Origin of the sequence: Bacillus sp. PAMC26543 (assembly GCF_014250375.1) — a bacterium.
Classification (GTDB): domain Bacteria; phylum Bacillota; class Bacilli; order Bacillales; family Bacillaceae; genus Bacillus; species Bacillus halotolerans.
Genome location: NZ_CP060193.1, coordinates 2656232 through 2713605 on the forward strand (window position 1 = coordinate 2656232; position 57374 = coordinate 2713605).

At 42.1% G+C, this 57374-nt stretch carries 61 protein-coding genes, 2 pseudogenes and 1 riboswitch (2 of these 64 running past the window's edge); of the genes and pseudogenes, 16 read left to right on the top strand and 47 right to left on the bottom strand.

Annotated elements, in window-relative coordinates; all coding sequences use genetic code 11:
* From H7F27_RS13280 to fadH, 13 genes are all read right to left on the bottom strand, one after another.
* Positions 1 to 81: the 5' end (the start) of an N-acetyldiaminopimelate deacetylase gene (locus H7F27_RS13280; RefSeq protein ID WP_185848005.1), read on the bottom strand. The gene continues 1044 nt to the left of window position 1, outside the view; only the first 81 of its 1125 coding nucleotides appear in the window; its start codon is at positions 79 to 81; the stop codon falls past the left edge of the window.
* Between the two features lie 70 nt (positions 82 to 151).
* Entirely contained in the window at positions 152 to 862 is a 711-nt protein-coding gene (gene dapD, locus H7F27_RS13285; protein ID WP_024121226.1) for a 2,3,4,5-tetrahydropyridine-2,6-dicarboxylate N-acetyltransferase, read from the bottom strand.
* 105 nt (positions 863 to 967) lie between these two features.
* Positions 968 to 1423: a flavodoxin gene (locus tag H7F27_RS13290; protein WP_024121225.1), complete on the bottom strand. Its 456-nt coding sequence runs from the start codon at positions 1421 to 1423 to the stop codon at positions 968 to 970.
* A gap of 15 nt (positions 1424 to 1438) precedes the next feature.
* The gene (locus H7F27_RS13295) at positions 1439 to 2332 is read right to left on the bottom strand and encodes a WD40/YVTN/BNR-like repeat-containing protein (protein WP_185848006.1); all 894 of its coding nucleotides are present in this window, start codon (positions 2330 to 2332) and stop codon (positions 1439 to 1441) included.
* Complete coding sequence (locus H7F27_RS13300; RefSeq protein WP_127695335.1) at positions 2322 to 2798, bottom strand: flavodoxin; 477 nt, start codon at positions 2796 to 2798, stop codon at positions 2322 to 2324. Before H7F27_RS13300 ends, H7F27_RS13295 begins: the two co-directional genes overlap by 11 nt.
* A 115-nt stretch (positions 2799 to 2913) precedes the next feature.
* The gene (gene ccpC, locus H7F27_RS13305) at positions 2914 to 3795 is read right to left on the bottom strand and encodes a transcriptional regulator CcpC (RefSeq protein ID WP_185848007.1); all 882 of its coding nucleotides are present in this window, start codon (positions 3793 to 3795) and stop codon (positions 2914 to 2916) included.
* Between the two features lie 146 nt (positions 3796 to 3941).
* Entirely contained in the window at positions 3942 to 4385 is a 444-nt protein-coding gene (cbpB, locus tag H7F27_RS13310; protein ID WP_024121221.1) for a cyclic-di-AMP-binding protein CbpB, read from the bottom strand.
* Positions 4386 to 4523: 138 nt separating this feature from the next.
* Positions 4524 to 4715 carry an AbrB antirepressor AbbA gene (abbA, locus tag H7F27_RS13315; RefSeq protein ID WP_003218673.1) on the bottom strand — a complete coding sequence of 64 codons (192 nt, stop codon included), beginning with the start codon at positions 4713 to 4715 and terminating at the stop codon, positions 4524 to 4526.
* Between the two features lie 139 nt (positions 4716 to 4854).
* Positions 4855 to 5373 (bottom strand): ribonuclease H-like YkuK family protein, encoded by a 519-nt coding sequence (locus H7F27_RS13320; protein ID WP_024121220.1) that lies wholly within the window; start codon positions 5371 to 5373, stop codon positions 4855 to 4857.
* Between the two features lie 109 nt (positions 5374 to 5482).
* Positions 5483 to 5722, bottom strand: coding sequence for a YkuJ family protein (locus tag H7F27_RS13325; RefSeq protein WP_003218671.1), 240 nt, complete (start codon positions 5720 to 5722; stop codon positions 5483 to 5485).
* Between the two features lie 190 nt (positions 5723 to 5912).
* Positions 5913 to 6821 (bottom strand): manganese catalase family protein, encoded by a 909-nt coding sequence (locus tag H7F27_RS13330; protein WP_103671621.1) that lies wholly within the window; start codon positions 6819 to 6821, stop codon positions 5913 to 5915.
* 246 nt (positions 6822 to 7067) lie between these two features.
* Positions 7068 to 8291, bottom strand: coding sequence for an EAL domain-containing protein (locus tag H7F27_RS13335; RefSeq protein WP_024121218.1), 1224 nt, complete (start codon positions 8289 to 8291; stop codon positions 7068 to 7070).
* A 63-nt stretch (positions 8292 to 8354) separates the two neighbouring features.
* On the bottom strand, positions 8355 to 9119 hold the full coding sequence (gene fadH / locus H7F27_RS13340) for a 2,4-dienoyl-CoA reductase (protein ID WP_127695339.1): 765 nt from the start codon (positions 9117 to 9119) through the stop codon (positions 8355 to 8357).
* A gap of 144 nt (positions 9120 to 9263) precedes the next feature.
* On the opposite strand from fadH, the gene H7F27_RS13345 reads away from it, so the two are divergent.
* From H7F27_RS13345 to H7F27_RS13360, 4 genes are all read left to right on the top strand, one after another.
* Positions 9264 to 10124, top strand: coding sequence for a metallophosphoesterase (locus H7F27_RS13345; protein ID WP_185848008.1), 861 nt, complete (start codon positions 9264 to 9266; stop codon positions 10122 to 10124).
* Between the two features lie 57 nt (positions 10125 to 10181).
* Positions 10182 to 10676: a L,D-transpeptidase family protein gene (locus H7F27_RS13350; protein ID WP_081638296.1), complete on the top strand. Its 495-nt coding sequence runs from the start codon at positions 10182 to 10184 to the stop codon at positions 10674 to 10676.
* Between the two features lie 75 nt (positions 10677 to 10751).
* Positions 10752 to 12044, top strand: a complete 1293-nt coding sequence (locus H7F27_RS13355) for an MFS transporter (protein ID WP_024121212.1) — start codon at positions 10752 to 10754, stop codon at positions 12042 to 12044.
* A gap of 125 nt (positions 12045 to 12169) precedes the next feature.
* Entirely contained in the window at positions 12170 to 12634 is a 465-nt protein-coding gene (locus H7F27_RS13360) for a YkyB family protein (protein WP_024121211.1), read from the top strand.
* Between the two features lie 41 nt (positions 12635 to 12675).
* Here H7F27_RS13360 and cheV read toward each other — a convergent pair whose 3' ends face one another.
* Positions 12676 to 13587, bottom strand: a complete 912-nt coding sequence (gene cheV, locus H7F27_RS13365) for a chemotaxis protein CheV (RefSeq protein WP_101860663.1) — start codon at positions 13585 to 13587, stop codon at positions 12676 to 12678.
* Between the two features lie 206 nt (positions 13588 to 13793).
* On the opposite strand from cheV, the gene H7F27_RS13370 reads away from it, so the two are divergent.
* Together H7F27_RS13370 and H7F27_RS13375 are read left to right on the top strand one after the other, a co-directional pair.
* The gene (locus H7F27_RS13370) at positions 13794 to 13955 is read left to right on the top strand and encodes a hypothetical protein (protein ID WP_003238943.1); all 162 of its coding nucleotides are present in this window, start codon (positions 13794 to 13796) and stop codon (positions 13953 to 13955) included.
* A 201-nt stretch (positions 13956 to 14156) separates the two neighbouring features.
* A pseudogene (locus tag H7F27_RS13375) lies at positions 14157 to 15340 on the top strand (aminotransferase A).
* Positions 15341 to 15349: 9 nt separating this feature from the next.
* On the opposite strand, the gene kinA reads toward H7F27_RS13375, so the two are convergent.
* Both kinA and H7F27_RS13385 read right to left on the bottom strand, forming a co-directional pair.
* Positions 15350 to 17170, bottom strand: coding sequence for a sporulation histidine kinase KinA (gene kinA, locus H7F27_RS13380; RefSeq protein ID WP_101860661.1), 1821 nt, complete (start codon positions 17168 to 17170; stop codon positions 15350 to 15352).
* A gap of 162 nt (positions 17171 to 17332) precedes the next feature.
* Positions 17333 to 19447, bottom strand: coding sequence for a peptidoglycan D,D-transpeptidase FtsI family protein (locus tag H7F27_RS13385; protein ID WP_142367103.1), 2115 nt, complete (start codon positions 19445 to 19447; stop codon positions 17333 to 17335).
* 338 nt (positions 19448 to 19785) lie between these two features.
* On the opposite strand from H7F27_RS13385, the gene H7F27_RS13390 reads away from it, so the two are divergent.
* Positions 19786 to 20562 carry a CAP domain-containing protein gene (locus H7F27_RS13390; protein ID WP_101860660.1) on the top strand — a complete coding sequence of 259 codons (777 nt, stop codon included), beginning with the start codon at positions 19786 to 19788 and terminating at the stop codon, positions 20560 to 20562.
* Between the two features lie 38 nt (positions 20563 to 20600).
* Here the strand turns inward: H7F27_RS13390 and H7F27_RS13395 are convergent, their stop codons facing one another.
* Positions 20601 to 21467, bottom strand: a complete 867-nt coding sequence (locus tag H7F27_RS13395; protein ID WP_059292874.1) for an NAD(P)-dependent oxidoreductase — start codon at positions 21465 to 21467, stop codon at positions 20601 to 20603.
* Between the two features lie 136 nt (positions 21468 to 21603).
* Entirely contained in the window at positions 21604 to 23571 is a 1968-nt protein-coding gene (locus H7F27_RS13400) for a methyl-accepting chemotaxis protein (RefSeq protein ID WP_185848009.1), read from the bottom strand.
* A gap of 157 nt (positions 23572 to 23728) precedes the next feature.
* Between H7F27_RS13400 and H7F27_RS13405 the strand changes: the two are divergent.
* Positions 23729 to 24431, top strand: a pseudogene (locus tag H7F27_RS13405) (GNAT family N-acetyltransferase).
* Here H7F27_RS13405 and splB read toward each other — a convergent pair.
* The 7 genes from splB to H7F27_RS13440 form a co-directional block, all read right to left on the bottom strand.
* Complete coding sequence (gene splB, locus H7F27_RS13410) at positions 24424 to 25452, bottom strand: spore photoproduct lyase (RefSeq protein ID WP_024121198.1); 1029 nt, start codon at positions 25450 to 25452, stop codon at positions 24424 to 24426. The pseudogene H7F27_RS13405 and the gene splB overlap by 8 nt on opposite strands.
* A gap of 77 nt (positions 25453 to 25529) precedes the next feature.
* On the bottom strand, positions 25530 to 25769 hold the full coding sequence (splA, locus tag H7F27_RS13415; RefSeq protein ID WP_010334035.1) for a splAB operon transcriptional regulator SplA: 240 nt from the start codon (positions 25767 to 25769) through the stop codon (positions 25530 to 25532).
* A 90-nt stretch (positions 25770 to 25859) separates the two neighbouring features.
* A complete protein-coding gene (ptsP, locus tag H7F27_RS13420; protein ID WP_059292877.1) occupies positions 25860 to 27572 on the bottom strand; it encodes a phosphoenolpyruvate--protein phosphotransferase in 1713 nt (570 codons plus the stop codon).
* Positions 27572 to 27838, bottom strand: a complete 267-nt coding sequence (locus H7F27_RS13425) for a phosphocarrier protein HPr (protein ID WP_010334034.1) — start codon at positions 27836 to 27838, stop codon at positions 27572 to 27574. Before H7F27_RS13425 ends, ptsP begins: the two co-directional genes overlap by 1 nt.
* A 98-nt stretch (positions 27839 to 27936) precedes the next feature.
* Positions 27937 to 30036, bottom strand: coding sequence for a PTS glucose transporter subunit IIABC (gene ptsG, locus H7F27_RS13430; RefSeq protein WP_024121195.1), 2100 nt, complete (start codon positions 30034 to 30036; stop codon positions 27937 to 27939).
* A 231-nt stretch (positions 30037 to 30267) separates the two neighbouring features.
* Complete coding sequence (gene glcT / locus H7F27_RS13435; protein ID WP_038954190.1) at positions 30268 to 31134, bottom strand: glucose PTS transporter transcription antiterminator GlcT; 867 nt, start codon at positions 31132 to 31134, stop codon at positions 30268 to 30270.
* Between the two features lie 61 nt (positions 31135 to 31195).
* On the bottom strand, positions 31196 to 32161 hold the full coding sequence (locus H7F27_RS13440; RefSeq protein WP_101860657.1) for a LacI family DNA-binding transcriptional regulator: 966 nt from the start codon (positions 32159 to 32161) through the stop codon (positions 31196 to 31198).
* Between the two features lie 106 nt (positions 32162 to 32267).
* Here H7F27_RS13440 and H7F27_RS20910 point away from each other — a divergent pair, with 106 nt between their 5' ends.
* Positions 32268 to 32393: a hypothetical protein gene (locus H7F27_RS20910; protein WP_010334030.1), complete on the top strand. Its 126-nt coding sequence runs from the start codon at positions 32268 to 32270 to the stop codon at positions 32391 to 32393.
* Between the two features lie 53 nt (positions 32394 to 32446).
* Here the strand turns inward: H7F27_RS20910 and papB are convergent, their stop codons facing one another.
* A complete protein-coding gene (gene papB, locus H7F27_RS13445; protein ID WP_101860656.1) occupies positions 32447 to 33541 on the bottom strand; it encodes a di/tri-peptidase in 1095 nt (364 codons plus the stop codon).
* Between the two features lie 163 nt (positions 33542 to 33704).
* Here papB and H7F27_RS13450 point away from each other — a divergent pair, with 163 nt between their 5' ends.
* Positions 33705 to 33920 (top strand): hypothetical protein, encoded by a 216-nt coding sequence (locus H7F27_RS13450; protein ID WP_024121191.1) that lies wholly within the window; start codon positions 33705 to 33707, stop codon positions 33918 to 33920.
* Positions 33921 to 33951: 31 nt separating this feature from the next.
* On the opposite strand, the gene H7F27_RS13455 is transcribed toward H7F27_RS13450, so the two are convergent.
* The 5 genes from H7F27_RS13455 to H7F27_RS13475 form a co-directional block, all read right to left on the bottom strand.
* The gene (locus H7F27_RS13455; RefSeq protein ID WP_101860655.1) at positions 33952 to 35865 is read right to left on the bottom strand and encodes a heavy metal translocating P-type ATPase; all 1914 of its coding nucleotides are present in this window, start codon (positions 35863 to 35865) and stop codon (positions 33952 to 33954) included.
* Positions 35866 to 36103: 238 nt separating this feature from the next.
* The gene (gene stoA, locus H7F27_RS13460) at positions 36104 to 36604 is read right to left on the bottom strand and encodes an endospore biogenesis thiol-disulfide oxidoreductase StoA (protein WP_101860654.1); all 501 of its coding nucleotides are present in this window, start codon (positions 36602 to 36604) and stop codon (positions 36104 to 36106) included.
* 49 nt (positions 36605 to 36653) lie between these two features.
* The gene (gene ykvU, locus H7F27_RS13465; protein ID WP_024121188.1) at positions 36654 to 37991 is read right to left on the bottom strand and encodes a sporulation protein YkvU; all 1338 of its coding nucleotides are present in this window, start codon (positions 37989 to 37991) and stop codon (positions 36654 to 36656) included.
* Between the two features lie 117 nt (positions 37992 to 38108).
* Positions 38109 to 38738, bottom strand: a complete 630-nt coding sequence (locus H7F27_RS13470) for a cell wall hydrolase (protein WP_095713425.1) — start codon at positions 38736 to 38738, stop codon at positions 38109 to 38111.
* Between the two features lie 297 nt (positions 38739 to 39035).
* Entirely contained in the window at positions 39036 to 39230 is a 195-nt protein-coding gene (locus tag H7F27_RS13475) for a hypothetical protein (RefSeq protein WP_010334023.1), read from the bottom strand.
* A gap of 164 nt (positions 39231 to 39394) precedes the next feature.
* Here H7F27_RS13475 and H7F27_RS13480 point away from each other — a divergent pair, with 164 nt between their 5' ends.
* Positions 39395 to 39580, top strand: coding sequence for a YkvS family protein (locus tag H7F27_RS13480; protein WP_003232446.1), 186 nt, complete (start codon positions 39395 to 39397; stop codon positions 39578 to 39580).
* A 120-nt stretch (positions 39581 to 39700) separates the two neighbouring features.
* On the opposite strand, the gene H7F27_RS13485 is transcribed toward H7F27_RS13480, so the two are convergent.
* From H7F27_RS13485 to H7F27_RS13525, 9 genes are all read right to left on the bottom strand, one after another.
* On the bottom strand, positions 39701 to 39991 hold the full coding sequence (locus H7F27_RS13485; RefSeq protein WP_024121186.1) for a DUF3219 family protein: 291 nt from the start codon (positions 39989 to 39991) through the stop codon (positions 39701 to 39703).
* A 282-nt stretch (positions 39992 to 40273) separates the two neighbouring features.
* On the bottom strand, positions 40274 to 41209 hold the full coding sequence (locus H7F27_RS13490) for a glycosyl hydrolase family 18 protein (protein ID WP_101860653.1): 936 nt from the start codon (positions 41207 to 41209) through the stop codon (positions 40274 to 40276).
* Between the two features lie 95 nt (positions 41210 to 41304).
* Positions 41305 to 41490, bottom strand: a complete 186-nt coding sequence (locus H7F27_RS13495) for a LysM peptidoglycan-binding domain-containing protein (RefSeq protein WP_101860652.1) — start codon at positions 41488 to 41490, stop codon at positions 41305 to 41307.
* Positions 41491 to 41530: 40 nt separating this feature from the next.
* Positions 41531 to 42730, bottom strand: a complete 1200-nt coding sequence (locus H7F27_RS13500; protein ID WP_101860651.1) for a DUF3880 domain-containing protein — start codon at positions 42728 to 42730, stop codon at positions 41531 to 41533.
* A 489-nt stretch (positions 42731 to 43219) separates the two neighbouring features.
* Positions 43220 to 43717: a preQ(1) synthase gene (gene queF, locus H7F27_RS13505; RefSeq protein ID WP_024121183.1), complete on the bottom strand. Its 498-nt coding sequence runs from the start codon at positions 43715 to 43717 to the stop codon at positions 43220 to 43222.
* A gap of 17 nt (positions 43718 to 43734) precedes the next feature.
* Positions 43735 to 44466 (bottom strand): 7-carboxy-7-deazaguanine synthase QueE, encoded by a 732-nt coding sequence (queE, locus tag H7F27_RS13510; RefSeq protein ID WP_185848010.1) that lies wholly within the window; start codon positions 44464 to 44466, stop codon positions 43735 to 43737.
* Positions 44459 to 44899, bottom strand: a complete 441-nt coding sequence (queD, locus tag H7F27_RS13515) for a 6-carboxytetrahydropterin synthase QueD (RefSeq protein WP_101860649.1) — start codon at positions 44897 to 44899, stop codon at positions 44459 to 44461. Before queD ends, queE begins: the two co-directional genes overlap by 8 nt.
* A gap of 1 nt (position 44900) precedes the next feature.
* A complete protein-coding gene (queC, locus tag H7F27_RS13520) occupies positions 44901 to 45560 on the bottom strand; it encodes a 7-cyano-7-deazaguanine synthase QueC (protein WP_024121180.1) in 660 nt (219 codons plus the stop codon).
* A 128-nt stretch (positions 45561 to 45688) separates the two neighbouring features.
* Positions 45689 to 45733, bottom strand: a riboswitch (PreQ1 riboswitch).
* 213 nt (positions 45734 to 45946) lie between these two features.
* On the bottom strand, positions 45947 to 46987 hold the full coding sequence (locus tag H7F27_RS13525) for a YkvI family membrane protein (RefSeq protein WP_101865223.1): 1041 nt from the start codon (positions 46985 to 46987) through the stop codon (positions 45947 to 45949).
* A gap of 363 nt (positions 46988 to 47350) precedes the next feature.
* On the opposite strand from H7F27_RS13525, the gene clpE reads away from it, so the two are divergent.
* The 3 genes from clpE to motB all read left to right on the top strand — a co-directional run bounded on the left by clpE (position 47351) and on the right by motB (position 51384).
* Positions 47351 to 49450 (top strand): ATP-dependent protease ATP-binding subunit ClpE, encoded by a 2100-nt coding sequence (gene clpE / locus H7F27_RS13530; RefSeq protein ID WP_151174976.1) that lies wholly within the window; start codon positions 47351 to 47353, stop codon positions 49448 to 49450.
* Positions 49451 to 49811: 361 nt separating this feature from the next.
* Positions 49812 to 50627 (top strand): flagellar motor stator protein MotA, encoded by an 816-nt coding sequence (gene motA, locus H7F27_RS13535; protein WP_024121174.1) that lies wholly within the window; start codon positions 49812 to 49814, stop codon positions 50625 to 50627.
* Complete coding sequence (gene motB / locus H7F27_RS13540) at positions 50599 to 51384, top strand: flagellar motor protein MotB (RefSeq protein WP_024121173.1); 786 nt, start codon at positions 50599 to 50601, stop codon at positions 51382 to 51384. Before motA ends, motB begins: the two co-directional genes overlap by 29 nt.
* Positions 51385 to 51423: 39 nt before the next feature.
* Here motB and mhqR read toward each other — a convergent pair whose 3' ends face one another.
* On the bottom strand, positions 51424 to 51861 hold the full coding sequence (gene mhqR, locus H7F27_RS13545; protein ID WP_024121172.1) for a MarR family transcriptional regulator MhqR: 438 nt from the start codon (positions 51859 to 51861) through the stop codon (positions 51424 to 51426).
* A 192-nt stretch (positions 51862 to 52053) separates the two neighbouring features.
* Between mhqR and H7F27_RS13550 the strand changes: the two genes are divergently transcribed.
* The gene (locus tag H7F27_RS13550; protein WP_185848011.1) at positions 52054 to 53574 is read left to right on the top strand and encodes a sporulation kinase KinD; all 1521 of its coding nucleotides are present in this window, start codon (positions 52054 to 52056) and stop codon (positions 53572 to 53574) included.
* Between the two features lie 27 nt (positions 53575 to 53601).
* On the opposite strand, the gene H7F27_RS13555 is transcribed toward H7F27_RS13550, so the two are convergent.
* Together H7F27_RS13555 and H7F27_RS13560 are read right to left on the bottom strand one after the other, a co-directional pair.
* The gene (locus tag H7F27_RS13555; protein ID WP_024121170.1) at positions 53602 to 54033 is read right to left on the bottom strand and encodes a hypothetical protein; all 432 of its coding nucleotides are present in this window, start codon (positions 54031 to 54033) and stop codon (positions 53602 to 53604) included.
* Between the two features lie 86 nt (positions 54034 to 54119).
* Entirely contained in the window at positions 54120 to 54377 is a 258-nt protein-coding gene (locus H7F27_RS13560) for an aspartyl-phosphate phosphatase Spo0E (RefSeq protein ID WP_024121169.1), read from the bottom strand.
* Positions 54378 to 54578: 201 nt separating this feature from the next.
* Here H7F27_RS13560 and H7F27_RS13565 point away from each other — a divergent pair, with 201 nt between their 5' ends.
* The gene (locus H7F27_RS13565) at positions 54579 to 54899 is read left to right on the top strand and encodes a YkvA family protein (RefSeq protein WP_105955528.1); all 321 of its coding nucleotides are present in this window, start codon (positions 54579 to 54581) and stop codon (positions 54897 to 54899) included.
* A gap of 40 nt (positions 54900 to 54939) precedes the next feature.
* On the opposite strand, the gene H7F27_RS13570 is transcribed toward H7F27_RS13565, so the two are convergent.
* The 4 genes in view from H7F27_RS13570 to mtnW are tightly spaced (at most 15 nt apart) and all read right to left on the bottom strand, a layout consistent with a single transcriptional unit that may run on beyond the window.
* A complete protein-coding gene (locus H7F27_RS13570) occupies positions 54940 to 55476 on the bottom strand; it encodes a 1,2-dihydroxy-3-keto-5-methylthiopentene dioxygenase (protein ID WP_024121167.1) in 537 nt (178 codons plus the stop codon).
* Positions 55477 to 55491: 15 nt separating this feature from the next.
* Positions 55492 to 56121, bottom strand: coding sequence for a methylthioribulose 1-phosphate dehydratase (locus tag H7F27_RS13575; protein ID WP_024121166.1), 630 nt, complete (start codon positions 56119 to 56121; stop codon positions 55492 to 55494).
* Positions 56079 to 56786: a 2-hydroxy-3-keto-5-methylthiopentenyl-1-phosphate phosphatase gene (mtnX, locus tag H7F27_RS13580; protein ID WP_185848012.1), complete on the bottom strand. Its 708-nt coding sequence runs from the start codon at positions 56784 to 56786 to the stop codon at positions 56079 to 56081. The genes H7F27_RS13575 and mtnX overlap by 43 nt, the downstream gene beginning before the upstream one ends.
* Positions 56783 to 57374, bottom strand: partial view of a 2,3-diketo-5-methylthiopentyl-1-phosphate enolase gene (gene mtnW / locus H7F27_RS13585; RefSeq protein ID WP_185848013.1) — the 3' end only. It continues 626 nt past the right edge of the window; 592 of the gene's 1218 nt are visible here — the last part of the coding sequence; the start codon falls outside the window, past its right edge; the stop codon is at positions 56783 to 56785. The genes mtnX and mtnW overlap by 4 nt, the downstream gene beginning before the upstream one ends.

A 57374-nucleotide genomic window follows, 5' to 3' on the forward strand; every position in this document is an offset into this window, starting at 1 on the left:
CTGTGTTTTGAATTCCTGAAATCCAAGCTCGGGAATACGGTGCAGATCTCTGCGAATTGCAATGAGCTCCTCTTTCTTCATTTTCATTTCCTCCTGCCTATACGAATAAGGCGTGGATATATCATCCACGCCTTTTTGATCAAATCATTCCTTACAGCTGGCGTAATTCCTGCTTGATTTCGGTTTTGCCTTTTGTTTTCTCATCGATATCTTTAATTTTCTTAGCAGGTGTTCCCGCAACAACTGTGTATGGCTCAACATCGTTCACTACGATCGCTCCCGCAGCGACAACAGCTCCTTTACCGACTGTTACACCTTCGAGTACGACAGCATTTGCACCGATCACAACGTCGTCTTCAATGACAACCGGTTTAGCGGATGGCGGCTCAATAACGCCCGCAAGCACAGAACCCGCACCGATGTGACAGTTTTTACCGACAGTAGCTCGTCCGCCAAGAACAACGTTCATATCGATCATTGTACCTTCTCCGATAACTGATCCGATATTGATAGAAGCCCCCATCATGATGACTGCGTTATCGCCGATTTCAACTTGGTCGCGGATGATCGCACCCGGCTCGATGCGCGCTTTGACATCTTTAAGATCAAGCATAGGAATCGCAGAGTTGCGGCGGTCATTTTCTACCACGTAATCTTCGATTTTGCTTTGGTTTTCTTCAATTGCTGTTTTGATTTCGCTCCATTCACCGAAAACAACACCAGTGTTTCCATTTAGAAAAGCTTTCGCAGATTCACCGAAATTGATTCCTTCCAGCTCACCTTTTACATAAACCTTTACAGGTGTAGATTTTGTGCTATTTTGTATAAATGAAATAATTTCATTTGCGTCCATCATTTTCATATGTATAGTCCTCCTCCTGATTTTCTACATCATTACTGTATCAAAGGAAAGATACAAAGACAAGAAAAAAAGGAAACAGCCGCTCGGCAGTTCCCTTTGCATCTATCAGACAGCACAGCCGCTTTTTCTGGCAAATTGTCTGCCGAATTCCTTTAATACTTCTTCTTCTTCCCCTTCAGGATTCATTTCAACCTTTACGGAAGGAAGCACAATTTCGCCGCCTCGTTCTTTTATTTTCTCTTCAAGCGTATCTACAGCACCGCAGAAATATTCATATGCTGTATCACCGGAACCGAAAACGGCGCATGTTTTTCCGGTAAAGTCAAGGGCTTCCATTTCTTCGGCAAGGTCAAGAAATTCGTCAGGCAGATCACCGTCTCCCCATGTATAGGTTCCTAAGATGATATGTTCATAATCATTAAACAGCTCGGCATCATCAATGTCCATCGCTTCAAATCGGTCTACTTCCGCTTCCGCCTCCTGAAGACCCTTTTCAATCAAATCAGCCATGGCTTCTGTGTTGCCTGACATCGTTGCGTAAACCAGCAAAATCTTCCCCAATTCCGTATTCCTCCTCTAATGAATCATTGCTGAAACTTCGTACGGCTGGACAAATTTACATTCATACAAGCCTGCACAAAAGAAATTTTCTTTTTGATTGGCGACTCTCCATCCATGACCTTTAATGGTATCGAACCATTTTAGCTCTCGGGCCTCAAGATCAGCCTGATAAATCCTCGAATAGCCATTTTCGTCTTGAGCCGTTGTGACATAAATAATGCCATCATCCTCTGAAATATCAAGAAACGATTCTTCTTTTTTGATCATGCTGGAATGTATCGTGACTTCTTCAGCCGTTAAAATATGTTGTGCAGTGACGGCTCCGCGCTTTCCTTTTGCAGAGCCCATTGCAGCAACCAGCCATTTTTCATCGAACACAAGCATGGATGCCGTCATACGGCTGTCTTCTTTTTTTACCATTCGGAGAGCGCCTCGTTTGAAATCGTAAGCCCAAATCCCTCCAAAACATTCGTGTATTTGTGTACCAATATAAAGATTCCCGCCATGCAGACACAGTGAACGGATAACAGGCGGATGTTCAAATTCCGCAAAGGGTTTGGCAACCCGCCACGAAATACCGAAGTCTTCTGATACATAAATGCAGTGCTTGCCATGGGCGCAAACAAATCCATCATTCCTGCCGGTAATCGACCACACTGTCGCATTTGTCGGGAAGCTCGACATCGTCCAGCTTTTCCCTTCGTCAGATGAACGAATGATCGTTCCCTTTTCACCGACACCGAATAAGTAAGGACCGATGTAACTGATGCAGTGTATTTTCGCTTTTAAACGAAAAAGCTTTTTCCAGCCTTGTTCCAAAGAATAATGAAAAATGCCTTCTCTTTTTACTGCCACAAAATAGCCAGAAAACGCCGATGCCGCAACAGCTGTCGCCCCTTTATGAAACATGGCTTTTTCCCTTGTTCATAAAGTCTGCCCATGCAAGAAAACCTCTTGCAAATTCTCTGCAGCTTTCCACGTCATCATCCGTTTCAGGGGCAAGCTCAATTTTAAGTGTTTCTTGATAGACAGCAGCTCCCGCCTCTTGCAGCATGTCACTGAACAAATTGACAGCTTCGCAAAACTTTGGATAAGAGTAATCCCCCGAGCCGAAGCAAGCTGTTTTCAAACCGTTCAGCTGGAGCTGCTGAACCTCTTCGAAAAAGTCCTCTGCTTCGTAAGGCAAATCGCCATCTCCCCATGTGTAGGTGCCAATGAGCACATAATCATAAGAAGTCAGAGCCGATGCCTCCGCGTCATCCATATCGATGCAATCAATGTCTAGACTATACTCCTGCAGCGTATCTTTTATAATTCCGGCAATGTCTTCGGTATTTCCTGACATGCTGGCATATGTAATCAAGGCTTTTGCCATGTTATCACCTCATAATTGATAATGATTTTCAATATCATATGTATCACTTTAAATGATAATGATTTTCATTGTCAATATATAAATAAAAAAAGACAGCCTTGTGCTGTCTTTTCTCTTAAAATGGGTGCTCTTGATCAAGCATCTCCTTTACAACTGAAACAAAAGCTTGAACTTGCTTCAGTTCAAAAGCAGGTTCATAGCCTAATAACCAGGTATCCCGCCCTATAGGGTTGCCTTTAACGTCTAACAGAGGCATTTTATTGACTTTGTCTTCGTTCTGAAGGGTAACAGACGGTAAAATCGCATATCCGATCCCGTGCAGCGCCATCTGTTTGCACGTTTCAATCTGATCAACCAATATAGTCTGTTTTGGCGACGTTTTAAATTTTTGATGCCACCAATGCTGAATCTCCTGAAAATAAGTGCTGTCGCTTTTAAATTGGATAAACGGCCGTTCTGTATGAGCAATTTCTTCTATACAAGAGATTTCAGTGTCGACTAAATACAGATGGTCTGTCATTAAATAGTCTTTGCGGCCTTTCCACTCGGGGTTTCCTCTAATAATGCCAATATGAACCTGATCCTCATAAAGGCTTTTCAGCATTTCGCTGCTCCAGCCGGTAATGAGCGAGACCTTTGCATTCGGATACTTTTCCACATACGTTTTTAGAACTTTTGGAAGCCAATGCTGGCCGATGATGGAGGCGACGGCAAGCTTCAGTGTGCCGTGAATTTCCCCTTCGAGCTCATCGATATTTTCTCTAATTCTGTCCTGCTCTAACGTAACGTCATTCGCAAACTGAATGATTTTCTCTCCGGCCGGCGTTACTGTCAATCCTTTTTGGGATCTTAAAAATATCTTTGTCCCCCACGCCTTTTCAATGGTTTGTAAACGCTGAGATAAAGCCGGCTGGGATACAAAAAGCCGTTCCGCCGCCTTTCTCATATTTAACTCCTCAGCTAAAACTACGAGCATATGAAGCTCTTGAAGCTGCATGTCGTCCTCCTTTTTATTATCAATAAGTTTTTCTTATCTTCTATTCTAATAAAATCTTAGTTTATGATTCAAGTCCTTTTCACCCCAATTTATGTATGCGCTTTCTTTATTGCTCTGCAAATAGAATAAAAAATAGGCTGAGCAGCCTACTTGTTTAATGAGCGAATATGCTTATTCAATTCCTTCAAAACCACTCTTCTTGTGAAAATCCCCTCAAAGACCTGATCATCATTTTCAACGCAAACAAACCCGTTATCAATGACCATGCTGAATCCTTTGATAATCGGATCATTTATATGAAGACGCGGAATATCAGTCAGCATAACTTCCTCAACGGTAATTTGGTCAAGCTTTTCAAATTCAATTCTTTCAAGACCAAAAATGCTGTTCATGATCATATTGGTTCCTATTAAGCCGTGTAAACGATATGACGCATCCAGCACCGGGATGGCTGTGTACCCTGTTTTTGTCAGCACTAATAAAGCGTGCTCCAGGTTGTTCCCAACTTGAACGTGCGCTACTTTGTCCGCCTCAATCATAAATTGTCCGACTGTTGCCTCAAGAAGCTGATCTGATTGCAAGCTTATCATGTTTTCGACCCCTTTTCATTTTCATCAACACATACATTCCCTATACTACAATAATATAAACTTTATCAGTATTTGTCGAAAAGTTTCCCTCAATAAAAAAGATACTCTTTGGAGGAGTATCAATTATAAGGTGTGCCATTAATTTTCAAATCGAAATCGGTCGTATAGCGTTACAAGTTTTTTGTAGGTGGTTCCGTCAACGTTTTTGGTTCCTGTCTCTATATCGTTGATCTCACTGCTTAAAAGCTCGATAGCATACTCATGATTGATCAGGATATTCAGCAGAAGTTTTTGTTCTTCTTCTGTAAATCGTTCACCGATAAGACTCATTCGTAATCAGGCCCCCTGTTTTATACTGAATACCTCTGAAAGCAAGAAAACTTACTTTCAGCTCTACCGCTAGAATAAGTAATCAGAAAACAATCGTCAACCGCATAATTCGACATTTCCCTCGGCTTGCGAGCCGGAATTATTTTGTAAAACGATTTGCATAGCTGAAGGCTGTGTATGAATCCGGTTTGATTTTAGCCTCAATCCCCATTGAAGTTATGCGCCCTGTCATTTCTTGAATCAGTTCTTTTGTAAGCCCTTTTTTCCCAATATCCAAGTGAACCTCAAATGTAAGATCCGCCCCTTCGCCTGTAAAAGGCAGGAGCAGATCGGTAATATCCATCAAGTGTCCATCCAGAATATAGGCGGCTGTTTCTTGACTGTACGCCGTTTCTAACGAAATCTTTTCACGAAGGCTATGTATGGGTCTGTCGACTGCGTGGTTTTTCAAGCAGCCCCAAGCTCCCTTGCCTGTACGATGCAAATGTAATGCAGTAATAAACTTTGTGTAATCACGATAAACCTGTGAATCGGTTCCGATCGATAACACATATGAAGAACGGGGATCCCTTCGAATAAAGGCTTTAAGCCGCTCCATCACATCTTGAAAGGTCATCTGTGCTTCTGAAAGATTATAAAACAGAAAAGAATCGGCCATGACGACACTCCTTTTCAAGGATTTACAACCATGAAACAAGTATGTTCCTTACCGTTTATTTCGATTACATGCTGCAAAGCGAAAGCTTGTTTTCCCTATATCAAGAGTCTTACTGCAGAAGTTCAAAGATTTCGATTGAAACCATGTCGATATTATCAAACGGATATGTGTTCGGCTTTTCACCTTTTTGGAAAACCGTCAGTTCAAACGTTTGATTTTTTTCGAAATATTTAACACTGCATATTTTCTCACCATTTACTTCGAAGTAGCGCTGCATTGGCTCGTTAGCCGCTTCCGCCGTTTCTTGCAGACTTTGCAGCCGTGTGATGATACCCATTAATTGTGACATTCTAAAAAAAGACTCCTTTCAAAAAACAACTTCAAATCAACAAGTATTTATTATAATACAAGTTCTATTGAGCATCATACCATAAAGTCGGACAGGATGGCATTTTCCCTGCTGAATTTAAGAAAAGAAAAAAAGTGAAAAAACTATTTTTACGTAGTTTGAGGCTTTTTTTGGAATGTCATACACACAATTATGATTTTTTTGATATTCCGGCAGAATCCAACAGCCTTTTTGCAATTTCGTCAAAATCCTCTTTTGAAATCCCGGGAGCAAATTCCTCCGGCACTTCTCTGAAATCAGGAACGGGCGCTCCCTTAGGGCTCCCCTCAATGACATGAAGCTCACTGCCGTCTATCGGATGCTCACCTTTCCAGATTTTATTGATATCCTTGTAATCGGTATCACTGAATGTATACAGCTTCGTATGAATTCCCTGCTCTTCGAATTTTCTGGCTGTATCAAAATGTTTATTATCAAGGTTCGGGATCGGAAGCATTTTGCCGATATTTACGCCAGTCGCAATCTCAAGCGCTTTGGCATACGCCACGATATGAACGCCGCCGCGCACGAGCAAATAACCGATCATTTCTCTGGCCACCGGGTGATCTGTCATTTCATACACTCTCATTTTGTGAGTTCGGGCGCCGCATTCCAGGAAAAAGTTATGGAGCAAATCCAGCACCAGGTTTCCGCTGTTAAACACATTTTCACCGGTCCAGGCTTTCCCCATCGAATCAAACGGATAAGACGTTTGAGCCGTTTCAATAAAATGCTGGGAATTTCGTTTATTTTTTGCATCTCTCATCGGTGTAACGTCGGGATCACCTTTAAATGTCGAACCTGTCAGCATTAAGGATATCGTATTAGACACAAGCTCAACATGGCCGAATTCTTCAGCGGTAATGCTTGATACGAGATCGTAAAACGGTTTTAATTTTTTCTTGCTGCGAAAGTTAAAGGACTGGAACATATAATTATTGAGAGTGGACATTTCACCAAATTTGCCGCCTAACAGCTCTTGAACCGCCGCTGCCGCATTTGGGTCAGGATGTTCTGGGGTTGGAAGGTCAATAAGCAGTCTGTTGCTCCTTTTGAACATGTTTTTACCTCCTAGTGCCGTTGTTTACCACTAATAAGGTTTATTGTTTCTATGGATTGTCTTATTCGTTGACAAATAAAAAACTTGGCGGGGGTAGCGCCAAGCTTTTCGGATCTTGATCTGATAGAGGGGTTGGGGAACAGAGAGTAGCTTCTCTCTATAATTAAATGATAATGATTCTCAGTATCAATGTCAATCGTTTTTTGATATTTTTTTCAATTCATAAAAAAACGGCTCTTCAGCCGTTTAAATCAATCCATCCTGCTCATATAAATAAGAATACGGCAGGTCTATAAATAAATATATTTGATCATCCATCGGATATGAAAACGTTCTGATCATTTCGCCTGTTTCCAAATCGCTGTACAAATCACTGAAAAACCCTTTTCTGAGGTTTCTCATTCTCATGATGTTCTCCAGAAAATAAGGACGCCAGCTCCAGTTCTTCTCCGTATACTCCGGCTGGTAAATCCATTCTCCGTCTTGTTTAAAAACATTTCCAGTCAGCTGATCGCCTTCTCCATCACAGATATAAATTCTAAAGCTGCAATCCGTCAGCTCTTCCGCCAGCTTTTTAATAAAATCATCATCCGGGGACTGGCTGTTTTTCCGCAATGATGTAACAGCTTGGTGCACCCGTTTGTAAAACTGTTCAGAGTGCTCATAGACGGTTTCTAGTTTCTTTTTCTCATGAGTGATAAATTGGTGAAATTCAGTCTTAAGTCTTCGCTTCAATACATCTCTCTCTAAAAACGTTTCTGACGGGGACACCAAATAATAGCCCTGAAAATAGCGGCCGCCGTTTCTCCATGCGTATTGAAGCTGAAAATTCGCCTCAATATCTTCGTAAAGCAGCGCCGCACCGATTTTTCTTGCTAATAATGAAATGCTGTACAGCACATGCTCATAAGACGGAGATGGCTGTGAGATTTTCAGCGCCTGTAAATCGATTTTTAACAAATCTGGCGATAGCAGCGCAATTCTGTCCAGATTGCTGCTTTCTTTTCCGATATTATCAACTGCAATTTTGATTCCGTATGTACGATAGTAGGCAAGCATATGGTAAAGCTGCTCAATGTCCCCTTCAAAATTGTGCTCCGTAATTTCAAGCACGAAACGATGAAGTTCGATCCCTCTCGCTTCATATTCTTTCAGAAGCTCAAGAAAGCTTTCGCCGTGATCAAGCATTAAAAGATTGGCATCCTGATTCATAAAAATCAGCAGATCAGAATCCGCTTCTAAAAAGCGGTCAAGAGCCTGGCGGATAATTCTGTTATCAACCTCTAATTTATATTCTTCGGGTATCCCCGCATCTAAAAAAAAAGGTCCGAGACTTTGAATTTCTGAATCTGCCAATATACGTCCCAGCACCTCATATCCGACGATTTTCTGCTCCTCGGCACTGAAAATCGCCTGGTAATATGGGAGGACATCATCAATGTTCGTTAAAATATCAAGTGGATCCAACATGTTATCACCTGCTTCTCTATCTTTGTCTGATTATACCACATTGAATCCAAAGTTTAATATGCTTTAAAACGGATAAGGATTCAGCCATTGCCCCCCATCCAGAGTGACACATTCCCCATTCATATAGGACGCTTCATCAGAAAGCATAAACGCGGCCAAAGCGGCGATTTCCTCGGGTGTGCCAAGCCGGCCGAGCGGCACACTGTTCAGCGTGCGGGCCTTCGCTTTTTCCGATTCAAATAGCTTCTCTGCACCGCCTGTTCGTTCAATTGGACCGGGTGCAATCGCGTTTGTGCGGATTCCGTATTGACTGCCCCACTCTACGGCAAGAGTTCTAGTGAGCGACAATACGCCAGCTTTTGCCGCAGCGGAATGAACAACCCCCGCTCCCGCTCCCCACGCATATGTGGCGGCCATATTTAGAATAACACCCCTCTGCTGATGCTCAATCCAGTGCCTGGCTGCGGCTTGGCTGCAAAAAAACGTACCATTTAATACAATCTCAATTACCGCTTTCCATCCATTGGGCGTGAGCTTTTCTGCCGGGCAAATAAAATTGCCGGCCGCATTATTAATAAGTGCATCAAGACGCCCAAACACATGTAACGCTTCTGCAGCCATTTGTGCTGCCCCAGAATCAGAACGGACATCCATTTGAAAACAGGCAACTTGGCCCTCAAAGGTTTCAATTTCTTTTTTTGTTTCTTCAAGTGCTTCATGGTTCCGCCCTGTTATCATGACATTCCAGCCTAATTCGGCCTGTTTTTTTGCCATTGCTTTTCCCATGCCGCTTGACCCGCCGGTAATAATAACAACCTTTTTTTCCATTGTATGATCCCTCCTGTTATGAATGAGTATTCATTCAATATTATTCTATCATTATACGCAAGCTTCTGTCAGCACATGCTGAGATGAGATTTTTTCAAGATACAGGTGATATAATAGAAAAACTCTACTAAAGGTTGGTTTGAAATGAAAAAGATGTCCAGAAGACAATTTTTAAAAGGAACGCTCGGCGTTTTTGCGGCCGGGGTTTTAACGGCCAGCGGGGGATATGGCTATGCCCGCTATCTGGAACCGCATATGATTGAGACTACTGAGCACACGATTAAAAGCTCTCTCATTCCCCATGGATTTGACGGTTTTAGAATCGTGCAGTTCAGTGATACACATTTAAGCGATTATTTTACGCTTGAAGACTTTAGAACTGTCATCCTGACGATCAATGAAACTAAGCCTGATTTAATTGTTTTTACCGGGGATATTATCGATAACCCTGATACGTATCAACATTATCAGGCAGTGATTCCTTTTTTGAGAAAGCTGCAAGCACCCTTCGGCAAGTTTTGTGTTTACGGCAATCATGATCACGGCGGCTATGGAACCGATGCTTATAAAAGCCTGATGTCATCAGGAGGTTTTACGGTATTTCGCAACGCCTATCAAAAATTGGCGCTCACAGACGGCAGCGAAATTGAGATCGCTGCGCTCGATGATTTAATGCTCGGCAAGCCCGATTATGAAGGCACCCTATCGAAACTAAGCGAGAGGCTGTTTTCCATTCTGCTCGTCCATGAGCCTGATGCTGCCTTGAATACAAAAACATATCCTGTCAATCTGCAGCTATCCGGACACACACACGGCGGGCAGATCCAGCTGCCCTTCTACGGACCGCTTATTACGCCTCCGTACGGAAAAGTCTATACCGAAGGAATGTACCAAACAGGCGACACTCATATTTATGTGAACCGCGGCCTCGGGATGACGAGACTGCCTTTGCGATTTCTGGCTAAACCTGAAATCACAGTCTTTACATTAAAAAGCACAACTTAATGTAGCAGAATGGGTTCCTCATCAATACTTATAAATAAAAAAGGGAGGATGAGGAAACTGCTTACGTACCAGATTAAACAAGGCGATACACTCACCAGCATCGCGGCCGATTTCAGAATCAGCACTGCTGCTTTGATTCAAGCCAACCCATCGCTGCAATCAGGAGTTATCGCCGGACAGCGCATTGTCATCCCCGGTCTGCCAGACCCAAATACGATCCCATATCATATTGCAGTCTCTATTGGGGCTAAAACCCTTACTTTGTACCAAAATAATCAGGTAATAAAAACTTATCCGATCGCCGTCGGTAAAATACTGACACAAACACCAACTGGCGAGTTCTACATTATTAACCGCCAACGCAATCCCGGCGGCCCATTTGGCGCTTATTGGCTGAGCCTTTCAAGGCAGCACTATGGAATACACGGAACGAATAATCCCGCTTCGATTGGCAAGGCTGTGTCTAAAGGCTGTATCCGCATGCATAACAAAGATGTTCTAGAACTCGCTTCAATTGTGCCAAACGGAACAAGAGTCATGATTAACCGGTAATGTTTTCTTATTTGTTTCAAAAACAGGCGGTTTATAATATGATAAAGTGGGACCTTTAGGGTAAGGAGCGTTTTTATGGATATATTTAAAAATCGTAATTTTGTTCGTCTATTTTTCGCAGCACTCGCTTCTCAAATGGGCACGACAGTAGGCAACATGGCATTTGCTTTTTTCTTGCTGGACCGCTTCAGCAGCCAGCCTTCTTATACAACCTTGGCTGAACTGATGTATTCCCTTCCTACAGTATTTGTGTTTTTGCTTGTGGGAGTCGTTGCGGACCGGTTTGACAGAAAAAAAGTCGCGGAAAACTGTGATTGGATCAGAGCCGCCCTGACTGTCGTACTTTTTTTCACTTTATTTACCGGCAATATTCCTCTTGTTTTCTGTATTTTGTTTGTCAGAAGCGCTGTAACCAAGTTTTTCTTTCCTGCAGAAAACAGTTTAGTACAAGCCATCCTGCCGAAGGAGCATTATGCGAAAGCGGCCGGGCTTAATCAGATGCTTTTTAGTATCTTTATGGTATTTGGCGTTGGAATCGGTGCTTTTATGTATAACACAATCGGAATTCATGGAGCGATTATTCTTGATTTTGTCAGCTTTATTATTTCCGGCCTGCTTATCCGCACCTGCCGGATTCCGAAAGAAGCCAGACAGCCGAACGGCACATTTAACTGGAGACAAGCTTCCGTCAAGGATTCGATAAACGATTTTAAGGAAGGCATTGTCTACATTTTAAAAAACAAGCTGCTGGCCTCTCTTATTTTCGGTTTCTTTGTTTTTGGTTTTGTGAACGGAGGATTTGCTGTATTGCCAATGTTTACAATGAAGTATGGACTGGCCCCCGACCGTTATGAATGGCATACATCCGTTTTTACGATCGCAATCGGGTTTGGGCTTTTGGCAGGAAGTGTGATCGGCACGTTAATCTCTAAAAAAGTGAAGCCTCACTTTTTAATGTCGGTGCCGATTTTAATTGCGGGCTTGCTGATTTTTGTCCTTGGCTACACCAAAGTTTTATGGGTGTACTACGCGACTACTTTTATACTGGGGATGTGCATCGGTCCGGTAAACATCGCCATTGGGGGATGGATGCCTAAGATTGTCCATCCGAAGCTGATGGGACGTGTAAGCGGCTGGCAAGATCCTTTTATGATGTTTGCGCAGTCTTTGACACTTGGCTTAGTGGCGCTGTTATTCCCTAAGTTTGTATCAAACATCGATTATCTGTATTACGGCATGGGCGTTTTCATCTTAGCTGTTTTCATTTTCTATTTTGTCGCACTGCCAAAATACAGTGCGCAGGCTGTGGAAGTGAATGTACAGGAAACATTTCAGGCTCAGCCGAAAAAGAAAGCAAAATCTGTATAATATAAGTTGAAAATGCGCTTTTTTTCCATAGAAAAAGCGCATTTTTGCATTCAATATTTGCATTTCAACCTTAAAAAAGTATAATCTAATCATAAGAAATTTGATAAGAGCAAAGGAGAGAAATAATGGACGACCATGCATACTCGAAAGATCTGCAGCCAACCGTAGAAAATCTTTCAAAAGCAGTTTACACCGTGAACCGCCATGCAAAAACCGCCCCCAACCCTAAATACCTATATCTGCTGAAAAAACGGGCTTTGCAAAAGCTTGTCAAAGAAGGTAAAGGAAAGAAAATAGGGCTTCATTTTTCAAAAAATCCAAGGTTCAGCCAACAGCAATCGGACGTGCTTATCTCAATCGGAGACTACTATTTTCACATGCCTCCAACTAAAGAAGACTTCGAACATCTTCCGCATTTAGGTACACTTAATCAGTCGTACCGAAATCCAAAAGCTCAAATGTCTTTAACAAAAGCAAAACACCTATTGCAAAAATACGTCGGCATGAAAGAAAAGCCGCTTGTGACGAATCGCCAGCAGCCCGCTTATCATAAGCCTGTCTTTAAGAAACTCGGCGAGAGTTATTTTTAATAAAAAAAGCCGATGCCACTTATGGCATCCGGCTTTTTTTATTAATCGATCACATACGTATCCACTTTTTTAATCAGATCGCTGATTTCCGGCTTGCTGATTTGCTCATCAGCGCCGACCACTTCTCCCCGGTGACGCAAATCATCTGTAATTAATGATGAGAAAATCATAATCGGCACATCAGAACTCTTCGGATTGTCTTTAAGCAGCTTTGTCAGCCTGTGTCCGTCCATTTTCGGCATTTCAATATCACTGATGATCATATCGATCTGTTCTGTTAAATCATTGCCGCTTTCGGTAAGGTTCATGATATAGTCATATGCGTCTTTTCCATTCTCAAACGCTGTAATATTGTTGTATCCGGCTTCGGTTAATTCATCTTTTAAGAGACGCATCAGAAGCGGTGAGTCTTCTACAATGATAAGCTTTTTATCAGTTCTTCTTTCATCAAAGCCCTCGGTATGCATATTGTACGTATCAACACCTGAGTCTGATTCGATATCATAGATGATTTTTTCATAATCAGGCAAAAAGATCATCGCTTCTTCCAGTTTGATTATGCCTGTGAGATGCCGCTCCATCCCTTGATTTAAGGAAGTCGGTTTTTCAATCGCTTCCCATGAAACCCTGTGAATTTGAGAAACAGACCCGACATGGAAAACAATTTTTCGCTTATTAAATTCGGTTACGATATACTTCTCGTCTTTTGATCCCTCAGGCTCCACCCCGAAAAAGGAAAACAGGCTGATGACTGGGAGAATTTCTCCTCTTAGTTTAATCATTCCTTCTACATGCTGGTGGGAGTGAGGCACTGATGTGACCTCGACAGGCTGAATAATCTCTCTTACTTTCATGACGTTAATGCCGAAAGCATTGCCACCAACGCCAAACTTCACAATTTCTAATTCATTTGTACCAGAATCCAATAAAATTTCGTATTGTTGTAACGACAATTCAATCCCTCGCTATTCGCATTCAGTATTGTACTGTATATATCGGCGAAAATTATAAAAAATGAATGGTGAGGCTCTTCAAAATCCTATTCTGCGACAGTTATGCTGATAACCTTAAAAAAAGAAACTTTTTTCCTAATGACCATTGACTTTCCAACTGACAGTGATAAAATAGTCAAGGATTTTTCCAAAGAAGGGTGTAAATAATGGGTACTTTAGTAATATTTAAAGAAAATGAAATGACTGTTTTAGAGGATATCAGTGAAGAGACTTATCTTCATATGAAGAAAGAATCTGCTGATCTTCAAGAAGAGCATCCCCCGTACATGATTTGGCACGAAGACCTTCATTTTGACTATGGTTATTGATGAAATTGGCACATATAAACAATAATAGAACATGATACAATAAAGACAATCAAATCGCTGGTTGTCTTCTTTTTTTCTGAGAAGGAAGGTATGTTTAGTAAATAGGCGCATACAATCGAAATATATCGGTTAAAAAGGTGACAAATGGCCAGCTAGTGGTAAAATAGGAGAAACTCATTATATATATTAAGGTGATGAATTATGGAACATTTGCTGAATCCGAAAGTCAGAGAAATTGAAATTTCAGGAATACGCAAATTCTCAAATCTTGTATCTCAACACGAAAATGTCATTTCACTTACGATCGGCCAGCCTGATTTTTTCACGCCGCATCATGTGAAAGCTGCCGCAAAAAAAGCCATTGATGACAATGTTACGTCATACACTCCAAATGCCGGCTACCTGGAATTGAGACAAGCTGTTCAGCTTTATATGAAGAAAAAAGCGGACTTCAACTATGAAGCTGAAAGTGAAATAATGATCACAACGGGAGCGAGCCAAGCCATTGATGCAGCTTTCCGCACCATTCTGTCTCCCGGCGATGAAGTCATTATGCCAGGTCCGATATACCCGGGTTATGAACCTATTATCAATTTATGCGGTGCCAAACCTGTCATTGTTGACACGACGTCTCACGGCTTTAAGCTCACAGCCCGGCTGATTGAAGAAGCTCTGACTCCCAATACCAAGTGTGTCGTGCTTCCTTATCCGTCAAACCCTACCGGTGTGACATTATCTGAAGAAGAGCTGAAAAGCATCGCGGCTCTATTAAAAGGCAGAAATGTCTTCGTATTGTCAGACGAAATATACAGCGAATTAACATATGACAGACCGCACCATTCGATTGCAACACATTTGCGGGATCAAACCATTGTCATTAACGGCTTGTCAAAGTCCCACAGCATGACGGGATGGAGAATCGGATTTTTATTCGCTCCGAAAGACATAGCAAAACACATTTTAAAGGTTCATCAATACAATGTGTCATGTGCGTCCTCTATTTCTCAGAAGGCAGCGCTTGAAGCTGTGACTAACGGATTTGACGACGCCCTGATCATGAGAGAGCAGTACAAAAAACGGCTCGATTATGTGTATGACCGCCTCGTGTCTATGGGGCTTGATGTCGTAAAACCGTCTGGCGCATTTTATATTTTTCCTTCTATTAAATCCTTTGGAATGTCTTCGTTTGATTTTAGTATGGCTCTTTTGGAGGATGCTGGTGTGGCGCTTGTGCCCGGCAGCTCGTTCTCAGCGTTTGGTGAAGGATATGTAAGGCTGTCTTTTGCATACTCGCTGGACACATTAAGAGAAGGATTAGATCGTTTAGAATTATTTGTACTAAAGAAAAGGGAATCGATGCAGACGATATAAACAACGGCGTTTAAGCCGTTGTTTTATTTTTTTGGAAATGAGATCTTAAACGCTGTGCCTTTATCCGGCTGACTGTCTACATGGATAACGCCTTGATGATTCTCAATGATATTGAATGTTACCATCAGCCCGAGTCCCGTTCCCTTTTCTTTTGTCGTTAAAAATGGTTCTCCAATACGGTTGAGCACCTTTTCAGGTATGCCCTCCCCTTCGTCCTTGACGGTAACATGAACAGAATGCTCATCCTCTGTTACGATAATGTCTACAGTGCCTCCGTCAGGCATGGATTCTACGGCATTTTTTATTAAATTAATGAATACCTGCTTTAGCTGATTTTGGTCCCCGTTTATATAAATGCTGTCTTTCTCATAACGGGTTCTGATGAAAATCCCGTTCAAATTCGCCTGAGTTTCCAGCAGCGCCGAGACTTCACCAATTAGTTTTTTCAAGTTCAAATGCTCTTTAACGGCATTCTGCTGGGGCTTCGCCAGCATCAGCAGTTCACTGAGTATTAATTCAATTCGGCTGAGCTCAGAGAATACAATGTCAAAATAATGTTCATTTCCTTCCATCGTCGGTTTCATCAGCTGTAAAAAACCTTTGATCGCGGTCAGCGGATTGCGGATCTCATGCGCGATTCCCGCTGCGAGCTGTCCTGCGATAGATAACTTTTCTGATTTAAGCATGAGTTCCTCTGTTTGTTTTCTCTCAGAAATATCACGCAGAATGACTTGGACAGCCGCTTCACCGAAAAAGGTCGTCGGAATGCAGACCATCTCCGTGTAGATGACCCTGTTCTGAAAGGTAAACCATGATTGCTTAACGATTTCCGATTCTGTTTTTTGCTCGGCAATGTTTTGGATTCTCTCTTTCACGTCCTCGTGATCGCAAGGGTGGAGCTGATCGTATATATTTTTGCCGATTAAATCCTCATAGGTCGCCGCTTCAAACAGCGAAATTCCCGACTCATTCATAAACACCCATTTCCCATTATGAATCACAGCAATAGTATCGATTGAATTTTGAATCAGCAGCTGATATCGTTCACGGCTTTTTTGCAGGATGGTTTGGAATTTTTTCCTTGAAGAGATATCGATTAGCAGAAGCAGTTCAGCCTGCTGGTTTTTGTAGACGGTCGGGGACGCTTTCACTTCTAAATGAACAGGTGTGCCATCAAGCCTTTTCCACGTCTGTTCAATCATTCCGACTTCCATTCCTTTTTGCATTCGTATAATTCTGTTTTTGACGATATCATGATACTCTTCCTCAATAAATTCATAGGACCATTTGCCAATAACAGCATCCTTGCTCTTTGCTCCCAGCATAGAAAGCATTGCGCTGTTCACATAGACGATTTTGCCGCTGACACTGATGCATAGCGGGCTTGGAAGATTTTCAACTAGCCGCTCATAATCATCCGTTATATATGTAGTTGATTCCGGGTTCTCAGGCTCAATTTCATGTTTTTCGCAGTTAAGAGGCTGATGCCCAGACTCTTCTTCGAGAATCTTCATTTTCAAAATGATTTCCCGTTCCGTCCGCTCAGCTCTCGTCGTCACAATTTCTACTGCAGCCTCCACCCATACAATCGTATGATCTTTTTTAATGAAACGAAAGGTGCACGGCATCAGATGATGTTCATTATAAAAATAGCTTTCAACTAAAAATTGGTCTTCCTCATGCAGAAATGTCTTGAGGAATGATCCGATCATTTCTCCCTGGAGATAACCCAGATACAGTTTGGAATTGGCTGATATATAAATGATGCGTCCATTAGAAGCCAAGACTGCATGAATATCGGTTTTCGTTTGAAATGGCTTAACATACTGCGTATCCTGTTCCACAGAATCCCTCCTTTGCATGATTATCATGTTCGACATTTACAGATTGACTTTTACCTAGTATGATTCGCTAGAAAATGAGTATTCTCCTTCTATTCTTATAGTGATCTCTAATTTTTGAGGAAAAGAAAGGGCACACAATCTGTCAGATGTGCACCCTGTTTTTTATTTTTCGCTATTTTTCTTTTCGAGCTCTGCGTAAGCGTGTATGGCTCTTTTGGCAATAATTTTATTGATTTTATCGTCATCATCTACTGACGGCACAACGACACTAAAGGCCACTTTTGGATTTTTCGACGGGTAATAGCCGACAAAAGTCAGATTGTATGTTTTTTTCCCCCACCAGTTGCGATTCGTGCCGTAGTAATATGTTTCTGCTGTTCCAGTTTTTCCCGACACATCTTCTGTAAAAGTATTTTTAGCTGTTCCTGAAGAGGTTACTAATTTCATACCTGTTTGCACTTGCTGTAAATCACTTTGGGAATTATTGATCTTATTCAGCACTTTAGGTTTCCTTTGCTCGATTGCCTTACCGAGTTCATCTTTTTTGCCTGGCTCATGTATGCTTGTGACGATTCTAGGCTGTACACGGTATCCTCCGTTTGCAATCACAGAAATGTACTGCGCCATCTGAAGCGGTGTGTATGTATCATATTGACCGATGGCCAAGTCTAAAATTAAGCCCCCTACAACATCAGGTGTCGTTTGCATTCCTGCAGATTCCTGCGGCAGGTCAACACCAGTCTTGACTCCAAGGCCAAACTGGCTGTAGTAATTTCTCATTTTGAGCAGATCCTTCTGATCAGCAGGAAGCGATCCATGCGGCTTATACGTTACCCCAGCTATATGCATAGCAACATTAAACATATATACGTTTGAACTTTTTTGCAAAGCCGTTAATTCATTGATGGTTCCCATATTTGTGTAAGATTTTTTTATGAGGTTCCTTCCTAAATGCATCGGCGCATCATGGAAATATTTATAATGTGGTATCCCATCCTGATAGCCCGCGAGAACGGTTGCACCCTTAACAGCTGATCCCATTTCATATTGGGTTGTAAAAGCACCGATCGCATAATCTTGAATCTTATTTGTTTCTAAATCTATCTTTTTTCCTGCCATCGACAAAATATCGCCGTTATTCGGATCCATCATCACAACAAAGGCCCGGTCAAGCATATAGTTTCCGCGTGCGCGGCTATTTCTCACTTCTTCTTCCACAATCTTTTCTACCTTTGCCTGCAGCTCCATGTCAAATGAAAGCCGAAGATCATAGCCCCTGCTGCCTTTGTCGATTGTTTTCTGGCTGACGACATTTCCTTTATTGTCTTCCACGTATTCCACTTTTTCTTTATGAGAATTTAAATAGTCCTCATATTGATACTCCAAATAACTTTTGCCGACTCTGTCATTACTCGCATAGCCTCTCGTAACATAAAAGTCTTTCCGGTCGCTGAGCAGCCCTTGATCAGGTGTTGTGACACCTCCAAAAACGGAATAAAGTGTTTTGTCATAAGGGTATTTTCGTGTCCAATCGTTTACAACATCTATCCCCGGCAGCTCTTCTAAATGCTCAGACACAATAGAAATTTCATCATATGTTAAATCATTTTTCGGTCTTTGCGAGGAGTTTTTCTTTTCATCAAGCAATGATCCATTTTTGCCGTTGCCGTTGCTGTCATTTGGGTCCATCGCTTTTACAATCTGAGGTTCATACGCATTCCCGCTTGAAAATCTTGTGTATATGGCCGCGGTTTGCATTTCTTCGTCATCCCGCTGGATGGCCTTCAATTCTTCAGCCGGGACGCGTTCAACTTGAAGCTTGTAAGCCTGTGTCCCCTTCAGATTGCTTTCAGATTCCTTTAACAGGCCGAGAGCTTTTTTTGGATGAGAAGCGAGCCAGTAATCACGTAAATCTCTATCCTTTAAAAATTCGGTATCAATATCGATCAAAGCGGCAAGCCGTTTAGCTGTTTTGATTTTGTCCTCTGTTTTTGTGCTTGATGTTGAGACATACACAATTTCCGGCACGCTCTGGTTATCAACAGCCACTTTCTCGTTTCTGTCATACATCTTCCCCCGAGGCGCTGGATAATACGCTGTCTTCGCATTAGCTTTCTCAGCGTTTTCTTCATGCTGTTCGCCTTCGACAATTTGAACAACGCCAAGCTTAAAGATTAATGCAGTAAATAGAACAAAGACCGCCAGGAAATACAGATTCATTCTGATTGCTCTGTTTCCTTTGCGCTTTTTCTTTGGTTCACGTCCTATTTCAGTCACTTCTGGTTACCCCTCTCAAATCATTCAATATATTTACATATACTGTTTTTAATTGTAACACCTTTGTAATAGTTGTTACAGCGAAAAGGGATAAAAAAAGTTGTCAATATTGAAATACATTAAAATATAACTAACGATTCAAAAAATAGGAAGCTATGTAACTGTGAGATAAAGTCACTACATACGCATTACTCGCTTGTCATCAGCGGTTCAGCGCGTTTTGATTACAAAAATGACAATCGCCATTTGTCAAAGGAAAGTGATGGATTCTTTATGACAAAAAAGCTATGTTATGATTTTTTTGTAGAAAACAAACAACTCTAGGAGGTTACGAACTAATGAAAAAAGCATTTATTTTATCAGCTGCCGCTGCGGTGGGATTATTCACATTCGGAGGCGTACAGCAAGCATCAGCGAAAGAACTCTCCTGCCAGCCTGTGGTAACGGTCAAAACGGGGAACACAGTGCAAAACCTTACACTTAAGGATGTAGTAAAAAAGCTACATATTAAAACAAATATAAAAACACTAAACGCGGCGAATGAAAAAGATCTCGAGAAGCTTCTTCAAAAGCACGCGAAACAATCCAACATGAAGATTCAGGATGTTCAAAAGCCGGAAGCTGCAAAGCCAGCTCAAAAGGCTCCTGAAAAAGCCGCTGATCAAAGCACTGCTGCTAAAGCACCGGCTACTGCTGAAAAAACAAGCAATAATACAACAACAGCTGCACCTTCATCTGTAAGTGCATATGAGAAAAAAGTTGTTGAGCTGACAAATGCAGAAAGACAAAAACAAGGTTTAAAACCGCTACAAATTGATGAAACATTAAGCAAATCTGCACATGCAAAATCACAGGATATGAAAGACAAGAACTATTTTGATCACCAAAGCCCAACTTACGGCTCACCGTTTGATATGATGAAATCTTTCGGAATCAGCTACAAAACAGCTGGTGAAAACATTGCTAAAGGACAAAAAACACCTGAAGAAGTAGTAAAAGCTTGGATGAACAGTGAGGGCCACAGAAAAAACATTCTTAACCCTAACTTCACACACATCGGTGTCGGTTATGTTGAATCCGGCAGCTACTGGACACAGCAATTCATCGGAAAATAATAAAAAGAGATTGCCTGTTTTGGACAGGCAATCTCTTTTTATTTCACCCAAAGCTTATATATACTTTGGGTCCCGCTGTTTTCTTCTCCTTGTGCGGCAAGTTGGTCATATAATGATTTCGCAAGCGACAAGCCTGGCATTTCTTCACCCATTAATTCAGCTTCCTCTAAAGCAATTCCCATATCTTTGATAAAATGCTTTACATAAAATCCTGGCTCGAAATCACCTTTCAGCATACGCGGGGCGAGATTTGACAATGACCAGCTTCCTGCCGCCCCAGTTGTAATGCTCTTCAGGACGTTTTCCGGCTGAAGGCCTGATTTTTGGGCATAAGCCATCGCTTCGGCTACACCGATCATACCTGCTGCAATCGCGATTTGATTACACATCTTTGTGTGCTGGCCGCTCCCTGCCGGCCCTTGATATTGAATATTCTCTCCCATTAAAGTGAAGATGGGCAGGCAAGCTTCAAACGCTTCTTTTTCCCCTCCGACCATAATCGCCAGTGTTCCATTTTGCGCGCCGATGTCACCTCCTGAAACAGGTGCGTCTAAGGCAAATAATGATTTTTCTTTGGCTGCCTCCGCAATTTTTTTGGCTAACGACGGTTTGGAAGTCGTCATATCAATGAGATACGCGCCTTTTTTAGCATGTTCAATAATTCCGCTGCTGCCGAAATACACTTCTTCTACATCACTGGGATAGCCTACCATTGTAATAATGATATCCGCTTCTTTCGATAGTTCTTTTACAGTGTCTTTCCATACCGCGCCTTTTTCCAGTATGCTGTCCGCTTTTGCTTTTGTCCGGGTATACACCAATACGTGATGTCCATCTTTAAGGATATGTGAAGCCATACTGTTTCCCATTACTCCAAGACCGATAAAACCGACTGTTTTTTTCAAGTAAATTCCCCCAGACGTTAGATTTCATTTAGTTAAAATTTATCATTTTCTAGACTACCATATCTAGTAATCATATAGTAGAGTCTAAAAAATAAAAAACCCAAAACTTGAAAAAGTCCTGGGTATCCAATGTTGATTATAATGTAAATTTAGCAATAGCGTTCATAAGCTCTTGGCTTGCATGTTTTAATGTATCAGTTGAGTGTTTGACTTTCTCAAGCGTGATCAGCTGTTCATCGGTTGAGGCGTTGACTTCCTCCGCTGCAGCAGCCGATTCCTGTGATATAGCTGAGATACTTTGAATCGCTTCAGAAATGGCAAGCTGTTCTTCACTCATTCTTTGTATTTCTTCGTAAATTTGATCAATCCCTTGAACAAGTGACTGCATTTCCGCGGTGATGGTGTTTAATACTTCACCAGTCTCATGAATTGCGCTGTTTTGTTCATCATTCATTTTACTTGCTTCAACCATTGCATGGGAAGCCTCTTTTGTTTCAAGCTGAATCAGCTTCACTGTCTCACTGATATGCTTGGTGGAAAGCGCTGACTGCTCGGCAAGCTTCCGCACCTCTTCAGCCACGACTGCAAATCCGCGTCCGCTTTCACCGGCTCTGGCTGCTTCAATACTGGCATTTAAGGCAAGTAAATTGGTTTGATCCGAAATATTTGAAATCGCAGTAACCACTTCTTCAATATTCTTCGTTTGATTTTCCAAATCCAGCAGCATCGTTTCGACTTTCTTTGTTTCCGTATTGGCTTCGTTTGATTTCATCAGCAGCTGGCCGAGCGCGTCAAGCCCTTTATAGCTTGCATCCTCTGAGGATTTTGAACGTGCTTTCATGCCGCCTGCCTGATCAGCAATTCGTCTGATTTTAGCAGACAGGTTTTCTGATTTTTCGTTAATGGTCTCAACTTCTGAAGCCTGTTCCGTTGCCCCTGCTGCCACTTCTTCGATCGCTTTCGCAATTTGTCCGCTCGTTTCATTGGTTTCAGCGGAGACAGCTGTTAATTGTTCAGAGGTGTCAGACACTTTTCCTGAAGAATGTCTGACTTGTTCCACCATTTCCTTCATGTTTTCAACCATCTGATTAAAGTCTCTTGTTAACATGCCGACTTCATCCTTGGTCTTTGACTCTGCATGCACTGTCAAATCGCCTGCAGAGACGGCCTTTGTTTTTGCAATCAGCTGCTGGATCGGCCCGGTTATTGTTTTGGCGAGGAAGTAGCTGAGAATAATCGTCACCGCCAGCGCGATGAGTGAGATGAAAAGGTTCGCCCGATTCATTTTATCTGAAATCCACATTAATTGATTTGTGTCAAATTGTGTTCCGACTTTCCATCCCGTTTCTCCAACCGTTTGATACACAATCATTTTTCCCTTTGCATCTTGTATCCCGTTTTTGTCAGATGCAATGGTTTTTAATGTTTGGTCCTTGGAGATATTTGTTCCTTGGTTTGACGGATGTGCTAAAAGATTGCCGCTTGCATCAGCTAAAAAAGCAAAGCCATTGTATGGCACCTTTTGCTTATTTACCATGGTCTGGATGGAAGAAAGTTTCAGATCATAACTGGCAACGCCTATCACCTTCTGCCCGTCAAGAACTGCTTTTGAGGCTGTGACGATCATTTCTCCCGTCACGACATCTTTATAGGGTTCCGTCCAGACGACTTTATCCGGTGTTTCAGCCGCGCGCTTATACCATGGTCTAGAAACCGGATCATAATCTTCTGCAAATTCTGCTTTCGGATATGTAAACATTTCTTTTTTTGCGGTGCCTATATAGGCCATCGCCACATAATCATCGTTTTCTTTAATTTGTTTAATGTCATCATTAAACAGCCTGGCAGCTTCTTTACTTGAATTTGTCACAAACGCACGTGTTAACTCTCCATTTGCCAATCTTAACAGCGAAATGTCATAACTCTTTAATTGCAGTTCGATATTTTGTTCAAGCGAGTTTGTTACGTTTTGTGTCGTGTTTTTCCCATCCTCTGTAATCATCGGTTTTAACGTCAGGTAAGAAGAAAGCATCAAAAGAACAACTGTGACGATTAACATGATAGAAACGAAAACAGCAATCTTCATGTGAAGTTTTTTAAACAAACCAATCCCCTCCTATTTTCTATATCGGCCTTTTCACCCAAAAAATGAATAAACATAAAATAAATTATAATGAAATTACAAGATATTTACTGAAAATTCAAACTGATTGTGTTTCAGCAGTTTGGATTACGATATAATAAACAGCACAAGGAGAGTGATTGTCATTTTTAAACAGATGTATGTCCATAATGGCATTAAATTTGAGCGGCTGACGATCAGAAATTATTCAAGAACAGACATTGAGGGATTGCTTTCTCTGCAGAAAGAGTGTTTCCCCCCTCCATTTCCGCAGGAATTGCTGTGGTCAGAAGAACAGCTTGCCAGCCATATCAACACCTTTCCGGAAGGCGCCTTATGCGCGCTGGTTAATGGTGAGATCGTCGGTTCGGTGACTTCTCTTATCGTGCATTTTGATCCCGATGCTCCCGAGCATACATGGGCGGAGACAACAGATAACGGCTATATTACATGTCATGATCCGCAGGCAAATACGTTATATATAGTGGATATTTCGGTTTCACCGCATTACCGGAAGCTTGGAATAGGAAAATGGCTGATGAATACGATGTATGAATTAGCCGTTGAAAAGCGAATGGAACGGTTACTCGGCGGCGGACGTATTCCTTTTTATCATAAGTACGCACATGAGATCAGTGCTTCACAATATGTAGAGGATGTTATAGAAGGAAAAAAGAAAGATCCTGTACTGTCATTTCTCCTCCATTGCGGCCGTTCACCGCTCTGCATCGTCAGCAATTATTTGGACGATGAAGAATCCTTGAATTACGGGGTTTTGATGGAGTGGAAAAATCCCTTTTTATGAAAAAACGAGCTGTAAAGCTGACAGCCCGTTTACGTGAAATATTCAATTTTTGCATTAGGAAAATACGTATCGATATAAGATTCAAGCGTTTCCCGAAGCACATGCTCTTCATCTTTCTGATAAATATATTTTCCGATCCCGTAGCGTCCCCATTTATAGCGCCGCTTTTCTTCATCTAACTCAAGCTTTGTTTTTGGATAATTCTTCTCAATGACTCGTTTCGCCGGCTTCGTAAATCGATGCTGAATCAATTCAAAGGTAATATCATGTCTGACATCCTGCGGCAAAGCGGCATCAAGTTTTTCAAACAGATGTCTGTATCCTTCCTCCCAGCCTTCATGGATGTAAATCGGCGCAACAATAAAGCCTAGCGGGTAGCCTGCTTTCGCTACTTTTACAGCCGCTTCAATCCGTTTATCGAGAGGAGAAGTTCCCGGCTCAAAATTCTTAATCACATAGTCAGCATTTATGCTGAATCTGAATCTTGTTTTCCCGTTATGTTTCGCATCCAAAAGGTGATCAACATGGTGAAACTTTGTGACAAATCTGAGCTTGCCAAGCTCACTCTGTCCAAAATGTTCAATGGCGTGCTTGAGCGTATGTGTCAAATGGTCGATGCCCACAATATCCGAGGTACATGAAGCTTCAAACCTTGTAAACTCCGGTGCACGTTCTTTCATATACTGATCCGCCTGGTCCAAGATTTCTTCGACATTTACATAGGTTCTGATATAGGGTTTTGTTCCCATTGTGGTTTGTAAATAGCAGTAATGGCAATGCCCCATACAGCCTGTCGCAAACGGGATCGCATATTCAGCTGACGGTTTTGAAGAATCAAACTTTAATGTTTTTCGGACACCGATTACTAAAGTTGATTTTGCATTACGGTATTGCTGAAGATGGTTTTTACCAGGAATATTGCGCACTTGGTTATGGGACGTCGTTTCTCTGATTTCGATGCCCATTTTTTCAAATTTATCATGTAATTCCTGTGCCAATGGATATTCCATTGCTCTCGGTTCAATATAAACGAGCTGCGGAACAAATGGGTTCTGCATGGTGCCACATCCTTTTCCTTTTCTACCGTTACTTTTCTCATAAGGCGGAAAGGATATGAGTTGTAATGTTTTCCTTGTTACTCGTACGGATCGATATCAAATAATTCTTTGTAAAGTGATTTTGCTTCTTCATAGCTTGCAAAAACAGCATCATCCTCAGCAAACGGATGATAGGTTTCAAATATAAACAGGGAAAGCTCACCCTCATGGTATGGGTGATGCACAATTTCAGCTTCCTTTATATGAGCAACATTGGCGGCGTGCGGATTTCTGTAGATGACGTAGACTGTATCTCCTGCGTTAAATTCGTTTGACATTCTATCCCTCCTAGCCATGTTATTGTGCCCCGCTGCATCCCTGATTATGAAAAAAACCAGACAGGCCGGAGGCCGTCTGGTTTTTGTGAATTACTTGAATGTTTCTTTTACGAACGCGACAACTTCTTCTGTCGTGCTCATAGATAAGATTTTCTCTTTGAATGACTCAGCTTCTTGTTTAGACAATTTGCTGATTTGTGTTCTTGCCGGAAGGATAGAAGTTGCGCTCATTGAGAACTCATCTAAGCCTAAGCCAAGAAGAATCGGAATCGCAATTTCATCTCCTGCCATTTCTCCGCACATGCCGACCCATTTTCCTTCTTTATGTGCCGCTTCAATTACAAGTGTAATTAAGCGAAGGATTGCAGGGTTGTATGGCTGATACAGGTAAGATACACGTTCATTCATACGGTCAGCTGCCATTGTGTATTGGATCAAATCATTTGTTCCGATACTGAAGAAGTCAACTTCTTTAGCAAACTGATCAGCGATAACTGCAGTTGACGGAATCTCAACCATCATACCGACTTCGATGTCGTCAGATACAGTTTGTCCCGCTTTGACAAGCTTTTCTTTCTCTTCAAGAAGGATCGCTTTCGCTTCTTTGAATTCGTTAACTGTCGCAATCATAGGGAACATGATTTTCAAGTTTCCGTATGTACTTGCACGAAGCAGCGCGCGAAGCTGTGTTCTGAAGATTTCTTGCTCTTCAAGGCAAAGACGAATCGCTCTGTAGCCCAAGAACGGGTTCATTTCTTTAGGAAGCTGCAGGTAAGGAAGCTCTTTGTCTCCGCCGATATCAAGTGTCCGAACGACAACTGATTTTCCTTCCATACGCTCAAGAACCGTTTTGTAAGCGTCAAACTGCTCATCTTCTGTAGGCAGCTGATCTCTTCCCATGTAAAGGAATTCTGTACGGTAAAGACCAACTGCTTCTCCGCCGTTTTCAAGAACACCCTTCACATCATCAGGAGTACCGATATTCGCTGCAAGCTCTACATGATGACCGTCTTTTGATACAGTCGGTTCATTGACCAGCTTCGCCCACTCAGCTTTTTGAGCTAAATAAGCGTTATGTTTTTCTTCATACTCTTTTACAGTTTCCGCAGAAGGATCGATAATGACATCGCCATTAATACCGTCAACGATAACAGTCACGCCGTTTTGGATCGTGCCTGTAGCCGCTTTCGTTCCGACAACTGCAGGAATCTCAAGAGAACGCGCCATGATGGCAGAGTGAGATGTGCGTCCGCCGATATCAGTTGTGAATCCTTTTACGAACTCACGGTTTAATTGAGCCGTGTCAGACGGTGTTAAGTCTTCAGCTACAATAATAACTTCTTCTGAAATCATGCTTGGGTTTGGAATTTCAACGCCAAGCAGGTGGCCCGTTACGCGTTTTGTTACGTCGCGGATATCTGCCGCACGCTCTTTCATGTATTCATTATCCATAGATTCAAACATGGTAACGAACATAGAAGACGTTTCTTTTAAAGCGAATTCAGCGTTTACAGAATCAGAGCTGATTTTTTCTTTCACAGGATTCAGAAGCTCAGGGTCACTGAGAACTAAAAGGTGAGCAGAAAAAATATCAGCTTTATCCTGACCCAGTTCTTTCAAAGCATGCTCTTTGATTTTTTCGAGCTCTTCTTTAGAACGTGCAATCGCTTCATCAAAACGGCTTACTTCCGCTTCAGAATCAGAGATGTTTTTCTTTTCAACCGTTAAATCTGGCTCTTCAAGCCGGTACGCTTTTGCAATCGCGATGCCGGCTGAAGCACCAATCCCTTTTAATTCTTGCATTACTCGCCGAGTCCTTCGCTTTTCATTGTTTCTTCTAAAGCGTTAAGAGCATCGTTTTCGTCAGCGCCAGCAGCAGAAATTGTGATTTCAGCGCCTTTAGCGATTCCAAGAGACATAACACCCATGATTGATTTAAGGTTTACAGTTTTGCCGTTATATTCCAAATTAACGTCAGCGTCGTATTTGCTTGCAGTTTGTACAAGAACTGTTGCAGGACGAGCGTGAATTCCAGAATCTGCAGTTACTTTGAATGTTTTTTGTGCCATTTTTATCATTCTCCTTTTAACTTAAAGCTATATTACTTCACAATATTATATCATACAGCCGTACTTGTCATCTGACAAGCACAGCGTACTATATACCCTTATTTTTCAATCTTCACAATGTCTTCTTGCTCTCTGTTAACTGATCCGCTTGCCTTAATGCTGACCGTTTCTCCTTCAGCAAGGTTCGTAAATACGATCGGTGTCATCAGAGACGGTACATTCGGTTTTACTGCGTCCAAATCAACTTCAAGAAGCTTTTGTCCAGGCTCAACGCGGTCCCCTTCTGATACGAAAGACGTAAACCCTTCGCCCTTGAGGCTGACCGTATCAATGCCGAAGTGGATCAAAATTTCTTTTCCACCGTCAGATTGCAGGCCGATTGCATGTTTTGTCGGGAAAACATTTAATATTTTTCCTCGTACCGGAGAAACGACGATGCCTTCAGAAGGAAGGATCGCAAAGCCGTCACCCATCATTTTTCCTGAGAAGACTTGGTCAGGAACATCAGTAATTGGGTGAATTTCTCCAGCAATCGGAGAAACAAAGACTTCCTCGCCAATTTCATTTTGCAGCGGTTCTGCAATGACTTCCTCAACCTGCTGCCCTACTTCTTCCTCAGCGGATGTTTTCGGTTCAGGTCTTGGTTTGCGTCCCGCGATGATGTCCTGCATTTGTGTTTTTAATCCGTCAGAACGCGGTCCGAAAATCGCCTGAATATTGTTGCCCACTTCCAGAACCCCGGAGGCGCCAAGCTGCTTCAGACGGTCTTTATCAACCTTTTTCTGATCGTTTACTGTCACACGAAGACGAGTGATACAAGCATCAAGGTGTTTGATGTTTTCCTGGTCACCCATGGCCTGCAGGATCTCGTAAGGAAGGTCGCCTGCTTCTCCTGTTTTCCCGGATGCTGCTGTTTCAGCTGAAGCATCCTCACGGCCTGGTGTTTTCAGATTAAATTTGCGGATCGCAAATCGGAATCCGAAGTAGTAAATAACCGCAATCCCTAAACCAACAGGGATGACAAGCCACCAAGCCGTCCGGTTCGGTAAAATGCCGAAAAGGAAGTAGTCAATTAAACCGCCGGAGAATGTCATACCAATCTTAACATTCAACAGCTGCATGACCATGAATGAAAGCCCTGCAAACAAACAGTGAATCGCAAATAGGACAGGGGCAACGAATAGGAATGAGAATTCCAATGGCTCTGTGATCCCTGTCAGGAAGGATGTCAGTGCTGCTGAACCCATAATACCTGCAACAAGTTTTTTGTTTTGCGGTTTTGCTTCATGATAAATCGCAAGTGCCGCAGCAGGAAGTCCAAACATCATAAATGGATATTTACCTGTCATGAACGTACCTGCTGTTAATTGTACGCCGTCTTTAATCTGCGCCATAAAGATACGCTGATCCCCGCGGATGATCTCTCCGGCTGCACTTTTGTAGCTGAAGAATTCATACCAGAACGGCGAGTAGAAAATATGATGCAGACCAAATGGAATAAGCGAACGTTCAATGACCCCGAAGATAAATGCAGCTAGGGTTGGATTCGCTTCCACTAATCCAGTTGAAAAGGCATTCAATCCATGCTGGATCGGAGGCCAGATCACTAACATAATAAGACCCAGAATCAGTGCGGAAATTGACGTAATAATCGGTACGAAACGTTTACCCGCAAAGAAACCAAGATATTGCGGCAATTCAATTGTATAAAATTTGTTAAACAACAATGCCGCCAGCACACCGACGATAATACCGCCGAATACCCCTGTCGCCAAGGTAGGTATGCCGAGCATGTTTACATATGCCGGGTGGTTTTCCGTGAAGAACTTGGCTCTTTCGATTGAATCGGAAGGAATGGTTCCGTTTGCAAGAAGAACCGCACTCATGGATACGTTCATCACCAGATAACCGATAATTGCTGCTATCCCGGCAACTCCATCTCCGTTGGCAAGCCCGATGGCTACACCTACTGCGAAAAGAAGCGGAAGGTTATCGAAAACAATCTGCCCAGCGCTTTCCATCACACCCGCTACGAGCTGAACATTGTCATTGCTTAGGAAATGCAGGACTTGAATCATGTCCTTGTTTTGCATTGCATTCCCGATCGCAAGCAAAATACCCGCCGCAGGAAGAATCGCAACTGGAAGCATAAGCGCACGCCCGATTTTTTGGAGAACGCCGAATAATGCTTTAAACATAAGAATTGACCTCCTCTTTTTACTAGTCTGACCTTACAGCTAAAAATCATGACAACGAATTCACAGGCGTAAGTCTTCCAGTTTAACCGTTTACATTTGCCCTTTTACACAACAAAAAAGGCATGAGCAAAATAGGGTGCGCAAAAGAACGAGAATGACCTTCCCGTTTTTTCCCCTCAATCACTCATGCCTGATCGGATCAGTAACACGTTTTTAAAGGATAAACTGAATTTATGAAATTTTATTGGTTAATCGGTACAGATGAAGCGTGAGATAAACCGCTTCCGCCTCATGAACTGGTTTCTTCAATGTTTGCTGCAAGATTTTAATCAATTTCCAAGCTGTATTGTAGCATAGCGGATATTCATTTTTCAATAACAACATTAATTTTTCTGGTTCTTTAGTCGGTTCCTCTTTTTTAATTCTTTCTATCGTAAATCTGATGTGCCGGATAAGTCGTAAATAGTTGACGCTTTCCTTATTTACTTTCATTTGAAACGAGTCTTCAATCACCTCTACAAGCTGCGCCATCAGCTGAGAGTGCTTATTGACTTCCGACAGCGGGCGATTCGTCAGGGCTGAATGAATATGCAGGGCGATAAAACCGATCTCCCCTTCCGGAAGGCAGATGCCCGCTTTTTCATTGATCATATCAATGACTTCTTTGGCAATCTGATATTCATCCGGATAAAGTGACTGCGTCTCCATTAAAAAAGGATTTTTCATATCAAAGCCCTGCTGCTGCCTTTTGATTGCAAATGCAATATGGTCAGTCAGTGCAATATGAATATGTTCATTTAGTGAGCGGTTTGTCCGATTGCTGATATGGTATATGACATCGTTTGAAATATCAACGAGCTTTTCATCAACATAGTCGAGGAGCTTTTTAAACTGCTTCTGTTCCTTTTCGTCCTTTAAAATGAACATTTTATCGTACCCTTTATCTTCAATCACATCATCTTGTTTTTTTCCGAAACCAATTCCTTTTCCGATCAAAACTACTTCACTGTATTTATGATGAGAAGCAATTAATACGTTATTATTCAGTACCTTTTTCACTGTAAAGGACCCATTCACGATCCTCAGCTCCTTTGTCATTCAATACCTCATATCGTACATAACGAACGGAATGCGCGTCAAACCTTTTTTCATGCATTCACTAAACAGTCGATCTTTCAATGAGACGGTAATCAAGAACTCTTTTTTCAATCGGCTGACCTTGAATCCTTTTTTCCAGCATGGAAAACGCCTGCTTGCCCATTTCCTTCGCTTGAATATCGATAGTTGATATCCCAAGCAATTGGCTGATTTCATGGTTATCAAAGCTTAAGATCGCAAGTTCATCCGGAACAGACACTTTCTGAGCTTTCGCTTCGAGTAAAAGCCCTGCCGATACCTGGTCATTCGCGACAAAAATAGCCGTCGGCCTTTCTCTCCAGTTGTTCCATTTATGAAAAAGCGCTTTTCCATCGTTCATTGTAATCGCTTTCTCAATCACCCATTCTTCATTGAATGTTTCTCCGATCTCTTCCAATGCTTCTTTATATGCTTTGATGCGAAAATGACTGTTCATGCCTTTTTTTCTCGCTAAGCAAATCGCTATTTTTTTGTGCCCTTTGGCGATTAAATAGTCGAGTCCGTCCCGGAATGCGGCTTGATGAGGAATGCTGATTGTGGAAAACCCGCCCTTGTTTGAATTCTGACAAAGCAATATCGGCCCTTCCCACTCCTTGAGCTTGTCATCAGACAGCGCCTTCGAGCAAAAAATCAAACCGTCAACCTGGCGCTGTTTTAATTGGGACAGCGCAAAGATTTCTTTCTTCACGTCATAATTTGTCTGGAATAAAGAGAGGTGAATGCCTGATTCTGCGGCAGCGTCTGAGATTCCCGCCATCAGTTCCGCAAAATAAGGAAGGCCGATCGTCGGCATCACAACACCGATCATGTTTGAAAACCCCTTCGACAAATGCACAGCGTGGACATTTCTTGTGTACTCCAACACTTCCATTGCTTCAAGCACTCTTTTTCTTTTCTCTTCACTTACATAAGGATGATTGTTTATGACTCTGGAAACCGTCGTAACGGAGACACCGGCTTTGTCTGCAATGTCTTTAATATTAGACATAAAATCCCTTCTTTCTGATTTCCCTTGATCTGGAATGCGTTTCATACAATACGATAAGAACGTACCGACAGATTAGATGTTTTTTTGCTGAAAGGAGAAGATATAAATGGGTTTCTTCATTTTAATTGGATTATGTCTGGCCGTTCTGGGCGGAAGCTGCCTGGCTGTAAGACCGCTCAATCAAAAACATGAAGTGAAACCATTTCGGACGTTTGATGATTTTTTTATTTAAAACAGATAAAAAAGGACGATGTCGAGAACAAAGTCCTTTTTTATCTCTGCCTGTTACGGCAATATCGTTAATTCCTTCGGATATTGAGTAAGCGCAACCGCCCCGTCTTTTGTTACGTGAACGTCATCTTCAATGCGTACGCCGCCAACATCCGGCACATAAATGCCCGGTTCGATTGTGTAAACCATTCCTTCCTGCAGCAGCGTGTCATTGGCTTTGCTCATTGACGGGTACTCATGCACTGAAATGCCGAGACCATGGCCCAGCCGGTGAGGGAAATATTCTCCGTATCCGGCTTTTTCAATGATTCCGCGGGCAGTTAAGTCCAGATCTCCGATTCTCACGCCTGGTTTGCTTGCTTCTATCGCGGCTTTTTCCGCTTGGAGCACCGTCTCGTACATTTCTTCCTGCTTCGGATTGATTGTTTTGTAAGCAAAGGTTCGCGTGATATCAGAGCAATAGCCGTCCATAATAACACCCAGGTCAAACAAGACAAAATCGCCTTTCTTTAATGTGGCTGTTCCCGGGTTTCCGTGAGGCTGACCTGATTTTTTCCCGAATAGCACCATTGTCGAGAAAGACATGCCCTGAATTCCTTTTTTCTTCAACTCATACTCAATCTGAGCGAGAACTTCCACCTCACTGATGCCTTCACGCAAAGCAGCTGTTCCGACTTCAACACCAAAATCGGCAAGCTTCGCCGCCTCTTTCAGCAATTTAATTTCATGCTCGTCTTTCATCAGACGAAACTGGTTAAGTGTTTCTTCTGCTGATACAAATTGAGCCCCTCCAGCTGAATGCTTCAGTTGTTCGGCACGCGAAAGCGAGATTGAATCCTTTTCTACGGCAAGCGTATGTATGCTGACATTTCGTTTTTTGAGTGCTTTTTCAATGAGCTCCCATGGATTTTCGTGATCGGCATAGCCAATAATTTCGTGATTCCATCCGGCATTTCGGGCCTGGTCTGCCTCCATTCCCGGACAAACGAAAAATGGCTCCTCCTCTTGAAAGATAAACAAACCCATTACACGTTCATGCGGCTCTGTATAAAAACCGGTTAAGTAAAATACATTTTCTTTCGTATGAATAAATGCGGCAGTATGCCCCGCTTCCTTCAGCCATGAAGAGACGCGTTGTATTCTATTCATTTCTTGTTCCTCCCTGCCTTTTGCCATGCATTGTTCTTTATATATTGTAACAGGTTTTACGGGTGTTTGCCTTTCACGGCGACTTTCCGTTTTCCATCATTTTATTTCCTGCCGGTCATCTTGTATACTGAGAGGAGAGTTAAATCGCAGGGAGTTGTTCCGTTTGCTGATGAATTTTTTCAGACGTAAGGCAGTTGTTCTATTAACAGTTGGGGGAATTTCCGCTCCTTTTGTCGGTATGAAGCTGGTGGATTTTTATTATTACAGCTCTATCATAGGCTGTGCAGCCGGCTTCCTTTGCTGCATCCTGGCTCTCATCATTGTGATGAAAAGGCCGGATCAAGAGAAAAAGCAAAGGAAGGTAAAACTTGATCCATAAAAAAACAGCAGCCCATTTGGACCGCTGTTTTTTATTTTAAAAGCCTTAAACCGTTTAGAATCACCAAGATCGTACTTCCTTCATGGCCTATAACGCCAAACGGCAATTCCATCACCTGTAAAAAGTTTGCGCAAATAAGCAGGCAAATGACCGCGAGAGAAAATACGATATTCTGCTTTACAATCCTGTTCATTTTCCGTGATAAACGGCACATTTTTACGAGTTTTTTCAAATCGTTTTGCATGAGCACCATATCAGCAGTTTCAAGGGCCACGTCTGTTCCGCCGCCCATTGCAATGCCGACATCCGCCGCTTTTAGTGCCGGCGCATCGTTGATTCCGTCTCCGACCATTGCAATCGTCCCGAATTCTTCTTTTAATCGTTTCACTTCATTTACTTTTTGGTCAGGCAGACATTCTGCTGCAACTGTTGTCATTCCCGCTTCCTTCGCTATCGCTTGAGCCGTGTCCTCGTGATCTCCCGTCAGCATGGCCGTTTTAATCCCCAGACGGCTCAGTTCATCCATGACTTCTTTTGCTTCAGGTCTGATTTGATCTTTCAAAGCGATACAGCCGGCAATTTGATCGTCCTTTTTCACAAACACTATGGTTTGGCCGTTTTGAATGATATCTGATGCAGATTGTTTCAAAAATTGTGCTGACAATTCTTCCCCAATAAATCCTGCCTTTCCGACTTTCCATTTGGCACCCGCCACTTCAGCCATTACACCAAAGCCTGACGTTTCTTCGATTGATATGTAGCCGGACTTGTTGATGCCGCGGCTTTCAGCGTAGCCGGCAATGGCTTGCGCGAGCGGATGGCTGGACTGCTTCTCAATCGCATAGACAGCTTCAAGCACTTCCGTTTCTTCATACCCTTCCGCCAGTCTGACCGTCTCAACCGCGGGCTGGCCTTTTGTTACAGTCCCCGTTTTGTCAAAAGCGATCATTTGCACAGATCCCAGCTGTTCAAGAAATACACTTCCTTTCACTAGCATGCCGTTGCGGGCGCCATTTGAAATCAAGGACAGCGCTGCCGGCATGATGGACGCGACAAGTGCGCAAGGTGACGCCACCACCATAAATACCATCGCGCGATAAAAGGTTTCACTCCAGCTCCAGCCAAGTGCAAAGTGCGGCACAAACAACAGCAGCCCCACCACGATCAGAACGCCTTTTACATATGCATTTTCAAATCGTTCGATAAAAGCTTGCGCAGGTGACACACTGTTTTGCGCAGATTCCACCAATTTGATAATCTTTCGGAATAAAGAATCTTCGCTTGCTTTTGTGACACGGACGGTCAAGGAGCCGTTTCGATTAACAGTTCCCGTATACACAGCGTCGCCGGTGTTTTTTTCTACGGGCATCGATTCGCCCGTTAACGCTGACTCGTCAAGACTTGTAGAACCAGATTCAATGATTCCGTCAGCTGCCACCCGTTCTCCAGGTTTGATAACAATCGTATCACCAGCCTTTATATCTGCAACCGATACTCTTTTGGTTTCACCGTTTACAATCAGCGTTGCTTCTTCAGGCTCAAGCTTCATTAAAGAAGTTAAATCCCTGCTGCTTTTATTCATCGTGTATGTTTCTAAAGCTCCGCTTAAGGAAAAAATAAAGATTAAAACGGCACCCTCTGCCCAGTACCCAATCAATGCGGAACCCACGGCAGCGAAAATCATTAAAAGCTCAACATTCAGCGTTTTGGATTCGAGCGTTTCTTCGATTCCTTCTTTCGCTTTAGCAAATCCGCCGATGACAAAGGCCAGCAAATATAGCGTTACCGATAACAACTGATGTGAGGAAAGGAGCCAGCCTGCTAAAATAAGAGCACCTGACACAAGGGCTGCGATAAGCTCCGCATGCTGGGACCAGCTTTTTTCTGGCTGTTCTGTCTTTAATGGCTGATGCTGATCTTGTTGAAGCATCACTTGTTCATTCATATCGAATTCTCCTCCCTAATTGAGAACGCAAATCATCTTCATTTCTCTTATAAAAAACAAAATCGCCGCCCAGAAGGCAGCTTCATCGTTGATTATTTCATGATGTCTTTCTTAATTATAGCATGCAGAAAAAGAATTTCAATTATAATTATTTTAATTTCTTTTTGATAATAATTATCATTAATATCTGTTCACCTTTCATTATATGACAAAAAAGCTGAAAGGCTACGCTCTCAGCTTATTCTTTCGTCCATTCTTTCAATTGTTCAACCGTCATCGGCCCCACTTTTGTTTCTTCAATTTCACCCTTTTCATTCAGCAAAAACGAGGTCGGAATTGTTATAATATGATATTCCTTCATTAAATCCCCTTTTGTGTCGAGAACAATCGGAAAGGTCAGATGGTTTGCTTTGATAAAGTCTTCAACGACTTGCTGATTTTGTTCTGAATTCACTAAATTGACTGTTACCAGCTTCACACTGTCAGATCGATGAGCCTCGTAAAATGATTGGAACTGAGGAAGTTCCTTTTTGCAGGGCGGACACCATGAAGTCCAAAAATGCAGGATCGTTTTCTGTCCTTTATTTGGGATGGAGATATCCTCTCCTTCTATCGTTTTCATGAGGAAAACCGCAGGAACAGCATGCTGTTTATTGGCAGCCTGTGCCGATAGAGGCAGCCATGAAATCATAGCAAATAAGATCAGGCAAATAGCGAGGGACAAGCGTTTTGTCAACATGGAATCTTCCTTTCATGCTTTTCAAATAGCTTGCCCCGCTAGAGATTTATCATCCTTCAATCCGCGGCGTTCGGTTTCCTCCCGTCAGAAAAACAGATACACGCAGCGCTTTGCAAATCGTTGTATAGTGTAGGCTCGTCAGCAAAATCATACCTGTATTCATCCCAAGGATAATGCCCAGCATTTGCAGGTTTTCCATTGAACCCAGCACATACATCATACTCAGCGCAACGAGATGGCTCCACACATTGTGATAAAAAGCTTCTTTGACAAAGCCCATCCCGATTAAACATGCCTGAAGGGGCATCACAAATAAATGAAAGAGAAAGTACGGCCACAAAAGCTGCAAATAATACTGTGCTTCAGGAGAGTGAAAAAACAGATGGGTCAGGGGCTCCGCAAACTGAAACATGATCCAGACAGCCGGTATACCGTATCCCAACGTGATAAAGATCGACTGCTTCAGCCTTTTTAATACGATGTCATATTGTGAGAGAGAATAAGCTTCAGAAATACTGGGAATCATGACGACCATTAACGAATGGGCGATAAAAGCAGGAAACGACCCTATCGTCACAGCCACTCCGGCAAGCATGCCGTATTGATCGATTGCAGTTGTCCCTGCAACGCCCGCTGCCAAAAGCGCTCCTTTTACTAAAAAGGGCTCAATGGCGTTGACTACAGCGTGGAAAATGCGCAGTCCGGTTGTCGGAATCGATACGGCAAGCAGTCTTTTTCTAACATCTTTCCCGCGTAAATGGATATGCTGCTGAACCGATACCGCACGTCTTGCCAGGATAAACTGTGAATACAAGTAAACAAGCACGATCACATCGCTCACGACAAGGACAAACAGCGAAATCAGCACAGCCATGTCCAGCTCAAACGAGTACCATTGAAAGAAGATGAACAAGCACAACAGCTGAATGATTTTTTTCAGGACATTAGCGATTGCGATCTTCCCCATTTTTTGCACACCCATAAAGTAGCCTCTGGCAATTGACGTAAAGGCGACAATAGGAATCAAGCCGATGACAATTCCTTTGATAAACGGGTGATATGTATCAAACACCGGAATAAAAGGAAGCGCAATACTGGCGGCGGCGGTGGAAAAGGCCGTGAAAACAGCTGTCATTCTGAAGGCGTGCCTCAGCATGCTTTCATGGAGCTTTGGATTTGATTCAGCGATAAATTTAGAAATTGATATTGGCAGCTCCAAGCTTGCGATGACAATAATTAAAAAGATGGTAGGCAAAATACTCATGTAAAGCCCCATCCCGTGCTCGCCAAGCTCGCGCGCCAAAATCATATTCACGACAAATTCAAGGCATTCAGCGAAAAAGGCGGCAATGGATAAAAGAATAATCCCTTTTACAAATCGATTCATGATGTCTCTCCTTGTCTCTTGTACTACCAACATCATATGAGACAAGTTCAAAAATTATTTTATTTTTACTCTTTCTATAAAAAAAAGCACAGCTGAGACGAATGGTCTCTTCTATGCTTATATGGCAAAGACATGCCTGCCGATTTTTTCAATGATTTTCCTTGAGCGAATCCAGTCATCTGACGCCGTTTTCGGGTTATAAAAGAAAAGGGCTTCTGTTTCTCTGTCCTTAGATGACATCGCTTCTTCAACAGCCTCAATTGATTCTTTGTCTGGCTCTTGATTAATGCTTCCGTTTGCGACAGGTTCAAAGGCATTTTTCTGATAAATAACCCCTCTGATTGTATCGGGAAAGCCCTTCTTATCCGTCCTGTTCAGCACAACGCTTGCAACAGCGACCTTGCCTTCATAGGATTCGCCCTTCGCCTCTGCGTGAACGAGTCGGGAAAGCAATTCTTTTTCAGACTCAGAATAAGTTTCTCTCTTCTCATTCGCTTTCTCTGATTGTTCTTTTTCTTTCTTTTCAGTGTTCGCTGATAGCTTGATCGGCTTTATTTTTTTCTTGTCCTCATCAGCAGACAGTGAAGAGAAAGATGTGTCTGTGTCATGATTTATATGGGTAAGCAGCTTAGCTTCTTCATGTTTTGTCTTCTTTGTGTTCAGTAGTGAAGCTTGTGTATGTTCAATTTTCGAAGCAGGCATGAAACAAAGAAGAAAAACAGCTAGCGCAGTAAATTTTGTCGTCATACAGTTTCCTCCTTAAAGTGCTCAAAAAACACTTCATAACCTTAACAAGAGATCAAATCAATTTCACGGAAAAAGATTTTCCAACTCTCCCAAACAGGTATCAGGATGGAATATACCGGGTGACGCACTGATTAATGGCAAAAAAACAGCGTGATTTCCTATAAATCTTGTCATTTCAAGGCATATTTATCCATTTTTGTAATTTTACATTTTGTTTACGTCTGTTACATCATTTGTAATAAAAGGCTGGCGTTCTGTCATATATGATAAAAAGGCTTCTCACTTATGAGAAACCTTTTAGCTTCTTGGCTGTTCTAAATATTGAAACACCACATCTCCGCCTTGCTGGGCAATGCCTCGGAAATGCTTAAAATCGTCCTGTTTCGATAAAACGGCCCTGAAATCAAGAAAGTGTTCTTTTTGGACTCTCAATTCTTTTATTTCACCAGTACGAAGCTGTTCAATCTGTTCTGTTATGTCTTCGGGACGCAATCAAAACTCCCCCTTTTCAATCTTTGAACGAAAATCAATATATCATTTTTCCTGCGCCAGGACAATTCCTTAGGACGATAAAACTCCTTATCGCTTTACTTCTCAATAAAAATACTGTTTAATACTTTCAAAAGGAATTATTATGTTTAAAGGAGAGGAAGCTTGTGAAAATCGCTAAGGTCGGAAACGTCATTGAATTTAAAAACGGATTAACCGGTGTTGTTGAAAAAGTTAATGAGAATTCTGTTATCGTAGATGTTACCATTATGGATAACTATCGGGATCTTGAGCTAGATTCACTGACTGTTGTTAATCATAAAAATTACAAGATCATCAGAGACTCCTATTAAATCCTCCTTCATCCACACGCATTCGCAAAAACTGCAAGACGAACAATTAAACACCTTACATATCAAATTAGCTTTCTCAAAAGCTGCCGGCCGGCAGCTTTTTTACATAAAAAACACCGATTATGAATCGGCGTTCGTGTCTGTTTCCGTTATTTCGATATAAAATTCACTCACGGCTCCCGCTTCGTACAGGTTGGTCAATGACGTTGAATAATTTGTGATTTCACCGCGGAAGGCAAGATTTTGTTCCGGAACTGCGACGTTAAATGTCTTTTCATATAACAGCACAGCGATATCATGATAAGTCTCACTGGTAACATGTAAGGTAAAGGCAATTTTCCGCTTCGGCTCGCTCTCTTCTTGATATGTTGACATTTCTAACGTGACATCGTTTAAACGCAATGTTTTCACTCGGTATCACTCCTTATCAGTTCATGCATCTTAACATAAAGCCGTTAACGTTTACAATGAATCTGTTCTGAGCATTATTTTAACCATTTCTTTAAAAAAGACGCCTTTACAAACATACGTTCGATATTTTATAATAAAACAGACGAGCTGCCATCCAGCATCCCGTCTTTTCATTAGAAGGTGACGAGTGGCATTCCCCCCGGATTCACTCGTCTTTTTTATGTATAAAATCCCCTGCATTCCGCAGGAGAAACTATATTAACGATTATTAACCGCCTCCGCTTATATATTTTTAAACACTCTATTCCAGACTGCCGAATCTTCTTGTCCAAGACTCCAGCTGCCAAGACCTTTTAGGTTATATTTTTGAACGAGTTTTATTTTTGCTCTGAGTGACTGTTCATTTTCGAACCATAATGTATATGTTCCTGGAGGTAATAGATCCTTCTTATCGTGTTTGATCGTAAAAACAGCTTTTGGAGACTGACTCTTTATGTCAAAAATAATTGTACCGTTATGCCTTTTTACTAATGAGTTAACAAGGTAAAGTGAAATGGCTTGTGAGTTAGATTGGTCTTGCATCCAGCAACGGCCATAGAAAGGCAATCCTAAAACCAGTTTTTTGGGAGAGATTTTTTGGGCTAGAGCATATTGAATGGACTTTTCCACCCATCCTACACTTGCAGTAGGCCCAGCAAGGCGGCTTTCATCATAGGCCATAACCATTAGATAGTCCGCATGTTTAGCTAAATTCTCATAATCATATAATCCGTGCCAGCCCTTCGTCCAGCCAAAAGGATTTGCTGCCACTGCAACTGATACCTCTTTGTGCCTAGGAATACCTTTTCTTACTAATCTAACGAAATCCGTAAATGCCTGCCGATCTTTCTCTGTAAGGTTTTCTATATCGATATTGACCCCGTCTAGATCCAGTTCTTCTATTGCATTAGAAATTTGTTTAGCCAAAACCACTCGTTTCTTTAACGCAACTCGACCCAAATCCTGATTCCAATGATTGCTTAAAAAAGGAACTACTTTTAATTTTCTTCTATGAAGAGCTTTAATCACATCAGGATTAGCTGAACGGAGAAGTAGTGATCCATTTTTTCTGATATAGAAAAAGTCAGGAGACACGACTTTTAATACTCCGTTCGTTTGATCAACATGATGAATAATATCATAACCTAATCCAGAATAGAAATAGCTCATTTGAAACATCTCATAACCCCTTCATTCTCAAAGATATCAAGTTTTAACAAATAAAATATGAAGATTGATCATTCCAATTTGTTTCGTTTCCGAAACCTCATAAATTACCTTTCTCTTATCTTTATCATTTGTCCGGGATAAATTCTATCTGAAGAAAGCTTATTAAGATTCATAAGTTGTTGTACCGGAATATTAAAGGATTTTGAAATCGTCCATAATGTATCCCCGGATTCCACACAATATACTTCATATGTCACGGGAAATTCCATATAACGAGGCGTTCTTTTCACTTCTGTTTTGGTTTTTTCCCTTCATTTATATTACTCTCCTTTAGAAAAATTTATTTTTAACATCTCTAGACCGTTTCTTTCTAATCTTAATGATTTGTCCCGCATATATCTGATCTGATTTGAAATGATTTAGCTCCATGATTTGTTTAAGGGGAATATTATACTTTATGGCGATTTTCGTTAATGTTTCACCGGGAGCAACATGATGGATCACGTAATTTTCTTTGAGAACATCAACATAATGAATGGTTTCCTCTAGGTTTCTTAAGATTCCTCTGCTTTTTAGCACCTCAAGCATTCTCTCAGCTCTATGCCGATAGGAATCATTCTTTACAGCCTTTTTACCGTTTATCCGAATCTTCTTTCTCTCGCTATCATGATTCAAATAGTATTTAACCTTTTCAAATGTTTCTTTTGGGGAAGATGAAACGATGAGATCGCGGCCAGGTTTGAATTTACCTCGAACTGCTGGGGTATCCGATGTCAATAAAACCCCTCCGGAACCAAGAATCTCATAGGTGCGCTGCGTAAGCTGGCTTTCACAGTTTTGCAAACCGAGAATGATTTTTGCTGAACTGTAAACTTTATATGCTTCAGTATAATCAAGGTATCCATGAATCCAATTCCGGGGAATTTCTCTTCCTATATGTTTGCTCATTTTCTCCCAATTTTTCCCCCAAAAATCAATGCGAATACCATTTTGTATGAGAGGACGAATAAGCGTTTTTAAAGAGGACGAGCGGAACACTTCCGGATGTTCTTCAAGAAAATTAGGGTAAGCATTAGCCACCACCGCTATATCACAGCTATATTTGTCCAATGGTTTAATCTGATGATGTATACTTTCGTGATATGCAAAGTCTAAATGAGCCGCTTTTATCCCCATCCTTTCATAAGTTTTACACAGAGAAGGTGTAACGGTGAAAACAAAATCCGGTTTCATCTTTTTAATTAACGGGATAGTAAAGTTTTGAGTGTGCAGCGGGTCTTCAGTTGCCCAATAAACGAGGGGGATCTTCACCTTTTTAGTAGCATTGCGGATCCAGGCTTGCTTTTCTCTTGAATGCTCTGGTGTCCAACCCATAGATACGATTAGATCTGGTTTGAATTCTTCTATCATTTCAGTAACATTTTCCCGACTTACAGGGCCCGAAATCATTACGGTATGGCCTGCTTCACTAAACCCATTTGGTAAACCATAGAGCCACATAGGATGACTCTCTAGAAAAAGAATTTTCACACATGTTCGTCCTCTCTTTCACTTTTTTATGCTCTACTTATTGGTATGTATTTGTAATATAACTTGTGACGGTACTAGTCTATACAAAACGTTCAGATATGAGATGACGTAATAGCTTCCTGAAAAATTACATTCTAAGAGAACGAAAAATAATCGTTTCTCTCGTCGACACGAAAAAATATAACAGAAGCTGAAAAATACTTTCGGTATTGCCGGATACGCCATCCATATATAATGAGAAATAAAAATTATAATCATCATTTAATAGCTTGTGCGGATGCCCCACAGAAAAGAAAGCGATCTACAAAATACTTTCCTTTGATTTCGCTAGACTTTCTGCCAAAAAAACTTACGTTAATATATTGATTTTTGCATAAAAGAAAAAGACGTACACATTTGTACGTCTTAAATTACCTCTGCAATATCAACTTTTCACTGCATAAAAGTCACACTAGGTCACACTTTTATTGGACTTAGTGTGGGTTCTCATTAGCGATTATCAATCGTCTCCGGATACAAGTCATGATTCATCATACGGTACTCGGCCATTTCCTCATACTTCGTGCCAGGTTTTCCGTAGTTTGTGTACGGATCAATGGAAATTCCGCCTCTTGGCGTGAATTTGCCCCATACTTCAATGTAGCGCGGGTCCATTAATTCAATCAAGTCATTCATGATGATGTTCATGCAGTCTTCGTGGAAGTCTCCATGGTTTCTGAAGCTGAACAAGTACAGTTTTAGTGATTTGCTCTCCACCATTTTTTCATCAGGAATATAGCTGATGTAAATTGTTGCAAAGTCAGGCTGCCCTGTTTTCGGACATAAAGATGTAAATTCAGGGCAGTTGAATTTTACAAAGTAATCACGGTTTACATGTTTATTCGGGAAGGATTCGAGCACGTCCGGCGCATATTCGAATAAATAGTTTGTTCCTTGGTTGCCAAGCAGTGTTACACCTTCTAATTCTGATTCTTTTCTTGTCGTCATATTTATCTTCCTTTCTATTAAACTCCTCGTTTGTTGCCCCATAACAGGGTATGCAGCTGCGGAAGCACTCTGACAAGATTCAGCTCCGCATCGGCAGCTACCTGATCAACGAGCGCTTCATATTTTCCAAGCAAATGTGCAATGAGTGATTTGTCGTCTGCCGTATGCACATCATCGTTACCGACTTGCAAATAAAACGGTATTCCCGGGTAGCGTTTGTGTACAGTTTTGGCAAACTCGAGATCTTCATCATTAAAAATGACAACCTTCAAGCTGACAGCATGCTGTCTGTTATTCTCTTTCAGTGATGTCAAAATGTGATCCAGCTTATTAAAGTTCGTCACCATTTTCGAGCTTGGCGGTTTTGGTGAAATCGTCAGATCATCGATCAGTGTAAACCAATCCTGATAGACTGTCCCCTGTGTCTCGAGAGCTGCACGGATATTGTTTTCCTTCAGCAGTTCTATCAAAGCATCCAGCTGTTTTAACAGCGCCGGGTTTCCGCCGGAGATTGTTACGTGGGAAAACGCGTCTCCCCCAATCCCCTTAAGCTCTGAAAAAATCTCCTCGGCTGTCATCCAGCGAATATCTTTTTTAGCAGATCCGTCCCAAGTGAAGGCGGAGTCACACCAGCTGCAGGAGTAATCACAGCCGGCCGTGCGGACAAACATTGTCTTCTGTCCGATCACCATGCCTTCCCCTTGAATCGTCGGGCCGAAAATTTCTAATACAGGAATGCCTTTAGCCATTCAAACCACCCTTTTTCGGACGGTATACACAATAACTGGTCGGTGTTTCACGGACAAACACCTGCACACAGCTTGGTTTATTCTCAAGTGTGTTTAAATAAGCCTGCACTTTGTCATAGATCGTTTTCGCCACGACTTCAGTTGTCGGCAGTGAATACCGGTCTTCCTTAGAAAATTCTTCATGATCATTTAAAAGCGTATGGTCATATGAGCCGTGAACCAGCTTTTTGAGCACACTGAAATTCACGAGAAAGCCGGAATTGTCAAGCTCATCACCGGCAACGGTAATATTTACGGTATACGTATGCCCGTGAACCCTGCTGCACGCTCCCGCACTTTCACGCGGAATAAAATGAGCAGCAGAAATTTGCATGTCCTTATTCAATTCAAATGAATAAGGATGCTGGACCTGTGGATATATTTGAGATAACAATTTATGCCCGCTCTCCTTTCATCGCCATATACTCTTCATAGCCTCTGGAGCGAAGATGACATGCAGGGCATTCGCCGCAGCCATCTGCGATGATGCCGTTATAGCATGTAAGCGTGTTGTTTTTCACAAAATCAAGCGCGCCAAGCTCATCTGCAAGCTTCCACGTTTCCGCCTTATTCAGCCACATGAGCGGTGTATGAATCACAAATGGCTTCTCCATGGCCAGGTTAACCGTCACATTGCAAGATTTAACGAATTCATCACGGCAGTCAGGATAGCCGCTGAAATCCGTTTCGCAAACGCCCGTGATAATATGGCGGGCGCCAATTTGGTACGCCAGGATAGACGCAAAAGATAAGAATACTAAGTTACGGCCTGGAACAAATGTTGATGGCAGCTCGCCGTCTTTTGCTTCAATTTCTATATCATTTCTCGTCAGGGCATTAGGCGCAAGCTGGTTCAAAAGTGACATATCAAGCAAATGATTTTTCACACCAAGCTTATCCGCAATCCCCTTCGCCACTTCAACTTCCTGCGAATGACGCTGATTATAATGAAATGTTACAGTTTCAACTTCTTCAAATTCCTTTAACGCCCACAGTAAACATGTGGTACTGTCTTGGCCGCCGCTGAATACGACAATTGCTTTTTCCTTTTTCATGATTCCTCTCCTTCTCCGCTATAAAAATCTCGGCGAGAGACATCGCTACAACTGTTAAATATAAAAAAACACCTTTTTGGAAAGGTGCTCTAGAAAAACATAAAAAAGGCCGTATCCAAGGATACAGCACGTCCTTAGTTTTTTATAGAGGGTGTAGCTAGAACCTCTCCCGCATATCGAACGGATTTTCTTCAATTTTTCACTTCTGCTATCTTACCATAATGTTGTTTTTATTGACAATAAAAAAGATAGCCGAAAAGCCTGTCTCATTTTTTCCGCCTTGATCCTTTTACACAGCGTAAATACCTAATTAAGATCCGTTTCGGGCTGGCGCAGGGTCTAACATAAACATTTGCTTCATTATTATATATGTTTCAATATTGTGATTACAAACTGCGCCGGGGGAGCTTTTTACAGACCAAAGCGCCTATGAAAGCCAAGCTCACATAGCCAAACAGTGGGTAAATGGTTGAAATGAGCTTGCCGTAGCCGATTTGACTCGTGATATAAGCCGTAATCATTATTGCCGCAAAAATATATTTACTTTTTATAGGAAGAAAGCTCTTCACTTGTTTTTCCAGCCCATAAAGGTTTCCGATCACCGATGTGAACACTTCGCCGAATATAATCAACAAATAAATCAAATGTACAGATCGCGCGAAGAGGTAAACCACTTGAGCCATCGGAATATCGTACAAAAATACATCCGGGAGCATCGACAAAGACAAAAAACTTGCGGAAAGCACAATTGTCAGCATTGTACCGCCGATGAAAGCGCCTTTTTTTATCACCTGTTCCGAAGACATTTCATTCGCCAGCGGCACCAAAACAGCCTGGGCAAGCGATAAATTCAAGGCTCCGTACGACACTGCTGATAATAGCCAGTCCCATCGATGCGGCCACACCCACTGAGCTGTATTCCGCGTCTCACTGAAAATAAATGAATCGGCCACCACAATCATAGAAAAGATAATCAAAAGCGGTACAACAAACACATTCACACCGAAAATGCCTTTTACTCCTCTTGTCATCACAATCAAACTTAATCCAATTGTGATCAGCATTCCAATCTGAGCGGACATCCCAAGCTGTTCCTCAAAAAGCGCTCCTGCCCCCGACAGCATGACAGATGTGACACCGAGAAGAACGAACAGCATAAAGACATTGATAATCCGTCCGGCAGCCGCCCCGAACAAGTATATATTCATTTCCTGATAGGACTTGGCATTGATTCGCTTTGAAATGATCATCAGCTTTGCGCCTAAAAACGTGAACATCCCGCCGCTTATAATAATACCAAGCAATCCGAACCAGCCGAACTTCAGAAAAAACTCAACAATTTCCCTGCCAGTTGCAAATCCCGCTCCGACTACTGTGCCTACATACACAAAAGCGAGCTGATGTGCAGACCCTTTTGATTGTTCCATTTCTCCCCTCCGAACCAACCGCAGTATTGTCCTTTTAGCCTTTTTATAGCCTATGAGACAAGTTCCTTGAAAAGACGAACAAAACATGTTTTACTGTGTAAACAATTCAAAAATATTTTTGAGCAAAAGCCTTGAAAGTCAAAAAAGGTCAGAGTATACTATTAATCAAAGAAGGTCAAACCAGCCGTCTTTTTATATTATTTCATTGGTCAAATTTAGTCAAAAACAAGACCGTTGAGCAAATGGTTTTGAAAGCCAGTGAATCTGGCGTATACTAATAGTCAAAGAAGGTCAAAGAAATCGGCCTTTTTTTCTAAACCGATTGGTCAAAGATGATCAAATTTTATAAGGAGGTTTTGGCAAATGCGTTGTCAACACTGTCATCAAAACGAGGCGACGATTCGCCTTAACATGCAAATAAATTCCGTTCATAAACAAATGGTTTTATGTGAAACTTGCTATCACGAACTGACCCGTAAACCTTCAATGAGCATGGGTCCTCAATCTTTCGGTTTTCCGTTTGAACAAGCATTCCAGCCGAAAGAACAAAGCGCAGCTAAGCAAAGCGAGAAAAAAGGATTGCTTGATGAACTGGCGCAAAATATTACAAACGGCGCAAAAGCCGGTCTGATTGATCCCGTCATCGGCCGTGATGAAGAAGTTGCGCGTGTGATCGAGATTCTTAACCGCCGCAACAAAAACAATCCGGTTCTGATTGGAGAGCCTGGTGTAGGGAAAACAGCAATTGCAGAAGGGCTCGCTTTAAAAATCGCTGAAGGCGATGTTCCAAATAAATTGAAAAACAAAGAGCTTTACTTGCTTGATGTCGCATCCCTTGTTGCAAACACTGGCATCAGAGGTCAATTTGAAGAAAGAATGAAACAGCTGATCACTGAGCTGAAAGAGCGCAAAAATGTCATTCTTTTCATTGATGAAATTCACCTTCTCGTTGGGGCAGGCTCTGCAGAAGGCTCAATGGATGCAGGTAACATTCTCAAACCCGCTCTTGCCAGAGGCGAGCTGCAGGTTATCGGAGCGACAACACTGAAAGAATACCGCCAAATTGAAAAAGATGCTGCGCTGGAAAGACGTTTTCAGCCTGTCATGGTGCAGGAGCCTACAATTGAACAAGCGATCAGCATTCTGCAAGGAATTAAAGACAAATACGAAGCATACCATGGCGTGACATTCAGCGATGAAGCACTGAAAGCCTGTGTCACTTTATCATCACGCTACATTCAGGACAGACATCTGCCGGACAAAGCGATTGATTTATTAGACGAAGCTGGATCTAAAGCCAACCTGTTAATTGATGATTTGAATGATGAAGATGCAGCTGAACGGCTGACTGCAATTGAAGCAGAAAAAACAAAAGCACTGGAAGAAGAGAATTACGAATTGGCAGCAAAACTCCGTGATGAAGAAATCGCACTGGAGAAAAAACTGAACAGCTCTTCTTCACATTCCGCCGTCACAGTGGAAGCTGAGCACATTCAGGATATCGTAGAACAAAAAACAGGCATTCCTGTGGGAAAACTGCAGGCAGATGAGCAAACAAAAATGAAAGAGCTTGAAGTAAAGCTTCACGAACGCGTTATCGGACAAGAAGCGGCTGTTCAAAAAGTGGCAAAAGCGGTCAGACGCAGCCGCGCCGGCTTAAAATCAAAAAACAGACCAGTCGGCTCCTTCCTCTTTGTCGGACCAACCGGCGTAGGGAAAACAGAGCTTTCTAAAACCCTGGCGGATGAATTATTCGGTACGAAAGATGCCATTATCCGTCTCGATATGAGTGAATACATGGAGAAACATGCCGTATCGAAAATTATTGGTTCACCGCCTGGATACGTCGGTCATGAGGAAGCCGGACAATTAACGGAAAAAGTGCGCCGCAATCCATACAGCATCGTGCTGCTTGATGAGATTGAAAAAGCGCACCCAGATGTTCAGCATATGTTCCTGCAAATTATGGAGGACGGCCGCTTAACGGACAGCCAAGGCAGAACCGTAAGCTTTAAAGACACCGTCATCATTATGACAAGCAATGCAGGCACTGGTGAAAAACAAACGAAAGTCGGTTTCCAATCAGAAGACAGCGTGATTGAAGAACAAACATTAATTGATTCACTCAGCATGTTCTTTAAACCTGAGTTTCTCAACCGATTTGACAGCATCATCGAATTCCGTTCCCTTGAAAAAGAGCATCTGGTCAAAATCGTCAGCCTTCTTCTTGGAGAATTGGAAGAAACATTGGCAGAACGCGGCATCAGCTTGAGTGTTTCAGATGAAGCGAAAGAAAAAATCGCTGAGCTGGGTTACCATCCCTCATTCGGTGCGCGCCCGCTCAGAAGAACGATTCAGGAATGGGTTGAGGACGAAATGACTGATCTGCTGCTTGACAATAACGAGATTGCAAGTTTTCACGTCACAGTAGAAAATGATAACATCAAAGTTCAGGCAAAATAAAAATCAGCGGCTTCCTTTTCAGGGAAGCCGCTTTTTATGTGAAATCCTTCTCTCGTCCGAGAACATGTCATTCCATCCCCTGAAGCGCTCATCTCCTCCTTTCTTTACACTTTTCTTAAAGAGGGATGGAGGATGATGAATATTTATTTCTATTGTTATGCGAAAGCACTTTAGAAAATCAGATACACACGTTAAAACCCCCGGCCTTTCCCCTGCTGAAAAGCCTGCGTTTGTTTATTTCTCCCTTCTATGTATCTTCCTTGAATATTTCATGAACAATTTCACAATGTCCCTAAAGTTCCAGACACTGATACCGATATTAACCATAGACAAGCTAGTAAAAAAGGATTTGGTGAAAATTATGGATAAAACTTCGATTATCGGTATTATTCTTGCTTTTGTTGCATTGAGTGTGGGAATGGTTCTGAAAGGCGTCAGTTTCGCTGCTCTTGCAAATCCCGCTGCCATTTTAATTATCATCGCCGGAACGATATCAGCGGTAGTCATTGCGTTCCCAACGAAAGAAATCAAAAAAGTGCCTGTGCTGTTCCGTGTGCTATTTAAAGAAAACAAACAGCTGACAATAGAAGAACTCATTCCTATGTTCTCTGAATGGGCTCAGCTTGCACGCCGTGAAGGCCTGCTGGCTTTGGAAGCAAGTATTGAAAATGTAGATGACGCGTTTCTGAAAAACGGTCTCAGCATGGCTGTTGACGGGCAAAGCGCAGAATTTATCAGAGATATCATGACTGAAGAAGTTGAAGCGATGGAGGAAAGACACCAGGCCGGAGCCGCTATTTTTACACAGGCGGGAACTTACGCGCCGACACTTGGGGTGCTCGGTGCTGTTATCGGACTGATCGCCGCGCTTTCTCATATGGACAATACAGATGAGCTTGGTCACGCCATCAGTGCAGCCTTTGTAGCCACCCTTCTCGGTATCTTTACGGGATATGTATTATGGCATCCTTTTGCAAACAAATTAAAACGCAAGTCAAAACAGGAAGTCAAGCTCCGTGAAATTATGATTGAAGGCGTCCTGTCCGTTTTAGAAGGACAGGCACCGAAAGTGATCGAGCAGAAACTTTTAATGTACCTTCCTGCGAAGGACCGTTTGAAATTTGCAGAACGAGAAGGAGAGGCGCAAAATGGCGAGAAAAAAGAAGAAGAAGCATGAGGACGAGCACGTTGATGAATCATGGCTGGTTCCTTACGCCGATATCCTTACCCTTCTCCTAGCATTGTTTATTGTGCTGTATGCGAGCAGCTCGATTGACGCAGCTAAATTTCAAATGCTTTCAAAATCATTTAATGAAGTCTTTACAGGCGGGACCGGCGTATTGGATTATTCCAGCGTCACCCCTCCTAAAAATGAGTCAGACGGAATCGACGAAGTGGAAAAGGAAAAAGAAGAGAAAAAGGAAAACAAGAAAGAAAAGGAAAAAGCAGCTGATCAAGAAGAACTTAAAAACGTGCAGAGCCAGGTGGAAAAGTTCATTAAAAATAAAAAGCTGGAGCATCAGCTGGAAACAAAGATGACTAAGGAAGGCCTGCTGATCACGATTAAAGACAGCATCTTCTTTGATTCAGGAAAAGCGACCATCCGCCAGGAAGACATTCCGCTTGCAAAAGAGATTTCAAACCTTCTTGTGATTAATCCGCCGAGAAACATCATTATCAGCGGACATACAGACAATATGCCGATTAGAAATTCAGAATTTCAGTCCAACTGGCATTTAAGTGTGATGAGAGCCGTAAACTTCATGGGGCTTCTGATTGAGAACCCTAAGCTTGATGCCAAAGTGTTCAGTGCCAAAGGCTATGGTGAGTATAAACCGGTGGCCTCCAACAAAACTGCGGAAGGCCGAAGCAAAAACAGGCGGGTTGAAGTTCTCATCTTGCCAAGAGGCGCAGCGGAAACAAATGAAAAATAGTAAAAAAGGAAGCCTGATCTATCACAAGGCTTCCTTTTTTTACTTATTATGAAACTGTTTTGCGTTTAATCCTACTCTTTTTAACATTTCAGTGCACATTTCAACTTCTTCTTCGCTTAATACGCTGATCATTTCATCAATTTCAGCTGCATGATCAGGGAAAATATCATCCAAAAGACTGATGCCTTTTTCGGTAATTTGTGCAAATGTTACTCGTCTGTCTGTAGGCGACGCTTTCCGAATAAGGAGCTCTTTTTGCTCAAGCTTATCTACGACGTAGGTGATGCTCCCGCTGGCCAAGAGAATTTTATCCCCTATCTGCTGCAGCGGCTGATCACCTTTATGATATAACAGCTCCAGCACAGCAAATTCAGTAGGATTCAGTCCATGCTTATGAATATGCTTATTCATATGATCATTAATAGACCGATACGCGCGTGACAGCACGATAAATAACTTCAGTGATTTTTCTGTCATGTCTCAATCATCCTTTTAGAAACCGTTACAGAGAAACATTAATAAACAAATACCGAAATGTCAATAAAAATCTTTCCAATATTTCTCTTCTTTTTTATTATTCATGTGAACAACATATTTTTCTTAATTATTTTGGTTATTTTTTCTTATTAAACAAGAAGAAACAATGATATAATACCTCTAATCAGGTGTATGTTGGAGCGATGCAAATTGAAAATACTAAAAGGCGCCTGCGGGAGAATTAAGCTTTATATTGCACTAGTAGTGATTCCGGCACTCGTCATAAGCTTTTTCGTCTATGAAAAAGAAAAAGAAACAATAGCTGCAGAACATAAGCAAGAAGCCAGTGTTATGCTGAACCTTCACCGCAACAAAATAAATTATTTAATCGGGGAAACAAAAGCGAGAATGACGTCCTTGTCTATCGCTATCGACAGACCGATAGATATGAATAAAATGAAAACTGTTTTGGAAAAAACGTTTGATTCCGAACCAAGGTTTTCCGGTCTTTATTTTCTCAATGCTAAAGGAGATGTCACTGCCAGCGCAACAGAATTAAAAACTAAAGTCAATCTGGCCGACAGATCCTTTTTTACAAAAGCGAAAAAAACAAAAAAGACTGTCATTACAGACAGCTATTCAAGCAGGATCACAGGCCAGCCGATTTTTACAATTTGTGTTCCCGTGCTGGATGAAAAGAAAAATGTCACAGATTATCTTGTGGCAGCTATACAAATTGACTATCTGCAAAACCTGATTAACTTGCTGAGCCCTGATGTCTATATTGAGGTTGTGAACGAAAATAACAAAATGATTTTCTCAAGCGGACAGGCTTCTCACGCAAGAGATCAAAAACCTGTCAGCGGTTATCTTGATGATATCAGCTGGAATATGAAAGTATATCCGAATCCTGTCACAATAGAGGAGCTGAGTAAAAGCCTTGTGCTTCCTCTTTCCTGTATTATAGTCTTGCTGAATATTCTTTTTATTCTAGTACTTTATTATTTGCTGAAGCGGCGGACCCAGCTGGAGCGCACGGAAAATGAGCAGCAAAAATTAGAGCTGATCGGAACGCTTGCTGCCAGCACGGCTCACGAAATCCGCAATCCGCTCACCGGCATAAGCGGTTTTATTCAGCTGCTGCAAAAGAAATATAAAGGTGAAGAAGACCAGCTGTATTTTTCAATTATCGACCAGGAGATTAAACGTATCAATCAAATTGTGAGTGAGTTTTTAGTTCTCGGAAAACCGACAGCTGAGAAATGGGAGCTTAACTCGCTTCAGGATATTATCGGAGAAATTATGCCGATCATCTATTCTGAAGGAAATTTATATAATGTGGAGGTAGAGTTAAAATTTTTAACTGATAAACCTCTAAAAGTAAAATGTACAAAAGATCATATTAAACAAGTCATTTTGAATGTTGCGAAAAATGGCCTTGAGTCTATGCCGGAAGGCGGCAAACTCACAATTTCCTTAGGAGCAGTTGATAAAAAGGCCATTATAAAAGTGATGGATAACGGTGAAGGGATATCACAGGAAATGCTGGATCATATCTTTCTTCCATTTGTCACTTCTAAAGAAAAAGGAACCGGCCTCGGGCTAGTCGTATGTAAACGGATCGTGCTGATGTACGGAGGTTCCATTCATATAGAAAGTGAAGTACGAAGAGGAACCGAGGTTACCATTACCCTCCCCGTCTCCTCTTCCTAGCCCCCTGACAGTCTCAGGAGGGCTTATTTATTTTCGTGAACGGGTATTTTCATTCTCCTTGCTTACAGCTCCTCCTGAAAAGAAGAATCGAATCAAACGCAAAAGCATTTTCAAAAGCAAAAAGATGAAAAAGAACACCAAAAAGCCTTTTAACCCTTCCGTCGCATCTAAAAACTCCATATTTCCCCGTCCGGTCACTTTTTGCTGAATCTCAATTGCAAATACGATAACAATGATGATCGTTACGGTATAGATAAAGGACAAAGCCGTCAAGCTCCATTTAGAAAGCCATGTAAATACAGCGTGAGTGACAGCGAAAAAGAAGATGCCAAATATTCCAATCACCCAAAAATGCATTTCTTTGTCGGTTAATTGAATGCCAAGCATCCCGCATATCGAAATAAAAGCATCATGAAATTGGTTTATCATTTCAGTAATGACTACCGCCAGTTCTTTCATCAGTTCCCTCTTTCGTATGAAATTTTCCCAGAAAAAAAGAGCGCTTCTGAAAAGCTCTCTCTTTATATATGCATCAGATAGCGCCGCTATTTATGTGCATCATATGCAGGCATGACGTCTCTTCGGGGCCACAAGCCTAATTTCTTCACAAGGCCTTGAATTCCTTTGGAATGTTCGTTTTCTTGCATGAGCTGGTGGTATTCGTTCATTAAAGAATCCAGCTCCTGACTGTGCCTGATTGTGTCATGCCCTGTAAATCCCTGCTTACTAGCGGCGTCTATCATTAACTTTCTTTTTTCATCAATAGACACCAGCAATCTTTCTTGTTCAGAAGAACAGCCCATTCAATTCACCCCTCGCCGCTAAGAAATAGGAAACAAGTTTGATTGGGTTATTGTGCATTATTACAGATTATACTTTATTTGTAAACATATTTTTATTAAATAACTTAATTTTTCATTTATAATAGATATATTGATAGGATTAGAAGAACAATACCCAGACGAAGACCATCTTAAACACACCGCAGGCAGGAGGAATGCTAAATGAAGAAAAAAAAAGCGATAATGCTCGGTGCGGCAGGCGGAAAAGCTATTCTGAAAAGGAAAACCCGCAAAAAATTAATCAATCATATCACGATCTTTTGTCAAATGCTTCGCGATTGGCGAAACGGTGACTATCCCCGTTCACAGATTAAAACACTGTTGCTTCTGACAGCTGCTGTCTTTTATATCATCATGCCGATTGATATGATTCCGGACTTCGTGCTCGGTTTAGGAATTCTTGACGATGCTGCCGTTCTCGGTTTGATTTGGACGCTGGTCAAAAAAGAATTGTCCCAATACGAAGAATGGCGTTTACGATAAGCAAAAAAAGCCCCGCCTTTATGGACGGGGCTTTTTCTTCTTATTGGTTCACGCTGTCTTTTTCATAAATCGGAACCCAGCCTTCAGATGTAACAAAGATCCGCACCGCCACAACTTTTCGATCCTCTTGAAGTGTGAAATAATGGCGGATATTTTCAGGCACCGAGATTAAATCTCCAGGGTTTAAACGGACATCAAAAAATGTGCCGTCCTTGCCTTGAATGACGAAAATTCCGTGTCCGCTTACAATAAAACGGACTTCATCGTCTGTATGGTGATGTTCTCTTTTAAAGTTTTCAAGCAGTTCATCCAGTTTCGGATTTGCGTCAGACAAAGAAATAACATCTTGGGCTTTGTAGCCGCGGCGGGCTGAGATATCTTTAATTTCAGCGTCGAAGGTGTCAAGAATTTGCTGTTTTTCTTCTTCAGACAGGTCATATTTTTCTGAAAGCTGTTCAGGGAGCTTGGCGATATCCCATTGCTCATAGATCACCTCTTGACTGTCCAGAAAGCTTGCCACTTCCTCTTGATTTTCAATCGTTGTATTTGCATCATCATGAATTCGAATTGTTGCCATTTGCGGTTCCCCCTTTTATTTAACCAGCTGATGCTGGAGTGTTTTCAGCTTCAAATGATAGCTGAATAAAAATTCATATGCTTCAAGCACTCTTTTCGCTTCAAATGCTGTTCTTCCCCAAGCAGTAATGCCATGGTTCCGGATCAGGACAGCTCCTGAATCTCCAGTAACCTGATCCGCGAAAAGCGCTGCGAGAGTCGGAATATGAGCCGGATTTTCTATAATTGGAATGGACACTTCTGCATTCTCTTCCCACAGGCCAAGCGCTTTTATAATTTCTTGACCTTTAAAAGTGATTTGATTTTGATCTCCATACAGCTCTGAGATGACGTTATTGTTGACCGTATGAACATGAAGACAGCATCCGGCATTTGTTTTATTGTACAGATGCGTATGCAAAAGCGTTTCTGCTGACGGTTTCAGATGATGTCCGCTTTCGGCAGGCTCTCCGTTCTGATCCACCAACAGGAAGTCTTCATCCGTTTCTTTTCGTTTATCTTTTCCGCTCGCCGTTACGAGAAATTGCAATGGCTCATCAGAAACCTTGATGGACAGGTTGCCGCTGGTCGCCGGAAACCAATCTCTTTCTGCCAATTCCCGTTTCACTTCGGCAAGCTCGCGCCAGCGCTCTTGTTTTGCAGCCATTTCTTTACCTCCGTTACGTCTTCAATCGCTTTCTTTATTTCGTGAAAATCATGGTATGGGATATGATTCAGATGATGCTCCTTGCATTCATTTAATAAATAATCCCTTGCAAAGCAAAGATCAGACAGCTTTGCCGCCTCTACATCGGTAACGGAGTCACCGATCATGATGATATATTGATCAGGCTCAGAAAGCTCGTTCATAACAGTCGACTTGCAGCACCCGCATTGATTTGTGCATGTGCCTTTGCAAGAATGAGGCCAATCAATATGAATGAATTCGTTCTCAAATGACGCACGGTTGCAATAAATATGATCCTTCTCAACAATTCCTTCAAGCAGCGGATAGACAAAAAAGTCCATCCCCCCGCTTACGACATAAAACGGGAGTTCATGCTTGTTAACAAATGCGACAAATTCCCGAAAGCCGTCCCGGATTTTTGCGTCTTCTAATACGAATCTCGTAATCTCCTCTTTTAAGCTGCTCGGCAGAAGGCCGAACATTCGCCCGACGCCTTCTTGGATCGACATCGTTTTGGAGAGCACGCCGTCTTTTAACGCCGTCCACTCCGGCGGAGCGAATGTTTTCATAATGTTTATAATGTTGTCGTTCATCGTGATGGTTCCATCAAAATCACATATAATTAACGGTTTTTGAGTCGTCATACGGCTTCAGCCTTTCCCCATTTATCAAGCGCAAGCTTCAAATCTTCGCATTGACCGGCTTTTTCTTCAATCGGCTGCGCCTCCAAAACCGCATCAATAATAGCTCTGAACGCTTTGCCCCCTCCTTGGGCGCCGTTTGGGTGTCCGTGTATGCCTCCCCCGGCGTTAATAATATGATCAATGCCAAAATCACGCATGAGAAGCGGAACCATGCCAGGATGAATACCAGCAGACGGAACGGCAAATGTATGTTTAAAGGCATCTTCTCTTACGCATTCTTCATGAATCGCCAGCGCGTCTTCTCTAGGAAGCGCAACTGAACCATATGGAGAAGGAAACAGACTGAAGTCAGCGCCGCAATATCGGTTTAATTTTCCGAGCAAAAGAGCATGGGAAAATCCGTACAACGGTGAGGATGTAAATGCCCCGCTGACTGCCGGATGCGCCATAATGGGGATTGATACGTCCGGATCTTCCGCAAGGCTTTGCATGACGTCCAAACTGTAAGCGAAGACATTCAATAAAAGCGCATCCGCTCCCAATTCAGCAGCGCGTCTTGCTTTATCTTTAAGCTCGGCCGTTCTACCA

Bases quoted from the DNA above. Each gene is read 5' to 3' on its own strand.
- dapD (WP_024121226.1), bottom strand. From the start codon at position 862: ATGAAAATGATGGACGCAAATGAAATTATTTCATTTATACAAAATAGC.
- H7F27_RS13295 (WP_185848006.1), bottom strand. From the start codon at position 2,332: ATGTTTCATAAAGGGGCGACAGCTGTTGCGGCATCGGCGTTTTCTGGC.
- H7F27_RS13300 (WP_127695335.1), bottom strand. From the start codon at position 2,798: ATGGCAAAAGCCTTGATTACATATGCCAGCATGTCAGGAAATACCGAA.
- ccpC (WP_185848007.1), bottom strand. From the start codon at position 3,795: ATGCAGCTTCAAGAGCTTCATATGCTCGTAGTTTTAGCTGAGGAGTTA.
- cbpB (WP_024121221.1), bottom strand. From the start codon at position 4,385: ATGATAAGCTTGCAATCAGATCAGCTTCTTGAGGCAACAGTCGGACAA.
- abbA (WP_003218673.1), bottom strand. From the start codon at position 4,715: ATGAGTCTTATCGGTGAACGATTTACAGAAGAAGAACAAAAACTTCTG.
- H7F27_RS13320 (WP_024121220.1), bottom strand. From the start codon at position 5,373: ATGGCCGATTCTTTTCTGTTTTATAATCTTTCAGAAGCACAGATGACC.
- H7F27_RS13325 (WP_003218671.1), bottom strand. From the start codon at position 5,722: ATGTCACAATTAATGGGTATCATCACACGGCTGCAAAGTCTGCAAGAA.
- H7F27_RS13330 (WP_103671621.1), bottom strand. From the start codon at position 6,821: ATGTTCAAAAGGAGCAACAGACTGCTTATTGACCTTCCAACCCCAGAA.
- H7F27_RS13335 (WP_024121218.1), bottom strand. From the start codon at position 8,291: ATGTTGGATCCACTTGATATTTTAACGAACATTGATGATGTCCTCCCA.
- fadH (WP_127695339.1), bottom strand. From the start codon at position 9,119: ATGGAAAAAAAGGTTGTTATTATTACCGGCGGGTCAAGCGGCATGGGA.
- H7F27_RS13345 (WP_185848008.1), top strand. From the start codon at position 9,264: ATGAAAAAGATGTCCAGAAGACAATTTTTAAAAGGAACGCTCGGCGTT.
- H7F27_RS13355 (WP_024121212.1), top strand. From the start codon at position 10,752: ATGGATATATTTAAAAATCGTAATTTTGTTCGTCTATTTTTCGCAGCA.
- H7F27_RS13360 (WP_024121211.1), top strand. From the start codon at position 12,170: ATGGACGACCATGCATACTCGAAAGATCTGCAGCCAACCGTAGAAAAT.
- H7F27_RS13370 (WP_003238943.1), top strand. From the start codon at position 13,794: ATGGGTACTTTAGTAATATTTAAAGAAAATGAAATGACTGTTTTAGAG.
- H7F27_RS13390 (WP_101860660.1), top strand. From the start codon at position 19,786: ATGAAAAAAGCATTTATTTTATCAGCTGCCGCTGCGGTGGGATTATTC.
- splB (WP_024121198.1), bottom strand. From the start codon at position 25,452: ATGCAGAACCCATTTGTTCCGCAGCTCGTTTATATTGAACCGAGAGCA.
- splA (WP_010334035.1), bottom strand. From the start codon at position 25,769: ATGTCAAACGAATTTAACGCAGGAGATACAGTCTACGTCATCTACAGA.
- ptsP (WP_059292877.1), bottom strand. From the start codon at position 27,572: ATGCAAGAATTAAAAGGGATTGGTGCTTCAGCCGGCATCGCGATTGCA.
- H7F27_RS13425 (WP_010334034.1), bottom strand. From the start codon at position 27,838: ATGGCACAAAAAACATTCAAAGTAACTGCAGATTCTGGAATTCACGCT.
- ptsG (WP_024121195.1), bottom strand. From the start codon at position 30,036: ATGTTTAAAGCATTATTCGGCGTTCTCCAAAAAATCGGGCGTGCGCTT.
- glcT (WP_038954190.1), bottom strand. From the start codon at position 31,134: ATGACAAAGGAGCTGAGGATCGTGAATGGGTCCTTTACAGTGAAAAAG.
- H7F27_RS13440 (WP_101860657.1), bottom strand. From the start codon at position 32,161: ATGTCTAATATTAAAGACATTGCAGACAAAGCCGGTGTCTCCGTTACG.
- H7F27_RS20910 (WP_010334030.1), top strand. From the start codon at position 32,268: ATGGGTTTCTTCATTTTAATTGGATTATGTCTGGCCGTTCTGGGCGGA.
- papB (WP_101860656.1), bottom strand. From the start codon at position 33,541: ATGAATAGAATACAACGCGTCTCTTCATGGCTGAAGGAAGCGGGGCAT.
- H7F27_RS13455 (WP_101860655.1), bottom strand. From the start codon at position 35,865: ATGAATGAACAAGTGATGCTTCAACAAGATCAGCATCAGCCATTAAAG.
- stoA (WP_101860654.1), bottom strand. From the start codon at position 36,604: ATGTTGACAAAACGCTTGTCCCTCGCTATTTGCCTGATCTTATTTGCT.
- ykvU (WP_024121188.1), bottom strand. From the start codon at position 37,991: ATGAATCGATTTGTAAAAGGGATTATTCTTTTATCCATTGCCGCCTTT.
- H7F27_RS13470 (WP_095713425.1), bottom strand. From the start codon at position 38,738: ATGACGACAAAATTTACTGCGCTAGCTGTTTTTCTTCTTTGTTTCATG.
- H7F27_RS13490 (WP_101860653.1), bottom strand. From the start codon at position 41,209: ATGTTTCAAATGAGCTATTTCTATTCTGGATTAGGTTATGATATTATT.
- queF (WP_024121183.1), bottom strand. From the start codon at position 43,717: ATGACGACAAGAAAAGAATCAGAATTAGAAGGTGTAACACTGCTTGGC.
- queE (WP_185848010.1), bottom strand. From the start codon at position 44,466: ATGGCTAAAGGCATTCCTGTATTAGAAATTTTCGGCCCGACGATTCAA.
- queC (WP_024121180.1), bottom strand. From the start codon at position 45,560: ATGAAAAAGGAAAAAGCAATTGTCGTATTCAGCGGCGGCCAAGACAGT.
- H7F27_RS13525 (WP_101865223.1), bottom strand. From the start codon at position 46,987: ATGGAACAATCAAAAGGGTCTGCACATCAGCTCGCTTTTGTGTATGTA.
- clpE (WP_151174976.1), top strand. From the start codon at position 47,351: ATGCGTTGTCAACACTGTCATCAAAACGAGGCGACGATTCGCCTTAAC.
- motA (WP_024121174.1), top strand. From the start codon at position 49,812: ATGGATAAAACTTCGATTATCGGTATTATTCTTGCTTTTGTTGCATTG.
- motB (WP_024121173.1), top strand. From the start codon at position 50,599: ATGGCGAGAAAAAAGAAGAAGAAGCATGAGGACGAGCACGTTGATGAA.
- mhqR (WP_024121172.1), bottom strand. From the start codon at position 51,861: ATGACAGAAAAATCACTGAAGTTATTTATCGTGCTGTCACGCGCGTAT.
- H7F27_RS13550 (WP_185848011.1), top strand. From the start codon at position 52,054: ATGTTGGAGCGATGCAAATTGAAAATACTAAAAGGCGCCTGCGGGAGA.
- H7F27_RS13555 (WP_024121170.1), bottom strand. From the start codon at position 54,033: ATGAAAGAACTGGCGGTAGTCATTACTGAAATGATAAACCAATTTCAT.
- H7F27_RS13560 (WP_024121169.1), bottom strand. From the start codon at position 54,377: ATGGGCTGTTCTTCTGAACAAGAAAGATTGCTGGTGTCTATTGATGAA.
- H7F27_RS13565 (WP_105955528.1), top strand. From the start codon at position 54,579: ATGAAGAAAAAAAAAGCGATAATGCTCGGTGCGGCAGGCGGAAAAGCT.
- H7F27_RS13570 (WP_024121167.1), bottom strand. From the start codon at position 55,476: ATGGCAACAATTCGAATTCATGATGATGCAAATACAACGATTGAAAAT.
- H7F27_RS13575 (WP_024121166.1), bottom strand. From the start codon at position 56,121: ATGGCTGCAAAACAAGAGCGCTGGCGCGAGCTTGCCGAAGTGAAACGG.
- mtnX (WP_185848012.1), bottom strand. From the start codon at position 56,786: ATGACGACTCAAAAACCGTTAATTATATGTGATTTTGATGGAACCATC.